Source organism: Polaribacter pacificus (genome assembly GCF_038024035.1).
Classification (GTDB): domain Bacteria; phylum Bacteroidota; class Bacteroidia; order Flavobacteriales; family Flavobacteriaceae; genus Polaribacter; species Polaribacter pacificus.
Genome location: NZ_CP150664.1, coordinates 1382906 through 1440576, shown reverse-complemented (window position 1 = coordinate 1440576; position 57671 = coordinate 1382906). Strand labels below are relative to the sequence as shown.

The following is a 57671-nucleotide window of genomic DNA, read 5'->3' as shown; positions in this document are numbered from 1 at the left end:
TGATGGTGAGGCTTCTTATGATTATTCAGGGGCATCAGTTAGTTTTAGTGCCGATGGTAAAACCGTTGCCATTGGTGCTTATTATAACGACGGAAATGGGGCTGAATCAGGTCATGTACGCATTTATAATTACAATGGCAGTGCCTGGACCCAGTTAGGAACTGATATTGATGGAGAGGCTGCTGGTGATTACTCAGGGACTTCAGTGAGTTTGAGTGCCGATGGAAAAACTGTGGCAATTGGAGCTACTAATAATGATGGAAATGGACCTGATTCAGGTCAGGTTCGTGTTTATACTTACAATGGCAGTGCCTGGATACAGTTAGGAAGCGATATTGATGGAGAAGCTGCAGGTGATCGATCAGGTAGGTCAGTGAGTTTGAGTTCAGATGGAAAAACGGTTGCCATTGGAGCTAATGGAAACGGCGGAAATGGATCATATTCGGGTCATGTACGTATTTATGCTTATAATGGGAGTGCCTGGGCCCAGTTAGGAACTGATATTGATGGAGAGGCTTCGTATGATAACTTAGGGCGTTCAGTGAGTTTGAGCTCAGATGGGAAAACCGTTGCCATTGGTGCTTATTATAACGACGGAAATGGATCTGATTCAGGTCAGGTACGCATTTATACTTACAATGGCAGTGCATGGGTACAAGTAGGAAGCGATATTGATGGGGAGGCTGCAGGTGATTACTCAGGTATTTCAGTGAGTTTGAGTTCAAATGGGAAAACCGTTGCCATTGGAGCAAGTCAAAACGGCGGAAATGGATCATATTCGGGTCAGGTGCGCGTTTATACCTATGCTAACAGTGTATGGACGCAAGTAGGAACTGATATCGATGGAGAGGCTGCAGGTGATCTATCAGGATATTCAGTGAGTTTAAGTGCTGATGGCAAAACGGTTGCCATTGGTGCTTCTGTAAATGATGGAAATGGAACTGATTCAGGTCATGTACGCATTTATAGGTTTACAAGTAGTACATGGGTACAAGTAGGAGCAGATATTGATGGAGAGGCTGCAGGTGATCGAACAGGCAATTCCGTGAGTTTGAGTGCCGATGGAAAAACGGTTGCCATTAGTGCTTATTTAAATGGTGGAAATGGAACTAATTCAGGTCATGTACGCATTTATAAATTAATTGTACCATCTCCAGTTTTTGAATCATCAAATTCAGTAACACAAGAAGAAGGTATTGCTACCACAAGCACCATTTTAGATGTCAATGCAACAGATGGTAAAGGCGGAAGCGCTGATACCAATGTAACCTATGCGTTAAGTGGTACAGATGCATCTGATTTTACTATAGATGCAAATTCTGGTGCAATTGCTTTTGCAGCAATTCCAGATTGGAGCAATCCTGCAGATGCAGATACAAACAATATATATAGTTTTAAAGTTACAGCAACTAATCATTTAAGCAAGACAAAAGATCAAGATATTACAGTTTATGTGTTTCCAAAAAATGGACTCACAGGAACAGAAATTGTCCAACAAGTAGGCGGTGATATTGATGGAGAGGCATTAGGCGACAACTCTGGGTATTCAGTGAGTTTTAGTGCCGATGGCAAAACCGTTGCTATAGGTGCTTATTATAACAACGGAAATGGCTCTAGAGCTGGACACGTTCGTATCTATAGTTACAAGAATAGCAGTTGGACTCAGTTAGGTGGCGATATTGATGGAGAGGCTTCTGAAGATAACTCAGGGACTTCAGTGAGTTTGAGTTCAGATGGAAAAACCGTGGCCATTGGCGCTCGTTATAATGATGCAAATGGGTCTAAATCAGGTCAGGTGCGTGTTTATACCTACAATGGCAGTGCCTGGACTCAGTTAGGAAGCGATATTGATGGAGAGGCTGCAAATGATCTTTCAGGTTGGTCCGTTAGTTTGAGTTCAGATGGAAAAACGGTTGCCATTGGAGCTATTGGAAATGGCGGAAATGGATCATATTCGGGTCATGTACGTATTTATGCTTATAACGGGAGTGCCTGGACCCAGTTAGGAACTGATATTGATGGAGAGGCTTCATATGATAACTTAGGGCGTTCAGTGAGTTTGAGTTCAGATGGGAAAACCATTGCCATTGGAGCAAATCAAAATGGCGGAAATGGATCATATTCGGGTCATGTACGTATTTATACTTACAATGGCAGTGCATGGGTACAAGTAGGAAGCGATATTGATGGAGAGGCTGCAAGTGATTACTCAGGTGTTTCAGTGAGTTTGAGTTCAGATGGAAAAACGGTTGCCATTGGAGCTAATGGAAATGACGGAAATGGATCTGATTCAGGTCAGGTTCGCGTTTATACCTATGCTAACAGTGTATGGACGCAAGTAGGAACTGATATCGATGGAGAGGCTGCAGGTGATCACTCAGGATATTCAGTGAGTTTGAGTGCTGATGGCAAAACTGTTGCCATTGGAGCATATCAAAACGATGAAAATGGAACTGATTCAGGTCATGTACGCATTTATAGGTTTACTAATAATACATGGAAACAAGTAGGAGCAGATATTGATGGGGAGACTGAGTATGATAAATCAGGCTATTCCGTTAGTTTGAGTGCAGATGGAACTACGGTTGCCATTGGAGCTCCTTATAACGCAGGAGTGAATGGAAATAATTCAGGTCAGGTACGTGTTTATAAACTTATTTTAGATACAACTGTACCAACGCTTGTTAGTACAAGCCCATCAGATGATGCTACGGGAGTTGCTGTAGGTAGTAATTTAACACTTACCTTTAGTGAGAACATGGCAAAAGGCACAGGAAACATTGTAATTTATGATGCTTTAGATGATGCTTTAGATGATGCTTTAGATGATGCTGTTGTAGCAACCATTGCAGTTACAAGTGATCAAGTTAGCATTACAGACAAGGTGGTTACAATTAATCCAACAGCAGATTTATTAAAAAGCAAGAATTACTATGTTCAAGTTGCAAATACTGCATTGAAGGATGCATCAGGCAATGCGTTTGCAGGTATTTTAGACAAGACAAGTTTTAATTTTGCTACTGAGCTAAAAGCAACACCAACCATTACGTTTTCAAATTTATCAAAAACTTACGGTGATGCAGCCTTTGATTTAACGGCAACCACAAGTTCATCAGCAAGCATTAGCTATAGTGTTGTTGCAGGAGGTACAGGAGCAGTTACTTTATCAGGGAAAAATGTGACCATCACAAAAGCAGGTACTGTAAAAATCAAAGCAAGTGTTGCAGCAAATGCCAATTATGAAGCTGCAGCAAAAGAGATTACACTTACAATAAACAAAGGATCTTTAACGGTAACAGCAAATGCACAGAGCAAAGTGTATGGAACAACAGAGCCTACTTTAACCTATACCATTACTGGATTTGTTAATGAAGATTCCGAAGCCAGTTTAGATACAGGAGTGAGTATCTCTAGAGCAGCAGGAGAGAATGCAGGTACCTATGTCATTACACCATCTGGAGCATTAGATTCTAATTACAGCATTGCCTTTGTTTCTAAAGATTTCACCATCACCAAAGCCACGCAAACAATTAGCTTTGGAGCGTTGAGCCATACACAAGATATTTTTGATTTAACAGCGACCAGTTCATCAGGATTGGCCGTAGATTATAGCAGTTCAAACACAGCTGTTGCAACTATTTCTGGTAAAACAGTAACAGTGCTTTCAGGAGGTGTGACCAACATTACAGCTACGCAAGTTGGAGATGCAAATTACCATCCAGCCACAGCAGTTGTTCAGGTGTTAACGGTTATTCGATTAGGCGTAGATGAAGACGTCTTATTGTCTAAGACAGTTCAGGTATATCCAAACCCGGCAACTAATTTTATACATGTAGATTTAGGGAATATAAACAAAGCCCATATCAAGATCTATAGCATCACCGGAAAACAGCTTCTAGAGGTACAAGACTATACTTCAAAAGGGGTTTTAAACATCAGTAGTTTAAAACCAGGGATGTATTTATTAAAAATAGAAAGTGATACTACTAGTACGATGAAGAAGTTTATAAAGAGATAGCTTATTAGAAACGTATAACCAATTGATAAATAGTGATTAAAAAGCCTACGCAGTACTGCGTAGGCTTTTTTTATGAAGTATAAATTGTAACGCTTTTGTAACGCTTTTCTTATCAATTCTTTTCAATTTTTCACCAATATTAGCCTTAATCCCCCTGAGAAATAAGAGACATAAAAGTTTTGTGATTTTACTCCTAGGGTTTTATTGATTTGATCTTATCTAGAAAGTCAATTATTAGAAATGGATAATAACTTCAAGGAATTAATTAAATAATAACAAATAAAATTACAGATTTATTAAACAGTCATCTTATGAAAAAACACTACTTATTTTTCTTATTAATGTTTAGCAGTTTATTTGCAACGTTACAAGGACAAACCAATAACTCTCCAACATTTACCTCTACAGCGATCACTACGGTAGATGAAAACACAGCATATTCGTATATCATAACTAGCACAGATGCAGATGGTGATAACCAAACAATTTCTGCAACTACGCTACCTAGCTGGTTAACACTAACAAATACAGTAACAGTAAGTACTTTTGCTGGAGGTTCATGGGGGAATACAGACGGGACAGGAACCGCAGCTAAATTTAAGTATCCTTCTGGAGTAGCTGTAGATGACTCAGGAAATGTGTATGTAGCAGATTATAATAATAATCTTATTCGAAAGATAAGCCCAGAAGGCGTAGTAAGTACTTTAGCAGGAAATGGATATGGTTTTGCAAACGGCACAGGAACCGCAGCTAAATTTATGCATCCTTATGGATTGGCTGTAGATGGCTCAGGTACTGTGTATGTGGCAGAATATAGTGGAAATCGTATTCGAAAGATCAGCCCAGAAGGCGTGGTAAGTACTTTTGCAGGAAGTACATCTGGTTATGCAGATGGCACAGGAACCGCAGCTCAGTTTTCTGGTCCTAAAGACTTAGCCGTAGATGGGTCAGGCACTGTGTATGTGGCAGATTCTAATAATAATCTTATTCGAAAAATAAGCCCACAAGGAGTAGTAAGTACTTTTGCAGGTTCATTAACTTCAGGTAGTTCAGACGGTACAGGAACAGCAGCTCAATTTAGTAAACCTTATGGAGTTGCTGTAGATGGCTCAGGAACTTTGTATGTAGCTGATACTAATAACAATCTTATTCGAAAGATAAGCCCAGCAGGTGTAGTTAGTACTTTGGCATCTCAATTAAATACTCCTTATGGAGTAGCTGTAGATGACTCAGGGACCGTGTATGTGACAGATTATAATAAACATCGCATCCGAAAGATAAGTCCAGACGGCGTAGTAAGTACTTTGGCAGGAAATGAAAATGGAGTTTCAGGAAGTACATCTGGTGAAGGAACAGTAGCTAGATTTAAGTATCCTTATGGACTAGCAGCAGATAGCTCAGGGACTGTGTATGTGGCAGATTCTTATAATTCTAGTATCAGAAAGGTAATACAAAAAACCGTACTTACAGGAACACCAACTTCGGCAAATGTAGGGCCGCACAGTGTAGTTTTAGAGGTTTCTGATGGCAATGGAGGTACCATGCAACAATCTTTTTCCATAACTGTTGTAGATACAACTCCACCTGTATTTGAGAACAGTACCCCTAACGCATCTTCGGTAGCGCAAACAAGTTTTACTTTAAACACAGATATAGACGGAGCAGGAACCATTTATTACGTAGTCGTTTCAGATGGAGCAACAGCACCAACAGCTGCAGAAGTAAAAGCAGGCACAGCCTCAGGAGGAGGATCAGCTATAACCCATGGTAACGCAGCGGTAAGCGCAGGTGGTTTTACCAATGATTTTAGTGTTGCAGGTTTAACAGCAAATACGGCTTATGATGTGTATGTGGTTGCTCAAGATGATGTAAGCACTCCAAATCTTCAGGCTGCGGTTACTAAAATTGATGTGACGACTACCGCACAGATAGTGATTACAGAAATCATGTATAATTCACCTGAATCTGGGGTAGATACAGCTGAATTTATTGAGTTTTATAATGCAGGATCTACTCCCGTTAATATGGTTGGGTATTCTATCCAAGATGCAGTTGTGTATACTTTTGGAAATGTGACTATTAATGCAGGAGATTATTATGTATTAACAACAAACTTGGTGAGTTTCGCGGCTACATATGGTTCAAGTGCAGATGCTCAATGGACATCAGGAGATTTGTCTAATGGAGGAGAAGTTATTGAGCTTAAAAATTCTCTTGGAAATCAGGTAGATTATGTAAATTATGATGATAGTACTCCTTGGCCCACTGGTAGTACTTCAGGAAAGCCAGACGGTGGAGGGGCTTCAATCGTTTTGTACGACATTAGTTCAGACAATAATGACGGAACTAATTGGCGGGCATCAATAAATAATCTAGGAATAACTGTTAATGGAGTACCTATTACGGCAAGTCCTGGCGTTAAAAATGTTATTAGACCAGAGGTTACTAGTGTTACTGTGCCAACAGCTACCACTTATGTTACTGGTCAGGATTTAGTTTTTACAGTTAATTTTAATAAAAATATTACTGTTAATACAACAGGAGGTATACCACAACTAGCTATTACAATTGGAGCTACAGTTCGTCAAGCTGTATACCAAAGTGGTAGTGGATCTGGCGCAATAGTATTTAGATATGCCATTCTAGCGGGTGATTTAGATACTGATGGAATAACAGTGGGGACTTTAGCTGCTAATGGAGGAACTTTTCAGGATAGTGTTTCTAATGACGCAAACTTAACCTTAAATAGTGTTGGAGCAACAAATGGTGTTTTGGTAGATGCATTGGCACCTGTTTTAAACTCATCTGTACCAACAGACAATGCTATTGGTGTTCTTCTAAGTCAAAACATAAAATTAACTTTTTCAGAGAATATTAATAAAGGGACAGGAAATATAGTAATTTATGATGCTTCTAATGATACCGCTGTAGAAACGATTGCAGTAACGAGTAGTCATGTTTCTATTAGTAATCATATAGTAACGATAAATCCAACAGCAGACCTATTAAAAAGTAAAAATTATTATATACAAATTGCCAATACAGCATTTAAAGATGCATCCAGTAATTATTTTGCCGGAATCTTAGACAAAACAACCTTTAGTTTTGCAACAGAGTTAAAAACAACACCAACAATTACTTTTGAAGATTTTACAAAAACTTATGGAGATACAGCTGTTACATTAGCTGCAACATCAAATTCAACAGGATCCATTAGTTACAATATTGTTACAGGTGGTTCAGGTACAGCTACTTTATCTGGCACCAACAATGCAACACTTATCCCTGGTAATGTTGGTACTGTAAAAATTAAAGCAACACAGGTTACAGATGCCAACTATTTACAAACAGAAAAAGAGATTACCCTTACCATCACTAAAAAAGCCATCACTATTACAGCCGATGCTAAGAGCAAGGTGTATGGCGCTACAGACCCAAGTTTAACCTATCAGATTACAACAGGTAGTTTAGAAACAGGTGATGTGTTGACAGGAAGTTTAACAAGAATAGCAGGAGAAGATTTTGGAACCTATGCGATTGGTTCAACCTTAGCCAATGCGAATTACGACATTACGTTTGTATCAAAAGATTTGACCATTGCTAAAAAAGCCATCACTATTACAGCCGATGCAAAGAGCAAGGTGTACGGGGCTACAGATCCAAGTTTAACCTATCAAATTACAACGGGTAGTTTAGAAACAGGCGATGTGTTGACAGGAAGTTTAACAAGAATAGCAGGAGAGGATGTTGGAGCCTACACGATCGGTTCAACCTTAGCCAATACAAATTACAGCATCACCTTTGTATCAAAAGAATTGACCATTGCTAAAAAAGCCATCACTATTACAGCCGATGCAAAGAGCAAGGTGTATGGTGCTATAGATCCAAGTTTAACCTATCAAATTACAGCAGGTAGTTTAGAAACAGTTGATGTGTTAACGGGAAGTTTAACAAGAATAGCAGGAGAGGATGTTGGAGCCTACACGATCGGTTCAACCTTAGCCAATACAAATTACAGCATCACCTTTGTATCAAAAGAATTGACCATTGTTAAAAAACCCATCACCATTACTGCTGATGCAAAGAGCAAGGTGTATGGTGCTACAGACCCAAGTCTAACCTATCAGATTACAACAGGTAGTTTAGAAACAGGTGATGTGTTAACAGGAGGTTTAACAAGAGTAGCAGGAGAGGATGTTGGAGCCTATGCGATCAGTTCAACCTTAGCCAATACAAATTATGACATTACGTTTGTGTCAAAAAAATTGACCATTGCTAAAAAAGCCATCACCATTACAGCCGATGCAAAGAGCAAGGTGTATGGCGATTCAGATCCAAGTTTAACCTATCAGATTACAACAGGTAGTTTAGAAACAGGTGATGTGTTAACAGGAGGTTTAACAAGAATAGCAGGAGAGGATGTTGGAGTCTATGCACTCGGTTCAACCTTAGCCAATACAAATTACGACATTACGTTTGTGTCAAAAGATTTGACCATTGTTAAAAAAGGCATCACCATTACAGCCGATGCTAAGAGCAAGGTGTATGGGGCTACAGATCCAAGTTTAACCTATCAGATTACAACGGGTGTTTTAGAAACAGGTGATGTGTTGACAGGCAGTTTAAAAAGAGTAGCAGGAGAGGATGTTGGAGCCTATGCGATCAGTTCAACCTTAGCCAATACAAATTACGGCATCACGTTTGTGTCAAAAGATTTGACCATTGTTAAAAAAGGCATCACCATTACAGCCGATGCTAAGAGCAAGGTGTATGGGGCTACAGATCCAAGTTTAACTTATCAGATTACAACAGGTAGTTTAGAAACAGGTGATGTGTTAACAGGAGGTTTAACAAGAATAGCAGGAGAGGATGTTGGAGTCTATGCACTCGGTTCAACCTTAGCCAATACAAATTACGACATTACGTTTGTGTCAAAAGATTTGACCATTGTTAAAAAAGGCATCACCATTACAGCCGATGCTAAGAGCAAGGTGTATGGGGCTACAGATCCAAGTTTAACCTATCAGATTACAACGGGTGTTTTAGAAACAGGTGATGTGTTGACAGGCAGTTTAAAAAGAGTAGCAGGAGAGGATGTTGGAGCCTATGCGATCAGTTCAACCTTAGCCAATACAAATTACGGCATCACGTTTGTGTCAAAAGATTTGACCATTGTTAAAAAAGGCATCACCATTACAGCCGATGCTAAGAGCAAGGTGTATGGGGCTACAGATCCAAGTTTAACCTATCAGATTACAACGGGTGTTTTAGAAACAGGTGATGTGTTGACAGGCAGTTTAAAAAGAGTAGCAGGAGAGGATGTTGGAGCCTATGCGATCAGTTCAACCTTAGCCAATACAAATTACGGCATCACGTTTGTATCAAAAGAATTGACCATTGTTAAAAAACCCATCACTATTACAGCCGATGCTAAGAACAAGGTGTATGGGGCTACAGATCCAAGTTTAACCTATCAGATTACAACGGGTGGTTTAGAAAAAGGCGATGTGTTGACAGGCAGTTTAACAAGAATAGCAGGAGAGAATGTTGGAACTTATGAGATTGGTTCAACCCTAGCGAATGTAAACTACAGTATCACTTTTGTCTCTAATAACTTAACCATTGCAAAAGCTACCCAAACCATTACATTTGAAACATTAACACACGTTCAAGATGTTTTTGATTTTACAGCTACCAGTTCATCAGGATTGGCAATTACGTACACAAGTTCTAATACGAATGTAGCAACAATTTTGGGGAATACGGTAACAGTTTTATCAGTAGGCACAACTAATATTACAGCCCAACAAGCAGGAGATGCAAATTACGAAGCTGCCCCTGATGTTGTTCAAGTTCTAACCATTATTCAATTTGGAGAAGACCAAGATATTTTGTTATCAGAAGCTGTTCAAGTATATCCAAATCCAGCAACTAATTTTATACGTGTAGATTTAGATACTTTAGACAAAGCTCGCATCAAGATATATAGCATCACCGGAAAACAACTTCTAGAGGTACAAGACTATACTTCAAAAGAAATCTTAAATATCAGTAGTTTAAAATCAGGGATGTATTTGTTAAAAATAGAAAGTGATACTACTAGTACGATGAAGAAGTTTATAAAGAGATAGTAAAATAGGACTAATAAAAAAAGTATTTATTAAAAAAGCATCCGAAGAAATTTGGGTGCTTTTTTGTGTGTATTCAATTTGGTCTATAGAAATGTGTATTAGTTTTTAAGACAGGTCTTTTACTAAAAAGTGCGGTATATAAAATGTATCTTTGCAGCATAATATATTTGTAATGCAAACTACTTTTCACGATTTAAATTTATCTACGCAGCTTTTAAATGCCATAGAAGATTTAGGATTTACACATCCAACTCCTATTCAAGAGCAGGCTTTTTCTGTGGTAAGATCAGGTAAAGACATTGTTGGGATCGCACAAACAGGTACGGGTAAAACCTTTGCCTATATGATGCCTATTCTTAGAGATTTAAAATTTACAGAACAAAAACACCCAAGAATTTTAGTTTTGGTTCCTACCAGAGAACTTGTTACACAAGTAGTTGAAGAGATAGAAAAGTTAGCCAACTATATTACTTTGCGTGTATTAGGTGTCTATGGTGGAGCAAACATCAACGTGCAAAAAAGAGCAATTTTACAAGGTCAAGATATTATTGTAGCCACTCCCGGAAGACTGTATGATTTAGCCTTAAGCAAGGCGCTAAACATGAAATCTATTCAGAAATTAGTTATTGATGAGGTTGATGTAATGTTAGATTTAGGCTTTCGTTTTCAGCTCTTAAATATTTTTGACATACTCCCAGAACGCAGACAAAATATTATGTTTTCTGCAACCATGACTCAAGATGTAGATGCCTTAATCACCGATTTTTTTAAAGCACCAGAAAAAGTGTCTATTGCGGTGAGTGGAACTCCCCTAGACAATATCGCACAATGTTATTATAATGTGCCTAATTTTTACACAAAAGTAAACCTGCTAAATTTCTTGCTAAAAGACAAAGAAACGTTTACCAAAGTATTGGTGTTTGTCGGAAACAAAAGAAGTGCAGATAGATTGTTTGCTGCTCTAGATGAATCGTATGCTGATGAAATATGTGTAATCCATTCAAATAAGACTCAAAACTATAGAGAGCGCTCAATTCGTCAGTTTGATGATGGAATGAATCGCATTTTAGTTGCCACTGATGTGATGGCTCGTGGATTGGATTTGGATGAAATTAGCCACGTAATTAATTTTGATACTCCTAGTTTTCCTGAAAACTACATGCATAGAATTGGAAGAACAGGAAGGGCTGCTCATGAAGGTCAAAGTATGTTGTTTGTAACCCCAGCAGAGGAAGAAAATAAGGCTGATATTGAAACATTGATGAACTACGAAATTCCAGAAATTGAATTTCCGTCAGAAGTTGAAATTTCGGATCAATTAACACCAGAAGAGAGACCCGAAGAGCTAGAAATTTACAATCCTCTTAAAACCCAAAAGGATGAGTTTGCTCCTGGACCTGCTTTTCATGAAAAAAGTGAAAAAAACAGCAAAACTAACCAAGGAGGAAGTTACCGAAGAGAAATTGCTAAGAAATATAAAAAGCCAAAAACAAGAGGGGATAAAAACTACAATAAGAGAAATAAAAGATAGAAACAGCAACCAATGAGTCTAGTTTTTGCTAATTGTTTTTTAATTTTGTATTTTTAAGGACATTTTATACGATAAACTAAATGTCCAATAATGACCCCTACTTATTGGGTTTTCTCGTAAGTGTTTTTAGCTTACTGCTTTTGTTTTTAAATGCAGTATTGTTTTTAACCAAGGTAAAAACCTTTAAAAACAAAATCTATACAATTGTTGCCTGTTATTTAACAGGCTTGTTTGTCGTAGAATTTTTTTGCAACCTAATAGGTTATGCCAACCCTGGTAATAATTTATTTCTTTCCCATTTTTATTTCAACGCCCAGTTTTTGCTATTAAGTTTGGTTTTTTATCGACTTTTTAAAGATAAGAAGGCTAAAAATATAGTACTGATAAGTTCATCTTTAGTTTTTGTACTGATCATTTTTTCATATATAAAAAAACCTGAGTTATTTTGGGAGTTTAACTTGTTTGAAATTGTATCAACCTCTTTGTTGTTAGTTATATACGCATTGAGACACCTTTACAAAACCTTAGGTGAAGAAAAACAATATATGTATTTAATGACAGGCTTAATCATGTATTTGATTTGTAGCTGTCTGATATTTTTGTCTGGAAATTATGAATTGGTCTTTATTGAAGATCCCTATATAGATATTTGGATTTTTAACTCTATTTTTTATATTGTTTATCAGGCCTTAATTTTTACCGAGTGGAACTATATTCGTAAAAAATACAAAGCAGGTGTTTAAAAACGACCAATTACTACTCCTTATAAGTTATGGTATCATATTTTTTGCCATAGTTACCATTGCAATTATAATTTTTGTTTGGAAATCTAGAAAAAAAATCCTTCAAAAAGAAGTAGAGAAGAAAGAGTTAGAAATACAATTTCAAAAGAAAATATTACAAGCGTCTATCATTGCACAAGAAAAGGAACGTTCAAGGATTGCCCAAGAACTACATGATGATATTAGTGCTAAATTAAATGTGGTTTCACTGCAAGCCTACGCTTTGATTTCAGAAAAATTAACAATAGAAGAAACCAAAGAAATGGTAGACACATTACTTGTCACCATTAAAAAAACAGCAGAAAGCTCAAGAAATTTAGCTCATAACCTATTGCCACCAATACTGTCTGAATTTGGCCTGCATGAAGCGATTAAAGAATTGGTTTTAGATGTTAATAATACCAAAGCAGTCGCTATTCATTATACAAATTCATTGGATTTCACCTCGTTAAACGACAACAGTCAGTTGCATGTATTTAGAATTCTACAGGAATTGATAAACAATTCAATCAAACACGGTAAATCAACAAAAATTCAAATTGATTTTAAAACCCTAACGGGAAAAAGAACTTGTTATTATAGTGATAACGGAGTTGGTTTTAATGTAGAAAAAATACAATATAAGGGCTTAGGAATGATTAGTTTAGAGAATAGAATTCTCTTTTTAAATGGAAGCTATTATTTTTCTTCTCAGGTTGGTAAGGGATTTCAATACACTTTTAATTTTTAAATATGACCCTAAAAAAAATACATATTGCACTAGCAGATGACGAAGTCTTGTTTAGAAAAGGCATGGCTTTTTTATTGGAAAAACAAACTGATATTTCTGTTGTTTTTGAAGCAAATAATGGACGTGAATTACTAGATTATCTAGAGAGCACTAGCAAATATCCAGATATTATTTTAATGGATTTAAAAATGCCTTTGTTAAACGGTATAGAGGCCACAAAACAAATTTCACATCGATATCCAGAGATTAAAATTGTGGCATTGACTAGTTATAATTCACCTTCTTTTATCGCCAATGTCATTGATGTAGGAGCAGCTTCTTATTTGGTAAAGACATCAAACCCAAAAGATGTTTTACTGGTGATTCATGAAATTATGGACAAGGGATTTTATTATGATGCTGAGATATTAAAGTGTCTTAAAGAAAAGCCACCTACGGCTATAAAGACCGTTTTAGATGCTGATTTTTTAACAGAAAGAGAACTTGAAATATTAAGCTTAATTTGCCAGCAACACAGTACTAAAGAAATTGCAGAACAGCTATTTTTAAGCAAACGAACCGTAGAGTGGCACCGTAATAATTTACTTATTAAAACGCAGTCGAAAAATTTTGCAGGACTGGTTGTATTTGCATTTAAAAACCAGTTAGTTGGTATAAATGAAGGAGACTTATAACTCTCATTATATGAAAACCAGTATTTATACTGGTTTTTTTTTGCTTAGTTACCTGTACATTTGAACAAGCTATGTATACCCCCATATTACAGATAGCTGGGTACACTATGGTGAGAAGCCTAATTTTGCTTCGCATAATTTATACTAGATATAAACAAAAACTATGTGCTGCCCAAAATGTCAATCAAAAGCTAAGAATAGGATTAGAAGAACCTTCTTTGAAAGGTACTTTTTAAAAGGTACCAGATACCAATGTGTAGACTGCAAATGCAAATATTTTAGTACTCGCCATAGGATTTCTAAATGGGAAATACTCTTGAGTACCATGGTTGCACTTCTGGCATGGACTCTTATTTTTATATTGTTGTAGACAATCAAAATTTTTGACAGTTCACTTTACTTAACAAGTTCTTTTTTTTATTCAAAAACAGTACTTTTGTAGTTAAATATAAGAATAACTATGGAAGCTTTAAACGATCAAGAGATTCATAATTTAGGAATGAATTTTATCGGAAAAAAACTACAAGAAATGGGCTATGAATTTGTAGCCATCAACAGTCAATTAAAAAAGCATCCACAGTTTGTATTGTTTAAAAAAGGTGAGCCAACTATTTTTGTTTTGGTGAAGACCTCTAACAATATTCAAAACCCAGAAAGCTATGATGTACTTTGGATGGAAACCTTTAAAGAGCATGCAAAAAAGCAGAATGCTCAAGTTTGGTATGCTGGGATTGGAATCGCTAATGCACACAGTGTAGAGGCACCAGTGTTTAAAAACCAGCCTTATTATTTTGCATTTGAAGATTTTATAAAAATTTTAGATTAAACACAAAAAAAAGCCTGACTAAAGAGTCAGGCTTTTTTTATGCATACACAATGCTTATTCATTGTCTTCTTCTAATAACTCAAAGAATTGATCCAATCTTGGCATGATGATAATTTTTGTTCTTCTGTTTTTTGCTCTGTTAGCTTCTGTATCATTCGGAGCTAATGGAACATAACTACTTCTACCAGCAGCGATCAAACGACCTGGATTCACTTGGAATTTGCTTTGTAAAAGTCTCACAATAGAAGTTGCTCTTTTTGCTGATAAATCCCAGTTGTCTTCTAAGAATTCAGTTTTAATTGATTTAGAATCTGTATGCCCTTCAATCATCACGTCCATTTCTGGCTGTCCGTTGATTACTGTGGCAACTTTTTCTAATACTTTATAAGCACTACTGTTTACGTCGTAACTTCCGCTTTTAAATAATAACTTATCCGAAATAGAGATAAATACAACTGTTTTTTCTACGTCAATTATAATGTCTTTGTCGTTTAGACCATCTTTTAACTCTTTTGTCAAGTGATAAGAAATTGCCAAATTCAATGAATCCTTTTTGGTCATGGCTTTTCTGATATACTTAATGTACTGGTCTTTTTTGCTTAACTGAATTAAAGTCTCTTTAATATTGTCATTAGCACCTTGGGTAAGTACAGTTAAATTATCAACAAATTCTAAAGTTTTTTGCTTGTCTTTTTTCAATTCTAAAATGGTTGCTTCTAAATCAGAGATTTTATCTTTGTTTCCATCCAATAGCGATTGATTTTTTTCTTTGTCAATTAAGCAATCAGTTAAAGTTGCTTTTGCAACTTTTAAATCATTTTGGGTTTGTAAGTGAGAAGCCTCTAAACTAAGGTAGTCTTTCTTAGAAACACAAGAAGAAATCAGGGTTGCTACCAATACTAGTAAAAATATTTTTTTCATTTTAGAATAGTGATTTTAATTTCTACAAAAGTATGAAATTTGCTTGCAAAAAAGAGCATAAATAATGGTTTTGTGATGATTTTATGAATTTTTTATATTTTATCTTTGTCTTTCTTAATAAATAAACAATGAAACGTTTTTATACTATAGCCCTGTCTCTACTTTTTATTACTTGTACAATTCAAGAAGAGCACAAACTGGTTAAGTTAGAGGGACTAGTTTTTGGAACTACCTACCATATTAGCTATCTCGCAAGCACAAAAAGTAGTTTTCAATCAGAGATTGATAGTTTGTTTGCTTTGGTAAATAAATCACTTTCAACCTATATACCTACCTCTGATATTTCTAAAATTAACAAAGGTGACTCTACTGTTGTTGTTGATCCTTTTTTTACTGAAGTTTTTCAGAAATCAAAAGAAATTTACAAGGACACAGATGGGTATTTTGACCCAACCATAGGGATGTTAGTAAACGCCTGGGGATTTGGGCCAGAAAAGCAAAACAACCCCTTAGATAGCTCTAAAGTAGAAGAGATGATGGCTTTTGTGGGCTTGGATAAGATTCAATTAATTGACAATCGAATCAAAAAGAAAGATCCAAGAATTTATCTTGATTTTAATTCTATCGCCAAAGGCTATGGAGTTGATGTCATTGCTCGTTTTTTAGAAGGCAAACAGATTTCAAATTATTTGGTAGAGATAGGAGGAGAAATCAGAGCTAGAGGAACCAATGCTAAAGATCAGTATTGGAAAGTAGCTATCGAAAAACCAAACACAGACGGTTCTCAATCTTTTGAAACAGTAATTAGCCTTAAAAACCAATCCATGGCAACATCGGGTAATTATAGAAAGTTTAGAATTTCAAAAGAGGGTAAAAAGTACGTACATACTGTAAACCCAAAAACAGGATTCGCAAAAGAGAGCAATTTGCTCAGTGCCTCAGTAATTTCCAATTCAGATTGCGCTGATGTAGATGCTTATGCAACTGCTTTTATGGCAATGGGTTTTGAAAAAGCACGTGAATTAGTGGAAAGCCAAACTAAGTTTAAGGTGTTTTTTATGTATTTGGATGTTGATGGGAATATTGCTGAGTATGCTAATTAGCAAGGGAGTAGAAGACTTTGTGTTTTTTAATTATTATTTTTTGGCTATCTTGCGGCCCTAATTACAAAGGGATAATTTAAATATAGAATATGAAAAAGAGCTTGTTGATTATGTGTATGATGTGTTCATTTGTATATGCAAATGCACAAACTAATGAGGAAATAGCAGGAGTTTACATCTCTAAATCTAAAGATAATTTTAACAATTCAAAGATTGTAGAAGCCCAGACTGATTTTAACAAAGCGATGAAGCTTTTAGATACTATAAAAAGTGCTTCTGTCGCAAAATTGGGTACATTAATTGAGTTTGGTCTTAAGAATTACAAAAAGTCTAGAAGTTATGCAAAGCAATACTTTCTTCTCGAAAAGAATAAGAAAACTAGCGAATACCAGCAACTTTTAGAACTATATGTAACTCTTCAGGAGTTTATAGAAAAAGAGGATTTGGCTTTTTTAGAAAAGGAAAAGCTTAGAATTGCTCAAGAGAATGCAAAACAATGGAACGACTCTTTAAAAACTGTTTGGGAAGATCAATCAGCTGATTTTCTATTAGGATACAGTCATATTGCTCCTTTTGATAACAACGGTGTTGCGGTATTTCAACAGGGTGAGTTTTTTGGTTTAATTGATGATAAAGGAACTGTTTTATTAAGTGCTGACGTATACAAAGATGCTAGAGCTTATGAAGGCTATGTACTTTTGATGAATCAAAAAAACAATCCAACCCAATTATACGCCTATAATACAGCGCAAAAAGAAGGTTTACTGCTTCCAGATATTAATGGGTTTAACCCGCTTTCTACTAATTATGGGACAGTGATGTTGCCCAGAGGAAACGGCAAGGTTATAGCCTATCCTAACAATTCTTTAAAGGTGATGGTCTTTAATTTAGCAGAGAATAAGTTAGAGCCATTTACCAATGAAAAAAATATTTTTAAAGAGTTAAAACGCACAGATAAGATAGAAAAATACAATTCTGATGGTCAAGTTAGAATTGGAGGAGAATGGTATCACTTTGGAGGGCATTTAGGTGGAGGAATCTATCCGTTATTTAATGATGATTACAGTATGTTTGGTTATTTGTGTGGAATCGACGGCAAGGTATTGGCTGCAGATCAGTACAATCACATAGGAGCTTTTTACAATGAAAGTGCAGAGGTTACTAATGCAGAAGGTACTAAATGGATCAATCAAAACGGTACAGAAATAGAAGCTAAAATCAATCAAGAATTTACTTATTCGGGTAGTTCAAAGCTAGTTAAATTAGAAAATGGTTATCAAATTCAGACAGAGATTGACGGTAAAAAGTATCTTATTTTAGGAGATAAGAAATTGGTCTTACTAGATGATTTTATCAAAGAAAACCCATATGTTGTAAAGCAAGAGTAATTTTATCCTTTTGAACATACAGGGAGTATTTCTCCTGGAGTTAAACAAAATCGCTTTACCAATTCTGGAGCGATTTTTTTTGTATAATCAAGCTCATTAACAACAAAACCAACTTTGCGTAATTTGTCAAAATAATCACGGCCATACACTCGAACATGATCGTATTGACCAAACAGTTTTGCTCGTTCTTTAGGGTCAGTAATTGAATCGTCTTCAAAAGTAACAGTTCTGCTTAAGTCTTGAGGTATTTGAAAAATACCTAAACCTCCGGGTTTTAAAACTCGATACAATTCTTGCATCGCTTTGGTGTCATCTGAAATATGTTCTAAAACATGATTGCAAAAAACCACATCAAAAGAATTTTCTTCAAAGGGAAGATCACAAATGTCTGCTTTGACATCTGCTATGGGTGAGTATAAATCTGCAGTGGTATAATCAATGTTTTTTTGCTGCTTAAAACGCTTTAAAAAACATTGTTCTGGAGCCATATGCAAAACACGCAATTTTGCCTTGTCAGAAGGCCCCCTTAAATTAAAAGATAGTTCTTGGTTGTTTGCTGGTTTAAAGAAATCAGTATCCTCTTTAAGAAACAACCATAGCAATCGGTGTCTTTCAAGTGAAAGTGTGCTTGGAGATAAAGCATTTTCTCGTTGGTTTCCATATCCGTAAGGCAAAAATTTGCGAAAACTTTTACCATCGATTGGGTCTGTAAAATTTGATCCTTTTAAATAGAATGCAATAAAAGGTTTTACAAAATAACTTGCTTTAATAAGCAAAGGCCTTGGAACGGTATTGAGTATGCTTTTAAAAAGTCCCAAATTACTTGGCTCTAAATTCGTCTTCTTCGTTTGAGCTAATTCCTAAAGCCTCATAGATATATTGAAAGGTAGAGAGTAACTCTGGTTTCCCGTTGACTATGGCTACATCATGCTCAAAATGCGCAGATGGTTTTCCGTCTCTGGTTAAAATTGTCCAGCCATCTTTAAGCTGATTAATTTGATGAGTTCCCATGTTAATCATTGGTTCTATTGCAACCACCATTCCGTTAGCAAATTTCTTTCCTCTCCCGCGTTTGCCATAATTAGGCATTTCTGGGTCTTCGTGCATTTTTCTTCCCAAGCCATGACCTACAAGTTCTCTAACCACACCATAACCATGCTTTTCAGCATATTGTTGGATAGCAAAGCCAACATCACCAACTCGGTTTCCGGCTTTAAATTCTCGAATTCCTTCGTACAAACTTTGTTTGGTAACGTCTAGTAATTTTTTTGTTTCTGGATCTACTTCTCCAACTTCAAAAGTATAGGCATGATCTCCATAAAAACCATTTTTTAAAGCTCCACAGTCAATAGAAATAATATCTCCATCAACCAAAGGCTCATCAGTAGGAAATCCATGTACCACTTGAGCATTTGGGCTCATACACAAAGTGTTTGGAAAGTCGTATAAACCTAAGAAACCAGGTATGGCACCTTCTGATCGAATAAAATCTTCTGCTAATTTATCCAATTGAAGGGTGCTAACTCCAGGCTTTACTTCTTTTGCAAGCATTCCTAAGGTTTTAGAAACAATTAATGCACTTTCTCGCATCAATTCTATTTCTTCGAGTGTCTTTATATGAATCATGTTCAAAAAATTAAAGGGCAAAGATACTTTAAAAAATAAATATGTCCTTAGTACTTTACACAGATACTAGAGACTTCTTTAAAAGTATATTTAAAATGTTTTTTTGTAAAATAAAAAGAAATCTAATTTTACGTTACATCAGTCTTGAGAAAAAGCCTTTTTTCTTTTTAGGAATATCTGGTGTGTAGTTAAAAATTTGTTGATAGACGTCAGGCCAGCCTTTAAAACCACCTACATTTCGATCGTCAATAAACAAATCTGCATGTATTTTTCTGCTGATAGTATCATCGATTTCTTCTGCGGGATAACTTTTGTTGATTGCGTAAAAATCAATGCCTTTTTCTTTACAAAAAATCACAGCTTCCTCTAATGCTTTTCCAGATCGGTAGGTCCATAAGATTAAACGATGACCTTCTTCTTGAAGTTTTTTTAATGTTTCAAATGCAAAAAGCATTGGCTTTCCAATTTTTGGGTACGCATCTTCTACAATGGTTCCGTCAAAGTCAACGGCTATTATTAAACAATCTTTAGGGATCATAGTAATTAATTTTGATAAGAGTGTTTATAGGCTTTTCCGCTAAGGATTTTTAAAATGTCTTTTTCTAAAGACTCTCTAGCGTATTCTACATACCTTCCTATTTCTTTTTTCTCGTTTGTTTTTGGATCTTTTTTGTAAAAAATAAAAGTTGGAACCCTAATAATATTTAGGTTTTTTTCTAAGTTTTTAGGTGTTTTTTTACTTCGGTTAACGGTGATCATTTCTAGATTCTTTTCATCAAAATTGATAGCGTCTAGCAATTTATAAAAACGAGGAGTTTCTCTTCTGCTGTCTCCGCACCAAGTACCCATAAAAACTTTCACTTGAACATCTTTAAAAGCATCTTTTAAAACCGAAATAGATTTTTGATCGACTGTGTAAGCTATGTAATTAGCATCAAACCAGCTGTTGTACGGCGCTTGCTTGAAATCAGATCTGTGCGTAATTCCAACCAAATCTCCAACTGAATTTTTTACAGCCTTTTTTTGTGCCTGCGTATTGCAGCCCATAAGTAGTATTATGCAAAATAAATAAATGTTTCTCATAGGGGTATTATGCTTTTAAACAAGCGAATTTTGTGTCATTTCTTTGGGCTTTTTAAGACCCATTAAGTTTAAAATGGTAGGGGAAATATCGCCCAAGATACCATTTTTTATTGATTTTAGTTGGTTGTCTATTAAAATGATGGGCACAGGATTTGTTGTGTGCGATGTATTTGGACTACCATCTGGATTCATCATTGTTTCGCAATTTCCGTGGTCTGCAATTAAAAGTGTAGTATATCCATGATCCAATGCTGTTGTCACTACTTTTTTAGTGCAAATATCTACAGCTTCACATGCTTTTACCGCTGCGTCAAAATTACCCGTATGACCAACCATGTCGCCATTCGCAAAGTTTAAACAGATAAAATCTACCTCTTCTTTTTCTAACTCAGGGATGATAGCGTCTGTAATTTCATAGGCGCTCATTTCTGGTTTCAAATCATAAGTAGCTACCTTAGGAGAAGGGCACAATAAGCGTTTTTCTCCAATAAATTCTTTTTCTCTACCTCCAGAAAAGAAAAAAGTAACGTGTGGGTATTTTTCTGTTTCTGCAATCCTAATTTGTTTTTTTCCTGCTTTTTCTAATACTTCTCCTAAAGTGTTGTCTAAATTATCACTGTTGTAAATAACTTTGATATCCTTAAATCGATCATCGTAATTTGTTAGTGTAACAAAGTACAATGGCAATTTTTTCATTTGATAATCTGGATAATCTTCTTGAGTTAAAGCACTTGTTAGTTGTCTTCCTCTATCCGTTCTGAAATTAAAAAAAATGACCACATCATCTTTCTCAATTTTCGCTTTGGGAGCTCCCGTTTCGTCTGTTAATACAAGGGGTTTGATAAACTCATCTGTAATATCGTTGTTATAGGATTCTTGGATGCTGTCTAAGGCGTTGTTTGACATTTCACCACGACCATTTACAAGAGCATCATACGTAAGTTTTATGCGTTCCCAGCGATGATCTCTGTCCATAGCATAGTATCTCCCAGAGACAGTAGCTAGGCTTCCTGTGGTCTGCTGCATATGCTCTTCTATATTCTTAATAAACTGCTTCCCTGATTTAGGGTCACAATCTCTACCATCTGTAAAAGCGTGTAAAAATACATTTTGTACTTGGTTTTGATGAGCAGCAGTTAATAAGCCTTTGAGATGTTCAATATGAGAGTGAATTCCACCGTCAGAAACAAGGCCTACAAAGTGTAATTTTTTATTGTGCTTTTTAGCATGATCAAACGCAGCTATCAGGGTTTCTTCTTTTGCTAAAGTACCTTCATCGATGGCTTTGTTAATACGCGCTAAGTTTTGGTAAACAATTCTACCAGCTCCTAAGTTCATATGACCAACTTCAGAATTACCCATTTGTCCTTTTGGCAAGCCAACATGCTCACCATCTGTTCTTAAAGAAGCAGTAGGAAAGTTTTCTGACAAAGAGTTGATAAAAGGTGTTTTGGCATTAAAAATTGCCGATACTTTTGGGTTTTGAGTAATCCCCCAGCCATCTAATATGAGTAAAAGTACTTTTTTGTTCATCCTAAAAAATAAAGTGTAAAAATACAAAAGTTTTTTAGGAGTAGGCTTTTTTTAGTAGGTCAAATTGATCATTTGATGCCCCATTCTTTTTTTAATTTTACAAAAACAGCCTTTTGTTCTTTTGAAAGACCATCCGCTGTAAATATAGAAATACCAGAGGCACCATTTTTTTTAGCAATTCTAATTGCTTTTTCTAAATCAGCTGGGTCTTTTAACCCAGGAGCATATAGCCCAGAAATCACAGGAAAACTGACGTCAGAGACACCTTGTTTGGTAGCAAAACCAATCCAGTTGATGTTTTCTCTGTAGAAGTTTTGATATAGCATTGGGTAAGCGGTGTCTAGATTCCAATCATTCCATGCTTGACGAACCATTTGGCGAGACATTTCTGGAAAAGGGAATACAGCAGCCGTTACTTTTAATTTTTTTGCATGTGCTAGGTCACTAATTTCATTCACTAAACTCGTGATTGCATTTAGTCGAAATTGACGCCACTCTGTAGATAGTTCAGGGTGTTTAAAATTTAGTGGGTCTTTGTCAAAGATTTTTTTGAATTCCGCTCTTGCTATTGGATGGTAATCGTAATCGTATTCTGGCATTTCTGTCTCTTGGACTAAATTGTATTTGGGTTGTAAGTCGGCTCCCAAAATAACGTCAGGGTATCTAACATAATCCAAATGAACAGAAGCCAATCCCTTTACTTCCATTAGCTTTTTGGCATTGTTAATAATGTGATTTCTAGCACCTGGATGAAAAGGGCTAAGCCATTGATAATAATCTACATACGCTCTGTAGTCTAATGAGTTTTGACCCTTTCTGTTTACTGCATACCATTCGGGATGTTTTTTAGCCACAGTGTCACCGGGTCTGTTAAGTGTCCACATCCAGCCGTGAATTTTAATGTTTTTTTTAGCGGCCATCGGAACTAACTTTGCTAAAATCGCAGGAGAAGCTCCTATTAAAAGCTCACTAATCCCCAAAGAATCATAATAGGTTAGTTTCTTTTCCCAGTCTTGTTCTTTAAAATTAGCACCCGCTGAACCCCAGGAGCTAAAAGTAAATGTCTTTTTTTTAGAAGGTTCTTTGGAGGTGTTTGTTTTACAAGAAAACAAAACAGAAAGCAGTATAAAAAGGATGATTTGTTTCATGATACTAAAATGATTAGGATGTTTTTCTTAAGAGAGCTCCGTCTTCTTTAATGATGTAAGAAGTCCCTGTTTTTGTGTTTGTCGTTTTGATTGTAAAACCGGCATAGGTTTTTAAGAAACTTGCTTCAAGTTGGCAATCTTTATAAATAATTGTTGCAAAATTAATTGCTGTTCCAGGCTTTACAGTCTTTAAGTTTTGAAGGCTTTTGAAAGCGATTTCACGAAACAAGGCATAGCTCAATTGCTCGGATAGATGATCTGTTTGCTGTTTAAATTTAATTTTTTTTGAAGCCGTTTGATCCGAAAATTGAAGATAGCCCCAGTTCTCTGGTAAATGCATGTTAATAGCTCCCTGATTTGACCAAACCCAGTTGTATTCTGGTAAAAATTTACCAGCTTCCTTTTTTCTAGAATAGCGTTTGTTTTTTAGATCATAGTCCCATTGAACTCTTGAGAAATTTATGCGCCACTGTTCTTCGTTTTTTGGAACTCCTTTTCTTCCAGCTTTCAACTCATAAATATTAGCTAAAGGAATGGCAATTTCTACAGACCAAAAATTGTCTAAATCATCAGGGTTGTTTATGGTTCCATCAATATAAATTGCAGATTTAAGATTTTCTAAATGCCAGCTGTTTTTTGCTTTACCTCCTAAGTAATAGGGCTTATTTAAGTTTAAATCCCAAACAGTGCCCAATGCATTAATCTCTATTTCTCCATAATTATGAGTTGTGTTAGAGGGGTCTATAAAGACTTCAAAATCATTGTTGTAGTAGATTACGGCATCTCGCTTGGTAATATCACCCCAAATATGTGCTTCATAAAGTTTGGCATAGACATATAAATAATCCTCATCCCAAAGCATTTTAACTTGTGTCTTCTGACTGGGTGTTTTAATACCTTCAATGTCTATAAATTCATCTGTAAATAAAGCGGTTTTCCAACTCTCTTCCTCTGCTTTTCCATCAATAATCATGTTAGACGATGTCTTGTGAACAACATAGGTTTTGGGAGTTACAATTTTATTTGAAAGGTCTATAGAGATGGTGCTTTTTTGTTGGCAATTCCAGCAAAAAAAAATCAAAAAAATTAGAGTGTACCGGTAAAGAGAAGTAGTTTTCAATTAAATTTTTTAATTAGGTTTTGCTAAGATACTAAAATAGCGCTTTTTATAAAGAAAACTTGAAAACCAAACCAAAATGATTAACTTTACGGAGTAGAAATCAAGTAAATTAAGTGTTCACTTTTATGACAAAAGACAGTCCTATTATTTGGAATGAGATTACAAGGAAACTCCCTAAACACTTGCATAAATTCATTGTTAAGCAACCTTATGATGAATATACAGCACAGAATCAGGCAGTTTGGCGTTATGTAATGCGTATGAATATTGATTTTCTTAGCAAAGTAGCACATGAGTCTTATATAGAAGGTTTACAAAAAACAGGTATTTCTGTTTCATCGATTCCGCAAATGGAAGGAATGAATCGAATTTTAAAGGACATAGGATGGGCAGCTGTCTCTGTTGATGGCTTTATTCCGCCTAATGCATTTATGGAGTTTCAAGCTTATAATGTCTTGGTCATCGCATCTGATATGCGAACGATCAATCATATAGAATATACACCAGCTCCTGACATTATTCACGAGGCTGCAGGTCATGCACCCATTATTGCAAATCCTGAGTACGCAGAATATTTAAGACGGTTTGGAGAAATTGGAAGCAAAGCCATTTCTTCTGCTAAGGATCATGAAATTTACGAAGCAATTAGACTGTTGTCTATTTTAAAAGAGGATCCAAATTCTACAGAAGATGAAATTAAAAAAGCACAAGATGCAGTAGAGCTTGCACAAAATACGATGGGCGAATTATCAGAAATGGCTCAGATAAGGAACTTGCATTGGTGGACTGTAGAATATGGTTTGATTGGTAGTCTTGAGCAACCAAAGATTTATGGAGCAGGGCTATTATCTTCTATTGGAGAAAGCGCTTGGTGTCTTACTGATCAGGTAGAAAAAAGAGCTTATTCTATAGAAGCCGCAAAAGTTAGTTTTGATATTACCAAACCACAACCCCAGCTTTTTGTTACCCCAGATTTTGCAAAATTAAGTTTGGTTCTTGAACAGTTTGCAAGTACCATGGGATTAAGAACTGGAGGTTTGTCTGGTGTGCAAAAACTCATTGATTCTGAAAACTTAGGTACCATTGAATTGAGTACCGGAATTCAGGTGTCTGGTCATTTTATCAGGGTAATTGCAAATGATAAAAGCGTTGTGTACGTTCAAACTACTGGGCCTACTGCCTTGTCTTGTAAAGATAAAGAGTTAATAGGACATGGCGTTTCATACCATGCAGAAGGTTTTGGAAGTCCCGTAGGTAAATTAAAAGGTATCAATATTCCAATAGAGGATATGAGTCCAAGAGATTTAGAGGTCTATGGAATCTATGAAGGCAAGCAAACTGTTTTAGAGTTTGAAGGAGGTGTCAAAGTAGTGGGTGAAGTAATTACAGGAACCCGTAACCTTAAAGGAGAGATTTTATTAATTTCTTTTAAAAACTGTACGGTTAGTTTTCAGGATGAAATTTTATTTGATCCTGCGTGGGGTATATATGATATGGCAGTCGGCAAAAAAGTTGTTTCGGCCTATGCAGGTCCGGCAGACCCTAATTCATTTGAAAACACCAGTAAGTTGTCAGAAACTAAAACGCATAAATTAAGCTATACAGATCAAGAAAAGGCACTATATAAATTGTACGGTCAAGTACGAGATTATAGAACTCATGATTTAGGTGATGAGCAGCAACTAGCTTCTGTTTTTGACACTCTTAAACAAGTGTATCCAAAAGATTGGCTATTGCCATTAGAGCTTTATGAGCTATCAAAACAGCGAGGCTATGCCATAGAAAATCAATTAAAAGACTATTTAGAGAAATTAGCACAAGAAGAAGAGTACAAGACTCTTGTTGTTAACGGATTAAACTTGTGTAAAAGTTAAAAAATAAATTAAATGGGAATATTAGATATATTTAAAAGAAAAGATATGAGTTCAGAAATTAAAAATTATTTAGAAAGAGGAGCAGTCGTTCTAGACGTAAGAACAAAAATGGAATGGGATGAAGGGCACAGCGATGGAGCAATGCATATCGTATTAAATTTAATTCCCTTAAAAATAGATGAGCTTAAAGCCTTAAAAAAACCTGTAATCGCTGTTTGTAAAAGTGGAGGGAGAAGCGCCCAAGCAACTCAGTTTTTAACCAAAGAAGGTTTGGATGTTATTAATGGAGGACCTTGGCAAAATGTAGACCAATATCTTTAATAGCCATATTTGTTAAAGCCAGCTTCTCGATGTCTTCGTAATCGACGCATCACTGTAAGCGATACTTCAATTTTTCTAATAGTAGCAAAAATACCACCCAATAAGGCGCCGGTAAAAGCCCCCATAGTTAGCGGGTCAAAATTATGCCCTGTAATCAGGTATTTTGTGTAGAAGACAAGCATTCCAATTAAAATGGAAATCAAAAATATTTGCAATTTCGATTTTGATAGGTGAGCATAGATTCCGCTAAATAACCCTGTAATTATTGATGTGGCAGTAATTTTTGTAAGGAATAATTCATTTATCGCGGTACCAGTAGGTAAGAAGAAAGAAGTCGTAAAGACTCCAATCAAGCTTCCAATAAATATTCCTAAAAGTGCTTTTTTAAACATTTGTATTGAGGGGAATTATGATTACTGGGATAAATTTAATAAAAAAAAACGAATTAATTTAAATTAATTTGTGTTGTTGTGCTTTTAACAGTGCTTCAATTTTATTATGTACTTGTAGTTTTTTGTAAATATTTTCGATGTGTTTTCTTACAGTCGCAGGTGAAATGATTAAATTATCAGCTATATCGTTGTATTTTAAACCTTTACTTAAGTGCTCTAAAATTTCAATTTCGCGATTGCTTAAACTAATATTTTCAGTTGTTGTTTTTTTAGCTTGATCAGAAATAGGGTTTCTTAATAAATTTAAAGTTTTTAAGGCAATACTTGGAGTCATAGGTGCGCCCCCTTGCATGACTTCTAAAATACATTGGTGTAATTTTTCTGGATTTATCTCTTTTAGCAGGTATCCATTTGCTCCAGCCTTGATGGCATTAAACACATAATCGTCATCATCAACTACGGTAAGCATGATAACCTTTATATGTGGGTACTTTGATTTTACTATCTCTGTGGCTTTAATGCCATCCATTTCTGGCATCTGAATATCCATCAGAATAACATCAATATTGTGGTTTTCTTCAAGTTTTCCGATTAACTCTGCTCCGTTTACGGCAGTAAATTTAAATGAGATATCATCAAAAAATAAAATTTTTTCACGAATGGCTTTTGCTAAAAAATAGTTGTCTTCTGCTATACAAATCTTAATACTCATAGAAACTTACTTTGTTGATTCATTCAAATGTACTCTTTTTGTTTTCGCAACTCAATAAGCTGTTTTACTTATTTAATAACAGCTCAATGCAAGTGCCTTTGTTTTCTGTAGCGTCTATTTGTATAGTGCCATCAATCTCTTGCATTCTTTTTTCCATATTACTCAGTCCATTGCCTAAAGTGACCGTTTTGATGTCAAAGCCCTTACCATTGTCACAAATCTCAATACAGAAGTGATCATTCTTTGTTGTTAATAGTATGTTTATTTCAGTTGCCTCTGCGTACTTAATGGCATTGTTGATGGCTTCTTGCAGCACTCTAAATACGTTGATCCCAGCTATAGAAGTAAATGAGAATTCACGATCAACTTTATTGTCGACATTAAAACTTGTATTCGGTGCGGCAGTTTTTGCTTTCTCGACAAAAGATAATACACGAGTATGAATGTCATCAAAAGTGATTTCATTTTTGTTCATTGCCCAAATGGTATCCCGCAATTGGAATATAGTATCAGAAGTAAAGAGGCTAATCTCAGAAAGCTTCGTGCTAAGTTTTTCGCCAATGTCTTTTGAAACATATTTTAAATTGTCAATAGAAGATATAATAAAAGTAAGCTGTGACCCAATATTGTCATGTAAATCTCTAGAAATTCGCAAGCGTTGTTCTTGCAGTCTGTTTTGAGTTTTAATGGCTGAAAGCGCATCTTTAAGGTCAATCTCTTTTTGTAATTGTTTCTTCTTAAATTGATTCCTTTTGTAATAACCAAAAGAAATAATGCCTAGAATTAATAAAGCTGAGGTAATTAAAATTGCGTATAAATTTTTGTTTTTAATGAGCAGTTCATTTTTTAACAATTGTTCCTTTTGAACAGCAATCTCTTTTTCTTTCTTTTCAGTTTCATACTTGGTTTCAATTTCGGCTATCTGTTTGATTACTTTTTCACTGTTTAGTTCTGTTTCTAGCTCATTAAATTTTGTTTGATACCAAAAAGCACTATCCAATTCTTTTTGATAGCTTTTTAAAATGGCTAAACTTTTATAGGCATTTGATTCAATTTTTTTAGCTTTTACCTTCTTTGCTTTTGCAATTGAAGTATAAAAATAAAAACTAGCAAGATTAATTTTTCCTTCTTCTAAATATAAAACAGCTAGGTTTCCGGTAACACTTGCAATTCCATGTTCGTCATCTAATGTTTTTCGAATCGCATAGGCTTTCTCGTAGTATTTAAGGGCTTCTTTTATGTTGCCTTCACTTCTATAAATATTTCCATAATTGTTATATAAAGGCGATAAAAGGCGAATTAAATTATTTTCTTCTCCAAGTTTTTCTGCGATATCATAATATTTTTTACAATTTTCAAAGTCTAGTAGCTTTTGATAAATGTTTCCAATATTCACATGAGATTCAGCCAATTCTAATACATTGTTTCTCTTCTTTCTTTTTTCTAAAACTTCTAATTGGATTTCTAGGGCCTTCGGATAATGCTGTAAATTTAGATAGATGTTTGCAGCGTTACTTAAGTTAGTGTCTACAAATCGATCCATTTTTAAGGCCTCATATATTGTTGTTGCTTTCTTGTTGTAAAACAAAGCTGAATCCAATACATCCATTTGTTGAAAGGTTATGGCGATTTTAGAGTACAAGCCAGCAACCCCTACAGAATCATTGAGTTTTTTTCTGAAGTTTAAAGATTTTTTGTAATTTATAATGGCATCATCGTATTGAGATGTTCTGTAAAAAATGATGCCCAAATCATTGTAGGATTGCCCTAAACCTTGCTGATTTTTTGTTTCTATTGATAGCTCCAATCCTTTTTTTGTAAAGAAAAAGGAAGAATCGATATTGATGTTTCCATAATACCAACCCAAATCACCAAAGACCTTTATTTTTGCAGAATCTGTTAAGTTGTTTTTTAATAAGTCCTTTTTTAACTGGTCTATTTTTTCTTGTTGCCCATATACAGACAGTCCTCCAACTAGAAAAAGAAATAATAGTGCTAAATAAGTTGTTGGTTTTTTTACGAATGAATGATTCATATTTAAGATAAATTTTTAAAAAGCTCACTCAAAGTAAAATCCATATTCATGATTTTCAGTCGTATATTTTGAAATTTAATTTGGGTTGATTCTTCCAAATTTTCTAGCTCTTTAGTATACTTTTGATAATGATAGCGAACAATTTTTTCTTTTAATAGCTCATTTTTTAGTTCACTGATAGATTGACTAGCAGTTACTTTAAACTGATTAAAAGTAATGAAAAGATATGTAACTAACATAAAAATAATTGTTCCAATACTATATAAGAGTAAACTATGGTCTAAGAGTTGTGCCATCATTATTCTAAATAAAAAGAAGTTTTTTTATTGTTAAAACTAAACATAACCACACCCGCTAAGTACAAATCTCTAGTTTCAACATATTGTTTTTGCTTGTATAGGGTAATACTTAATGTGGTTTCTTTAACTAAAGATTTTAAGGTCCAAAAAGAATATTCACTGGTGTCATCAAACGAGGTGACATTATACCTGTCCATATAATCTTTTCCACCAAAAGAGTAAGTGATTTTTACAGTGGTGCCAATGGCCATTTTTGAGTTGTCAAGCACCTGTAATTTAACATCTCCCTTTAAGGCAGAAACTGTATTGTCTAAATTTACATAGTTAAACGCCCAGTTCTTTGATGTAAATACAGGCATTACATCTGCTGTCGTGTTTGTTACTTTTGTTGGTGTCAACGGAACAACAGCACTATTGTTAATACCTTGATGTTGATTCACAAAATTTGCATCGAAATTTGAACTACCGCTTTTATCTCCATTTTTAAATTGTACTTCTCTAAAGTAGAAATAGTGATTGTTTCCTGATTTATAATGCTTTTTGGTCCAATTTCCTTTAGAATCATAAGCATAGTTATAGCTGGTGCCAGAATTAGGATCTTCTTCGTATGTAGTGGCAATGATATTGTCATTTTTGTCATATTTATAAGTAAAGCCACTTTTTCCGTAAGTCGTATCTGATTTGTATGAAATTCTTAAATCATCCTTATAAACTGTCGTGTATGTACCTGAGATGCTTCCGTCTTTTATGTTAAAGCTTTGTCTTATTTCTGTTTTTTTGTCTCCATTGTACTCATATCTTGTACGGCTGGTCATTACTCCGCTTGAAGAGTTGTTTTCCATAGATATTCTTCTGTTTTTAGAGTCATACGTATAAACAACAGTTGCAATGGAACCATCCGTATAATGTACTTCCTTTTTTGTTGGATTTCCATTGCCGTCATAAAAAAAACGGTAGTAGCTAGAGTATTTGCTCTTTTTTGCGCTAACATCTTGTGTGCTTATTAACTGCCCCTTTGAATTGTAATTGTAAAGGGTTGAACTCGTAGATTTTGTTCCGTCATAAGAACTAGTGTAGTCATAAAACCTTTCGATTAAATTACCGTCATCGTTGTAGGTGTTTTCTGTAACTGAGAGTTTAACAAAGCCTTTGCTCTTTCCATGGTACATATAATAATGAGTACGTGTTTTCTTTACTTTTTTGTGAAGATTTTCAGTTTTTAAATTATATTCATCAGCTTGTGAGAATCCAGTAAAAGAGAATAGAAGAAGCGCTGTAAGGTGTAAGATTATTTTTTTCATATTGTTATTTTATTAGTATTAGAGACATGATGGCTGGGGGGAGCAACCATCAATCACCCTAAAAACAAACTATTTAGTATTAAACAGGTCAAAAGTCTTGTTTTTTAAGCTCTGGTGAAATACGGCAAATGCCTTATTTTTAATGAAAAGGCAAGTTAAAACTGGTGCTTTTTAACAAAGTTTTGAGCTTCTTCCATTTTGTCTATGGGGATGGGAATCCTAAATTCATCATTGGTAGGACCATTTCTAGTAGACCATTCAACATCAAATTCTAAGAGTTGTAGATTGTCTTCTGTATCAACAATGCTAAGCTGCCTTACATGCCTTTTATCTGCAAAGAGGACAATTTTATGGTTGTTTATTAATAATGAGTTTGTAAAGACTTTTATTTCAGGATTCTTAACTCCTTTTTTTAGATGTCTGTAACTTAATTTTATCCTTAAAAAAGGAATCAATATTGCAAATGGTATTGAAAAAAACAAGCCTGTTAGCAGTGAGGTGTCTCTGGAGAGCATTAAAACAATGGTTCCAAAAACAAAGATGGCTATGCCCATATAAATATTGTCTTCTACTTTATTTGATTTTTCTTTTTCTACATAATTTTCCCACTCTTTGTCAGTGTATTTCCAATGGATTAATAGCTTTTCTTCCATCACATGGTTTTTTTATCGTTTAATAATTTTTAAACTATAATAGATTTCAAAAATCTAAAAACCTGAAAATTAATGCAATAGGGAGTTTTTCGTATTTTTGTTTTTACTCGGTAAAATTGAGGAGTTGTTTTTTTATTTCTTCTTTGCTAGCCTTCTGGTTGGCTAGTTTGCTAGATAAATAGTCCAAGATTTCAGAATCTTCTTTAATGGCGTTTAAGCCTAAATCTATACAAAGACGAAGAGCTATAAGGATTAGCGCTGCAATCAGGCCAGCATTTCCGAAAGCAATAAAAAAGAAGGAAAGTATCACCACAAACTGTTGAATAATTATTCGAACATAAGGTTTGAACATGATTTCATGAGCTTCAAATTTTGTGTACTTTTTGTTTTTTATAAAGTCAAAGAAAAAATTCCCTAAGTGATTAAAGACAATTGCAGGAAGTGCGTATTGGATGCCTTCTAATTGGAAAATAAGTCCATAGTTTTCAATAATATGAAAAGGTTCTTTAATAAAATTTGTAGCCTCCATGCCAAACAAAGCGAATCCAAAAATAGATTGTATCGCGACAAAAAAACCATAGTGAAATATAAAAAATGGAATCAACACAAAGCTAATTTTTCCATCCTCCTTTTTTCTAAATGCAATGGTCTTGTACATTTTTAGGGCATTAAAAACTCCAATAATTAGCGTTTCTACAAAATACACAAAAAGGATGGTCATGGCATCTGCCTTTCCTATAATCAATAAGAAAATAAGATACAGAGCGCTGATCCAAACAAAAGCAGTCTGGGTTGTTGGGTAAAAAATTGATTTTAACATCTTTACAAAATTTGTTCGGTAAAAATCTTAAAATTCTTTAAAAAATGCAATACGGCATTTGTCGTACTTAGAATTGAATATTTGGGAACTCTTTTAGGATGCGTTCTTTCTTTGCAGCCAATTTTTTTAAAAACTGTTGATGCTGTTCTGATTGTTCGTAGAAAGGTCTGTGAGCAAGATCCCGTTGGATTCCATCGATTATTTTCATGGTGTTTTCAGTATCAGAAGCCATCCAAGTTGTACAAAACTTTTCCCAAATATAGTCAATAGCCGTTTTGTTTGGGTGTACGAGGTCTTCGGAGTAAAAACGATAATCCCTTAACTCATCCATCATGAGTTCATAGCTTGGGAAATAATAGACCTTGTTATTAGGGGCAGTCACATTGTGAACTGCAGCAATTAAGTGTGATTTGCTTTGGGTGTTCTCAATAAACCCATCCTTTAGATGTCGAACAGGTGAGATGGTTAAAAGTATGGTAATTGTCGGATTGATACTTTTTATAAGAGCTATAATAGCCTCTAGGCTTTGCTCAATCTCAATAGGGCTTAAGAGCTCTTTTAAGAATTTTTTCTGTTCAACTTTATGACAGTTCGCAACAATTTGATCATCGGCTACATGTCTATATACCCAGGCAGTTCCTAGTGTTAATACTAAATGACTTGCCTCACGTAGATCTTTATGAGTGTTTTGAATGGCAGTGTTTAAGTTTTCTAATAAGGCAGATTTGTCGGGATTGCTAAAACTAGAGTGGGCATCAAAACTATGCCATCGCTCTTGGTAGAAAAATAGATCTTCTTCTGTGTACTTTTTGTTGTTAATGCTATGGGTGATAAACGTTTCTATTGCTTGCGGGTGAAACAGAATTCCAAAGGGGTTTACCTTTGTTTGAAACTTAAAATAAGTTAATTTTTTACCGATGTTTTCTGAAAAACAAGAACCTAACATTAAAATAGTAGCGCTATAGTCTATGGTGTTTAAAGGCTCCTTCTTTAATCTTAAAGTTGTTTGAAGTTTCATAGTTGTTCAATTTCGAAGGTTCAATATATAAAAAATAAAAGGTCCAATAGTATTAAAAATATTGAACCTTTTAGCTGTATATAAATGCTTTAATTATTAAAGCAGGTAATCTTTCGCTTTGTTAAGAGCGTCTTTTAACCCACCAGGATTTTTACCACCTGCAGTGGCATAAAATTTTTGACCTCCACCGCCACCATTAATAAAGGTACCGAGTTCTCTGACAACTTTGCCTGCATCTAAGTTTTTCTCATCTACCAATTCTTTAGAAATATAACAGGTTAGTAAGGCCTTGTTATTTGCTGAGCTACCAAAAACAAGGAATAAATTTTTGTGCTTGTTCCCCAATTCAAAAGAAACATTTTTAATCCCGTTTGCATCAAGATCTGTAGTGCTTGCTAAAAAGAGGACTCCGTTTATTTCTTTTAATTGTTGATTGTACTCTCCAAGTAAATTTTGTGCTTTTTCTTTTAATAAAAGTTCCACTTCTTTTTTTAATGCAGCATTTTCATCTTGTAAGCTACTAATTGCTTTTACGGGTTGTGCAGGGTTCTTTAAAAGGGCTTTAATATCATTAAAGTTTTTGTCAAGCTCTTCAAAATAGCTCCCCACTGCACGGTTTGTGATGGCTTCAATTCTTCGGATTCCAGAAGCTACAGCTCCTTCAGATTTAATTTTAAAATGCCAAATGTCGCTTGTATTGGTTACGTGAATTCCTCCACATAGTTCTATGGATTTTCCAAAACGGATTGCTCTAACCGTATCTCCATATTTTTCTCCAAACAAAGCCATAGCACCTTCGTCAATTGCTTTTTGCATAGGAATATTACGTTGCTCCTGTAATGGAATATTTTCTCTAATTCTAGCGTTGACAAAATCTTCAATTTCTTGAATTTGATCTGCATTTACCTTAGAAAAATGTGAGAAATCAAAGCGTAAATAATCCGGACTTACCAAAGATCCTTTTTGCTCTACGTGCGTCCCTAGGATGGTTCGCAATGCTTGATGCAAAAGGTGGGTGGCAGAATGATTGCTTGCAGATAAGGATCTACTTTCTTTGTTTACAATTGCCTTAAGGGTTTCTGATGGGTGTTTTGGTAAATTTTTTGCAAAATGGATAATCAGGTTGTTTTCTTTTTTAGTGTCTGTAATATAAATCACATCACCATTTGCTGATTCTAAATAGCCTTTATCACCTACTTGACCTCCACCTTCTGGATAAAAAGGAGTTAGGTTAAAAACCAACTGATATTGTTCTCCATCTTTTTTAGAGATTACTTTTCTGTATCGTGTTATTTTTACTTGTGTTTCTAGTGTATCATAGCCTACAAATTCTTCTACTTCATCTTCTACAAGGGTAGTCCAATCACTTGTTTCAGAGGCTGATGCAGAACGTGAACGCAGTTTTTGTTTCTCCATTTCTTTAGCAAAAGCAACGCTGTCTACTTGCATTCCTTTTTCTCGGGCTATCAATTGAGTTAAATCTAGAGGGAAGCCATAAGTGTCGTACAATTCAAAGGCCTTTGATCCTGAAATTGTTTTGTCTTTAGTGGTTTCGATCACACGTTCTAATAAGATTAAACCCTGATCTAATGTTCTTAAAAACGATTGTTCTTCTTCTTTTATAACATTGTGAACTAGGCTAGCCTGTTTTCTAATCTCAGGAAAAGCATCTCCCATTTGATCGCTTAAAGCATCAGCCAATTTAAAAATAAATGGCTCCTTTTGATCTAAGAAAGTAAATCCATAACGAATTGCTCTTCGTAGAATTCGTCTAATTACATATCCAGCTCCAGTATTGCTAGGTAGTTGTCCATCAGCAATAGAAAAAGCAACAGCACGAACGTGATCTACAATAACTCGGATTGCGATGTCTGTTTTTTGATCTTTGCCATAACGTGCACTTGTAATGGTTTCTACTTCTCTAATTAATGGAGTAAATACATCTGTATCATAATTAGAACTAACCGATTGCAATACCATACACAAGCGTTCAAACCCCATTCCTGTATCAATATGCTTTGCAGGGAGGTCTTCTAAGGTGCCATTCGCTTTTCTGTTGTACTGCATAAAAACCAAGTTCCATATCTCAACAACTTGTGGATGATCTTGGTTGACTAATGTTTTTCCATCAACCGCTTTTTTCTCTTCAGGAGTTCTTATGTCAACATGAATTTCTGAACAGGGTCCACAAGGTCCTTGCTCTCCCATTTCCCAAAAATTATCCTTTTTATTCCCCATCAATATTCGATCCTCAGGAATAATTTGCTTCCAATAATCGTAAGCTTCTTGGTCTAAAGAAAGTTGATCTTTATCATCACTACCTTCAAATACGGTAACATATAAAATGCTTTTGTCAATTTTATATACCTCAGTTAAAAGTTCCCATGCCCAAGCAATAGCTTCTTTTTTAAAGTAATCTCCAAAGCTCCAGTTGCCAAGCATTTCAAACATGGTATGGTGGTAAGTGTCATAACCTACTTCTTCTAAATCATTGTGTTTTCCAGAAACACGTAAGCATTTTTGAGAATCAGAAATTCTACTGCTCTTAGGTATGGCATTTCCTAAAAAATATTCCTTAAATGGTGCCATCCCAGAATTGGTAAACATTAGGGTGGGGTCATTTTTTAATACCATCGGTGATGAAGGTACAATCTGGTGTTGTTTCTTTGAAAAGAAATCTAAAAAAGTAGTTCGTATGTCTTGTGACTTCATAAGAATCAAATTCTATAATAATGTTTGTAACAATTATGTGGAATCAACTACTTATAGTAGTGATAACAGTTTAATTACACATCAATCGTGTTAAATTTTGTTTAAAAATCAAGCAGAAAAAGCGAGTTAAAAAACATTTCGTAAATTTGTCTGTTTTTAAGGAGGTTTTTAAAAAATCAGCCTGCTTAAAGAATACAAAAATAGCATATTTCAACTTATGGCAAAGGTAAAATATTATTACGACGCTGACACCCTCTCTTACAGAAAGATTGAGCGTAAAAAAACGGAAGTTTACCGAAAAGGGATTCTTCTCTTTTTGGCGATGGGATTAATTGCTTTTTTTGGATTTATTGTCTTTAGTCAGTTTTTGATGTCGCCCAATGAACGCGCTCAAAAGAGGGAGTTAGATAATTTAAAATTGCACTATGACTTGTTGAGCAAACGAATAGAAGAAACATCAAACATTCTTACAGAGATTCAGCAAAGAGATAATAATATTTACAGAGTTTTTTTTGAGGCCAATCCAATTCCAGAAGAACAGCGTACTGCTGGTTTTGGAGGAGTTAATCGATACAAATCTTTAGAAGGTTTTGACAATTCTGCTATGATTCAAAAAGCAACTAAAGATATTGATGTATTGTCCAAGCAGTTGGTTGTGCAATCCAAATCATTAGATGAAATTGTCTCTTTAGCAAAAGAAAAAGAAAAAATGCTAGCTTCTTTGCCGGCGATTCAGCCAGTAAGTAATGAGTATCTTACTAGAATGGCATCGGGTTATGGGTGGAGAAATGACCCATTTACAAAAGCTAGAAAGTTTCATAAAGGAATGGATTTTACGGCTCCACAAGGTACCCCAGTTTACGCTACGGGTGATGGAGTTGTATTAAGAGCAGATGCAAATGCAACAGGCTATGGAAAACACGTTCGTATAGATCACGGTTTTGGTTATATTACCTTGTATGGGCATATGACAAAATATGTGGTCAAAAGAAGACAAAAAATAAAAAGAGGTGATTTAATTGGATACGTAGGTAGTACAGGAAGATCAAAAGCACCACATTTGCACTATGAAGTTCGAAAAAATGGACAAGCTATTAATCCAATTAATTTTTACTACGGTAGTTTAACCCCTGAAGAGTTTAATGCGATGTTGAAAATTGCAGAACTAGAAGGACAGTCTTATGATTAATACAACAGGCACTCATGCATGTAGATCTACCAGAAAAAAGGTATTATAAAATAGGTGAAGTAGCCAAGGCTTTTGACGTAAACACTTCATTAATCCGATTTTGGGAGTCAGAGTTTGACGTAATCAAACCCAAAAAAAATGCCAAAGGAAATAGACTGTTTACTCCGCAAGATATTGCCAATTTTAAACTGATATACAATTTAGTTAAAGAGCGAGGATTTACCTTAGAAGGGGCAAAAAATCAGCTAAAGCAACACCCAGAAAAAACGATTAAGAATCACGAAATAATTAGTAGATTAGAAGGCGTAAAAGCGGCCTTATTAAAAATTAAAAATCAATTAGAATAAACAATAAAAAAATAGAAATTATGAAAAAATGGTTGCCGTTAATAGTGATAGTTGTCCTTGTGTTTATAGGATATAGAATGGTTGTAGGGTTTAATAATACAGCAGTTAAGTTACAAGAAAACGTAGAAGAAGCTTGGGGTAACGTAGAGACTTCTTACCAACGTAGAAATGACCTGATTGGTAATTTAGTGAATACAGTAAAAGGTGCTGCAGATTTTGAAAAAAGCACATTAACAGCAGTTGTTGAAGCTCGTGCAAAAGCAACTTCTATGAATATAGATCCTTCTAAAATTACACCAGCTCAATTAGCAGAGTTTAACAAGGTGCAAGGAGGTTTAAGTGGAGCCTTAAAAAGTTTACTGGTTACCGTAGAGCGTTATCCTGATTTAAAAGCAAATCAAAGTTTTTTAAAATTACAAGATGAGTTGGCAAGTACAGAAAACCAAATCTTAACAGCGAGAACTCGTTTTAATGAAGGGGCTAAAGTATATAATACTCATATTAAAACCTTTCCAAATACGATTTTTGCAGGATGGTTCGGTTTTGAAGACAAACCTTATTTCTCTGCTGTTGAAGGAGCTGATAAACCTGTAGAAGTAAAGTTTTAATAAGGTCTCAATGAGCAATTCAATATCAATACTTTCTAAAGAGGAAGAGTTAGAAGTTGTCGCTGCAATTAAAACTGCCGAAGCAAATACTTCTGGTGAGATTCGTGTACATATAGAAAAATCGACTACATTAAAACATTATGATAGAGCGCTGGAACTTTTTGAACAATTAGAAATGTTTAAAACAGAACAGCGCAATGGGGTTTTAATCTATGTGGCAACAGAAGATCGTCAATTTGTTATTTGTGGAGACCAGGGGATTGATGCAGTGGTTTCTGATGATTTTTGGGATACTACCCGTGATGAAATTGCTACCCATTTTAAACAAGGGCATTTTAAAGAAGGTCTTGTTGCAGGAATTTTACATGCCGGCCACCAGTTAAAGCAATTTTTTCCTTGGCAAAAAGACGATACAAATGAACTTTCAAATGAACTCTCTAAAGGATGATTTTTAGTAAAAAAGCACAATTTTTAAGCCATAGCAGGTATTTATTATTTTTTGTGAGCATGTTTTTTGTTCAGGCTGCGTTTGGGCAATTTAGCATCCCAGCAAAACCCAAGGTTCAAACAAGTGTTTATGACTATACAAAAATCTTGAGTGCAAGTCAGAAACAAGCCTTAGAAACGAAGTTAGTTCAATATTCTGATACAACCTCTACGCAAATTGTGGTGGCTATTATTGATAGCACCAATGGTGAGAGTATAGGTATTTTAGCTCCTAAATGGGGTCAAGAATGGGGTGTCGGTCAAGCCAAAGAAGATAATGGAGTCTTTATTTTGTTGGCCTTAAAGGATCGCGAAATTTGGATAGCACCTGGGTATGGAGTAGAGCATCTCCTTACGGCCGGAATTACTGGAGAGCTAACTAGAAACGTCATTATTCCAGAGTTTAAAAATGGCGATTATTACAGTGGATTAGACAAAGGAGCTGATGCCATCTTTAGTGTGTTAAAAGGGACGTATAAAGGAAGCAGAAAAGGTTCCAATAACAGTGATACTCCTACTTTTTTTAAATTGATTCCAATTATATTTTTTATCATCCTCTTTATTATTTTATCAAATAAGAATAACCGAGGCGGTAGAGGTGGAACAAAACGAAACATCGCAGGTACTTTGTTAGATGTGCTTATTTTAAGTAGTGCAGGACGCGGTTTTGGTGGCGGAAGTAGTGGTGGTTTTGGCGGTGGATCTTCAGGTGGATTCGGTGGCGGCTTTGGCGGCGGTGGATTTAGTGGAGGTGGAGCTGGCGGTAGCTGGTAAACTAGGCCTTATTCTTTTTCCGACTGTTAAATTTCCAACGGAAACTCAGTGTAATATTTTGAGTATTTGTAGGACTTTGAGAATACTGTATATAATTATCTGTAGCTGTTCTGTTGATGTTGTTATTCTGATTTAATAAATCTCTAGCGGTTAAAGAAATCAAGCCCTGGTCTTTTAAAATGCTATATGAAATTGTGGTATCCCAGGTCCAAGTTGCTTTTGGTAGATCACCAGTAATAGCAGAGTTATAGAGGTAACTAATGTTATTAGACCATTCTAATTTTTCTGGATACTTAACTCGGGTACGCAAGCTTGCAGAATGATTTACAAAGTCTTTGTCGGTAAAACTAGCAAGGTCAAAGGTTGTTGTGTTCATAGAAACGCGATACCTTGGGCTTATGTCTATCACATCTTTCCATGTAAAGGTTATTCCAAAATTGGGAGAAAGCGATGTGTTTTTAGAATTGTATAAATTCCCATTGCTATAGTTAATCGATTTGTTATAATTGGTAGATAGGTTAATATTGTACCTAAGTGTGGTATTGGTATTAAATTTATAGGTTTTGTTAAAGCCTGTATATGCACTTACTTGAAAATTTCCATTCACATTTGTATAAGAGGTGTAGCGAACAAAATCATCCAAAATACTGGTTTTAGAGACCACTCTGTTTTCTTGAAAATTAAAACTCGCATTGCTGTAAAAACTAGTCTTCTTCTGAGTGTTATAGCTGTTAAAATTTAAGCGGAATGAATGGTTTTTGGCTGTCGCTAAATCAGGGTTTCCAGAAACGATATTTAACGGGTTAGAGATGTCTTGAAATGGATTTAACTGACTTAATGACGGATTGCTGTTTCTTAAATTATAGGACAAAGAAATATTCGATTTTTTACTTGGATTATAACGAATATTGGCATTGTAATCAAGCGCATTAAAATTGTCTTTAAGGTTGTATTGAGGTCTTAAAAAATCATTGTTTTCTCTTGAGGTCATTCTGTAAGTCGCGGCAATTTTGGTATACCATTTATTTAATCGATAGGTAATTTGCACATTAGACCAATTGCTTTTGTTGTAGGTGTCTGCCTGGGTACTTAAATCTGTGTTAAACTGATTAAACTCATCAGTGATTGCATCAAAATCATAGGTGTTCCTCTCGTTTTTGTTTTTACTTTGAGAGTAGCCGTAGCCCAGGTTTAGAAACAGTTTTTTTGATAAAAGAGGCAGTCTGTAACTAATATTTGTATTGATAGAATTTGATTCGGTCTTGTTTTTAGACAATTGATTTCTATCAATATTGGATGGGTTGTTCCCAAAAATTCTTGTTTCAGAATTGGTAAAGTTGTCCCCATCAGATTGGTTGATGGTATTTGTAAATCGAATTCTTAAATAACCGCCATCCGTACCGATTTTCTTTGTCATGGTGATGCGCGTATTTACATTTTTTGATTCAGAATTTGATCGATTTGAAGCATTTGATGAGTTGATTAAAGCTCCATTCTCATCTGTAGAGATTTCTTCCCTTGTTGAGTGATTGGTTGAATTGTTAAAATTAAAAGTAGGGTTAAAGGTTAGCAAGATGTTTTTTCCAAAATGAAAATCAGTATCTATACCCATTCGATGTCGCTTGCTCTCATTACCAGAATTGCTCTGTATTTTTGAGAAATAATGAAAGTCAGGTAAAATATTTTCTCTATCGATAATAGAGCCTCTTTCAGAATCAGATGTGTTTAAAGAATAACTCCCTTGAAAATCAACAAGTTTTTTATACTTGGTAGAAAAATTTGCGCCTACACGGTTATTGCTACTGTTGTTTTTTAAACCATTGCTCAGTTCTTTTTGATTTCTATTGTTTCCGCTTGCAATAAAACTCAAGTTGCTAATATTGTCAAAAAGGTTGACATTGGTATTATAGTTTTGCCTATTCTGAGTTCCTTTTCCTGCGGATACTCGTCCAAACAATCCACGATTGTGCTCCTTTTTAATAGTAATATTAATGGTCTTATTGGTTTTCTCTCCTGCTTCTCCTGTAAAAGCTTCAGATTTTGTTTTGGTATCTGTTACTTGGATCTTATTAATCATGTCTTTGGTGAGATTCTCTAAAGCAATTTTAGGATCATCACCAAAAAAGGGTTTTCCATTAACCAAAATTTTATCCACACTAACGCCATTGATGGTAATTGCGCCCTCTGTACTAACTTCTACTCCGGGTAATTTTTTTAAAAAATCTTCGACAGTTGCGTCTTTTTTTGTCTGAAAAGAGTTGGGATTAAACTCAATAGTGTCTTTTTTAACGAGAATTGGAGCATTCGATTTGATGACCACCTCATTAAGAAGGTTATCAGCTGATTCTAAAAAGAGGGTGTCCAATTGAATGAGTTTGTCTGTATGACTTATTTTTTTTGAATAATTTTTATAGCCAATAAATGAAACATAGAGGAAGATCTCTTCTTCCTTAGTTTTACCAGTTAAAGAAAAATCACCCTTTGCATTGGCAGTTGTATAAGAAATAACAGTTGAGTCTTTAATGCCTTGTAGATAAACGGTAGCGGATTCAAGAGGTGTTTTATCTGTTTTGTCAACAATGATTCCTTCGATTCGATAACTTTTGTTTTGAGCAATAAGAATCGATGATGAGATTAGGAATAGAAATAAAATAAAGTGTTTGATAGCGCTCAAATTTTTTTAACGAAAAAACGAAAACATCTTCTAAATTTTATTAAATCTATGTTAAAAATATTTTTTTAACAATCTTCATTCATCAGTTTTTATCCTTTAAAAACGAAAGCCCATTGAAAATAATACCCTTGCGGATTCTGTACCTTTAAAAACTCCAATATTTGCCGAAATCATTTGGGCTCCATTTACAAAAATACCTCCTCCAAAAGAAGATCTCCATGCAGAAGAGTTCTCTGTGTCTAACCAAACTTTCCCATAATCGATACCAGTAAACAAGCCTAAATGAAGTGGGATCAAACTAGTTTTAACTTGATACATGCTTAATCGGATATCCGTGTTTTGGATCCAAGAGTTTTTCCCTGTAAAACGTTGGTTTCTATATCCTCTAACTCCGTCTTCTCCTCCTATAGTAGCTGCTTGATAAAATTCATAGCCATTGCTAAAATTTAAATGCGCTTTCATTTTTGTAGCCAAGACCAAAAGGCCGCTTGCATTTAATTTATAATCAAAGCTTAACGCTGGAATTAAATAGGCAAACTGATTAGAATTATTAATATTTGAGGTAAAGCCAGCAGTAAGATCAATCTCCATTCCTAAGGTTGGGAATGCATTGTTGTCTTGATTTTTATAGTGATAATTGGCTTTAAGCCCTACAAAACTTTGCCTGTAATCTCTTTGGTTATTGTTATAAAAATCTTCTATTGCTCTGTTAGGTGTTTTTTCTACTTGGTAATTTTCAAACGAAAGGCCAAGTTTAAAGTTAGCGCCAAGAGCACCTCTCCAATTAAAGTAAGGTTGTAGTTTTAGCATTCGAATCCGAACCCTGTTAAAATCTTCTTCAAATTGATCTTCATCTATAAAATTAGGGTTGGTTGTTTCATTTCCGTAACCAAAGAAATTAACGCTGTAGTTTGGACTGGTAATAACACCTTCTACTCCAATATTCCATGAACTCACATGGTTTGCAAATTCCATTGCAAAACCTAGCTCATACCCTCCGGTTAGTAAATAACTAGCTGCAGAAACTTCATAATAAGAAGAAAAAGGATTCCGTTTAAAACCGTTTTGTGTAAAAGAATAAAGTAATCCTAGGCTAATACCGTCATCTGGGTTGAAACTTGCATTTGGGTATACTTCGTTTTGAGTGCTTTTTATTTTGTTGTAATTGTAAACATTGGTTTCATAAGTATCACTTAAATGTACAGGAAGATTTTTGCCTACAAAGGTGTTTTTTTTGCTCTTATAATCATAAATATCTAGCTTTTTTTTGTTCTCAACGTGGTACTGATCATTGTTTTGACCTCCGATTATTATAAGTTCTATGGCTTGGGTTCCTTTGCCAAATACACGGAAAACATCTTCATCATCTAAACCGTACACCCAAATTTCTTTTGTATCATTTTTAGCGTATTGTTTGCTGTGAATTAAGGTTCCTTTTTTGCCTTTTTCGATTCTGTAAATAGCAATTTTTGTATCTCCATTGGTCAATCGTTCAATTTCAAAAAGATCGTCCTTATCTGTGCCCGTTACAATTGCATATGCAGACAAATATTCTGCATAACTAGTGGCGATTTTCTGTAAATTTTGCAAACGTATTTTAAGCTGTTTCTTAAGTAGTTCAAGGTCTTGACCTTGTACTTCTGCTGGAAGCTTGCTAAAGGCCTTTTCTATCCGGTTCTCAGTGATATTTTCTTGAATAAAACGAGCTTCTTCTATCCAATCTGTATTTGTCGCCTGATTAATGAGGGCCTTATCTAAAGGATAGGCTTCTAAATTAAACCACTTGACGTTTTTTATATCTGTATCAAATGATTGCATCAACCTTAATGCAGGAACAGATTTGGTAAGATAATTAAGCAAGGCGCCATCGGCCATTTTAGAAAAGGCTTGATCTCGATCTCTTGGGAAAGCTTTGTAAACTGTTTTGTTATTTTTTTCAAAAGCTGCCCAGCGCCATTGATCTTCATGACGATCCCAATCTCCGATTAACATGTCAAACAAACGAGCTCTAATATAAGCGCGTTCATCAATGGTGGATTTTTCGTTTTTACGAAGTTCCTTTAGTAAATCAAGGGTACTTATCACTGTGTTTGAATGATCAAAATTAGCTTTCTCTCCATGACCAGAGCTAACTCTTTCTTCAATCATGTATAAGGCATCACCAAATTCTAGATTAAACTCTTTTAAAGCAGTCTGTTTAGGGACATAGACTAAAAGAGGCTTTGTATGCAGAACATTAATAGCCTCTGCCAATTCTGCAATGGCAAAAGGAGCATATGGATGCGAGCCGGTAAAGATGTCTAAAAGTAAAGCTTCTGGGTAAGTTGCGTCAAACTGACCAGCGATAAATTGATCTTTAAAGGCCACTGCTTGTAAATACTGTACCGCATTTTTTTTAAGAGCTCTCATTACGTACTCTCTTCCTTGAGCATCTTCTAATCTTAAAGATTTAGATTGATGTCCTCCTCCTTTACGAATGGGGGTCAGCCCGCCAAATAGCGTATCTAACTTAACATTATTTACTGTAATTTTTGTACCGTAATATTTTCGAAATCGCTCTCCCCATAAAAATTTATAAAAACCGCCCTTTGTTACTTCTTCTTTAGAATATACAGAAGCAGTGGTCATGGGGTCAGTGTTTTTTGGATATGTTGAAATTGGCTTTATAAGAGGTTCAAGAACCTTGGTTTGATATACGATTTGGTCTTTTTTACTTGCAACAAAAGTTACATTTGCGCTACCATCAACAAGTATGTCTAAACGAGCATAGCCCTCTTCTCCATAAGAGAAAAGCCCAGCTCCAGTATTTCTAGTAGCAGAAGTTTTAGAGCCAGAGCCACTAATTATTTGTGGTAGGTTGTCCTGTTTTAAGTATTGCAAACTATGTTCATGACCAGACACAAAAATAACCTGTTCGTTTTCTTGTGATAAGGTTACCATTCTCTTTTTTAATGCCGTATATCGCTTGTGTTGCAAATCGGTATTACTCACTCCACTTGTCTTTCTAATCAGATTGAGAAAAGTTCCAATAACAGGCAAAGGAATGCTTCCTCCAATCGGATAGAGCTGCTGTTTTAAAGAAAACTGACCACCATGTGGTCCATTGGTAAACATAGGGTGATGCATGGCTACAATAACTGTCTTTCCACGAGCTTTTTTAATCATTCCTTCATAGGCTTCAAAAAAGGCTTCTCTGGTTTTAATGTCACAATCATCATTAAGCGTTGGATGCTTGTCCCAATCAGTTAAAAACCATTCTGTATCAATCAGGATTAGGACGATATTTTCACTTATTTTTTCTTTTTCTATCGGACAGCCATTTTTGGGTAAAAAACTGTTTTTCCCTAAAATATTTTTGATATAATCTTCTTGTCTTTTTAATCCTTTTAAGCCATTTGAGTACCAATCGTGATTTCCTGGGATAAAAATAGTATTGCCCTTAAAATCCTTTGCAACAGCTGTTTGGATGTTTAGCTGATGTTCTGCAAATGCTCTGCTTTTTTTTTCCTCTTTAGGCATGCCAGCAGGGTAAATATTATCCCCAAGAAATAAAAGAGTACTGTTCTTAGAAGCCTTGGCTAGTTTTGTCTTTAGAAGCTTTAAGGTTGCTGTTTCAGAGCCAATAGGTGAGTTGCCGCCATCCCCAACTAAATAGAAAGAATGTTCAATGTCACTCTTATTTGTAGTTTCTTTAAAAGTCAGTTCTTTTTCTTTGTATTGAGCTTTATAACTTGCGCAGTTACTCACTAATAAGAACAGTAGAATAATAAAGCAATACTTTAGAGTGTTCATTGATTTTTTTTTACTTTAGTAAAAATAATTCTTTTATGGAAACTTTACTGCTCAATGCCGAGAAATATGTTTTTGGCCTCTTAACAAAAGATATGGCTGATGGATATTTATATCATTCTATAAGTCATACTCAAAGAGTAGTTCAGGCAGCAAAAGAGTTAATTGTTGGTGAGCAGGTTTCAGAGGTAGATGCAAATATTTTACTCTTAGCTGCTTGGTTTCACGATGTTGGCTATTTAAATGGAGCCGATAATCACGAAAAGGAAAGTGTAAAAATTGCAAGAAATTTCTTAGCAGAGTACAATATCGATGAGTCTATTATCGATCAAGTTAGTCAATTAATTTTGGCGACAAAAAAAGGGTATCAACCTCAAAAGACGCTCGAAAAAATAATGATAGATGCAGATTGTTATCACGTCTGTCTTAAAAATTATTTTGATGTAAGCGATTTGTTGCGTGAAGAGTTAAAAACAACCCTTGATATAACTTTTTCTGATGAAGAATGGGTACGAGAAAACATTCAATTTTTAACTAAAAAGCACCATTTTTATAGCAGCTATGCGCAATTAAATTGGCAGCTAGGAAAAGATAGTAATATTGCTTTACTGTTTAAGAAATTAAAAAAATTACAGCAAGAGACACAAAAAGAGCTCGCTAAAAAAGAAGAATTAGATCTTAAAAAATTAAAGGCAAATAGTCCAGAACGGGGTATTGAAACGATGTTCCGGGTAACACTGAGAAATCATATTACTTTGAGTGATATTGCAGATACAAAAGCAAATATTTTATTATCTGTTAATGCCATAATTGTTTCGCTTGCACTTTCTAATCTCTTACCGAAATTAGACAAAGCTTCAAACTATTATTTAATTATTCCGACGATCATTTTTGTTGTTTTTACCATCATCACCATAATTTTATCTGTACTTGCAACAAGACCAAATATTACCAGTGGTAAGTTTACCAAGATGGATGTTAAAAATAAAAAGGTTAATCTGTTGTTTTTTGGTAATTTTCACAAAATGAGTTTGGAAGATTTTGAATGGGCGATTGGAGAAGTAATGAAAGACAAGGATTATCTCTACAGCTCGTTAACCAAAGATTTGTATTTTTTAGGAAAAGTGTTGGATCGGAAATATAAAATCCTTCGAGTTACCTATTTGATTTTTATTATCGGTTTGGTGATCTCTGTACTTGCATTTGGTTTTGCACTCCAATGGCAAACACATCTTGTTGCTTAAGAAGAAATTTCTTTGACAAGATCTTCAAATGAAATTCGCTCATCTTGATGGTAGTTTTTGTTGTACACCAAATCTACACGGATCGCCTTTAAACCAGAAACCCCTTGTAAGTCTTCTATCTCTACTAATTCATAAGATCCTAACATCTTTTTTGATTGCAAGAAAGTAATGTACTTTAGGTATTCTCTAGCGTCTTTGTCTTGAGAGTACACGATGGCAATTTTCCCAGGACTAGTTAGGCGTTTTTTAGTCCCTTTAAGATGGGCTTTGTCAATGCGTTTTTTGATAATTTCATAACGAATATTATAGGCACCATCAACATCAAATTGTTTCTCATCCATCCTAAATTGAATGGACAATGGGGTGCTGTGCACTAAAATTAATGAGGCAACTCTTAGGTCATGTCTCATCTCAGTTCGAGCCTGATGTGCTAAATTCTCTAACTCATACATTACTTGTAATTGCCAAAGTCTTAGGTTGTATAAGTACAGTTCATCAAAGCGCTTGTTTTGAACCAAGGCTTGACCAATATACATGTTAAACTCTATTCCGTCTGTCTTGTAACGTTCAAAATAGTGAGGAAACATCTCTTGTGCCTCTTCTTGTTTTTGATCTAATAAGGCAGATAGCGAATCGTTAAGTAGGGTTACACTGTTCTCATAATCCTTTCTCTTTTCATAAATTACTTGGAGTTTAGGGTCAAGTCGATCAATATATGCAGTAATCTGTTTATTTGCTACGGATTCACCTTCCTTTAAGTGGTTAAACACTGGATAGATGTCTCGTTTTAAAAAGTCAATCATACCAATTTCATCCCCGGCTTTAAGTCCTTTTGTTAAATTGGATAAATACGATGTGACTCTAAAAATTAATTCTTCATAAATAGGCAATTTATGCTGTGAAAATGCCTGATTTAATATGTCAATAGCCAAATTTAACTGGGTAGTTAAATCTTGTTGGATAGCGGTATTTCTAGCGATAGAGGAGCCTTTAATATCTGTTTGCCCAAAAAGAGGGTATACATCTTGGAAGACGATAGCATCCAAACTAGGATTCTCTACATTTTGAAGCAGCTGGTTTTGATAGTTATTTGCAGCCGTGTTAAATCGCCATTTAACAGCCGGATGTATAGATGTATAATGCTCTTGGATGGTTGCTTCTAATACATTCTGATACTCTTCTGAAGCTCTTTTTACAGCGACTTCAAATACAGGAATAATGTCTTTTAGTTTGTTTAAATTAACAGAATTCAATTCATAAGGTCTTGGAGAAGCAATCTCAAGCAAGGCTAGATCATTGTTCCCTGTTGCTTTGATAGGTATTAAAGCAATGCTTTGTATGCCTTGGCTCGACAAGTTTTTAAAAAATGAATTTTCATTGGTGTTGATACCATAGTTTTTTACATCAGAAATAGCAATAGCCTCTTTTTTCTGAAAAACTGTTTTCATGATTGATTCACAAAAATAATTGTTACATGCTATTTCACTTTGCTTATGTAAAACAATACTGTTTGATTTGTTGGTAGCCGTCTCACAAATCTTGGTATTAAAATTGTCAAAAATAGAATAGCCTAATTTTAGATCTGGGATGTTGTAGAATTTTCTGATATTATCCTGTAAGTCTAAAATTAAATTCTCATCACTACGCAATAAATTGGTTCTGATATCAGAAATAATTTCATCGGTAGTCACATCAAATAAGTTTATGATTCCAAAGCCTTTAAAAACATAGCTATTAGGTGGGAATTTTTCTTTCCAGATGGCTACATTATCAAAATTATTTAGCAATAAATGATAATCTTCTAAGCTTATTTTTGGAGCATCTTTGGTTGGTTCAATCTTTCCGAAATCACCATTAAACGCAGCTCTATAATGTTTTAGTGTACCAGTTTTCTCATTTGGAATATCAAAAAAGAAAGGCCTTTTAAGATCAACTTCATAGCCATACATCTGATGCAAGATCATTGTACAGGCGTGAATATAAAAAAGATTGTCTTCAAAATTACGGACACTTAACTCATAAGAGTCCCCTGCATTGTCAATAATATTTCTAAAACGCTCAGAAAATTTGAATGATGTAAAAGAAAAAGGGATGCTAGCAGCTTTAATTTCGTTTAACTGCAAAGCTTCCGGAAACAAAGGGTCTAATATCTTTTCAATTTGTTCACTATAGGTGTCTAGCAAGCTAGTATCTGTAAATCCTTCTCTAAGGATTGGGTGTTTTTTAAATTCGGCGATGATGTTTTTTGCAGCACCGTGATAGGGGTGCTTTTCTTGAGCCGTTGATGCATATTTTTTATACATCATGTATACATTCTCAAAACTAATTTTGAGTTGCATAGGTAATTCAAGTTCCTCTATTTTACTAGTGTGTAGTATTTTCATGAGATATCATCAAGCCTTGTAAAGATACGAATTCTTAAAGATAGTCGTTCTTTTACAGTTAGCCTAACAGTTTAAAAAACAACTTTTTTTATTTTTGACGGAAATAAATAATAATTGGCACTCCATTAAAATCAAAAATGTCTCGTAATTTATTCTCTAAAAAACGTTTGTAAGGGTCTTTTACATACTGAGGTAAATTGGCAAAAAACGCAAACTGAGGTGTAGGGGTTGGCAATTGCATACAGTATTTAATCTTTACGTATTTCCCTTTAATTGCAGGTGGTGGGTTCTGTTGAATAATCTCCAACATGGTATCATTTAACTTGCTAGTAGGAATTCTTTTCTTTCTACTCTCAAAGACCGCTACTGCAGTTTCGATCGCTTTAAAGATTCGTTGCTTTGTAAGCACAGAAGTAAAAATAATAGGCACATCAGTAAAAGGTGCAATTTCTTTTCTAACTGCAGCTTCATAATCTCTCATGGTATTGGTTTCTTTTTCTACCAAGTCCCATTTGTTAATTAGTATTACAACTCCTTTTTTATTTTTTTCTGCCAGCCAAAAAATGTTTTGATCCTGACTCTCAAAACCTCTAGAAGCATCAACCATTAAAACTATGACATCAGAATATTCAATAGTTCTTACAGCTCTCATTACAGAATAAAACTCTAAGTCTTCTTTTACTTTTGATTTTTTACGGATACCTGCTGTATCTACCAAGTTAAAATCAAAACCAAATCGATTGTATTTGGTGTCGATAGAATCTCTGGTGGTCCCAGCGATATCTGTCACTATATTTCTGTCTTTGCCTATCAGAGCATTGATAAAAGATGATTTTCCTGCGTTAGGTCTTCCAACGATAGCAAATCTTGGTAATTCTTCACTTTCTAAATCTGTTTCTTCTGGTTCTGGCATTTTTATAGCCATGGCATCTAGTAACTCTCCAGTTCCACTACCATTGATAGAAGAAATGGTGTAATACTCACCAAGTCCTAAGTTAAAAAATTCTAATGCATCATTTTCACGCATGGCATTATCAACTTTATTTACAACTAAGAAAATAGGTTTTTTAACTTTACGCAACAATTTAGCAACCTCTGTGTCCATCGGAGTAATTCCTTGTTCCACATCAACAACAAAGACTATTAAATCAGCTTCTTCAAGAGCTAGCTCAACTTGCTTTCTAATTTCTTCTTCAAAAATATCATCAGAGCCAATGGCATAACCACCGGTATCAATTACAGAAAATTCTTTACCGTTCCAGTCTGATTTTCCGTAATGTCTGTCACGAGTGACTCCACTTACAGAGTCTACAATGGCATCTCTGCGTTGAACCAACCTATTAAATAAGGTGGATTTTCCTACATTTGGCCTTCCTACTATGGCTACTATACTCGTATTCATCTCTTATGAAATTTTTTGCAAAGATAGTCATTAGGTAATGAATTTTGTTTAATTTTAATGAGATTAAAAATTTTCAATATGAAAAAGAATTTCAACTCAATTATTTTCTCAATTGCCATTGTTTTGGCGGCCTATGTCTTTGCTAATGCAATCGTTAACAGGAACAACCTAGAGAGCACTATTTCTGTAACAGGTTCTGGAGTAGCAAACTTCACGTCAGATTTGATTGTTTGGGAGGGTAATTTTTCTAAAGAAAGCGCAAGTCTTAAAAATGCGTATTCAGAATTAGAAAAAGACAAGAAAATTATTAATGATTATTTGCTTTCTAAAGGAATAAAAGCGGATGAATTTGTTTTTAATGCAGTTCAGAGTAGAACTAAAAATAAAGCTTTGTACAGCAATGAAGGGAAATATATGGGAGATAAATTTTTGGGATATGTACTCACTCAGTCCATGCAGATTGATTCTAAAAATGTAGAAAGAGTAGAAAAGGTTTCAAGAGAAATTACTGAACTTCTTAACAAAGGGATTCAGTTTTATTCTCAACCACCACGATATTATTACACCAAATTAGCTGATTTAAAAATTGAAATGATTTCTAAAGCCACTGCCGATGCCAAGTTGCGTGCAGAAAATATCGCTAGCAACTCTGGAGGAGGTTTGGGGAAATTAATTTCTGCTCAAATGGGTGTTTTTCAGATAACTGGGTTAAACTCTAGAGAAGATTATTCTTGGGGAGGTACTTTTAACACATCATCCAAAGAAAAAACGGCCTCTATAACGATGAAGTTAACCTATAAAGTAGATTAGTTCTTGTGGAAGAGGTACAAAATTCAGCAATTTTTTTAAGACCGAGGTTTCAGCTAGAGATTGCACAGTCTTCTACAGTTGTTTTAGAAGAGTTTAGCAAGGTTTTAAAGGAAAAGTCATGTGAGTATCCAAGCAAGTTTTCTGATGGACACGTGGCTATTGATGTCCCTGTTAAACAAGCTCATTTTTGGTCTCCACAGCTTAATGTAGAGGTCATTTCTGTTACAGATTCAAGCTGCCTTATCAAAGGGTTATTTGGTCCCAAACCCCAAGTGTGGACTTTGTTTATGTTTGTGCATTTTGTGCTCGGATTCCTCTTTTTGTGTTTTGCAGTAGTTTTATATGTTCGTGTTCGATTGGGTGAGGCTTATATAATGCCTCTAATGCTACTTATCTTTATTCCATTGCTTTGGATTTTGCTGTACTTTTTAGGAAGGATAGGAAAGGGCACAGGGCAACCACAAATGGAAGATCTACATCAATTATTGATTAAAATTATAGAAAAGGCTTAATCCTTATAACCAAAACGCTTAAGCTGGTTGCTGTCGCTACGCCAGTTTTTATTGACCTTTACAAAGAGTTCCATAAATACTTTCTTGTCAAAAAACAGTTCAAGATCTTTTCTTGCTTCTGAGCCAACCCTTTTGATTGCAGATCCTTTATGACCAATAATGATTCCTTTTTGCGTATCTCTTTCGACCATAATGATCGATCGAATTTTTATAATATCTTCTTCTTCTATAAAGCTCTCAGTTTCTACTTCTACAGAATACGGAATCTCTTTTTTGTAATGCATTAAAATCTTTTCACGGATTTTTTCGTTTACAAAAAAGCGCTCTGGTTTATCCGTTAGTTGATCCTTAGGGTAAAAAGGAGGGCTTTCTGGTAAAAGTTCAATAATGCGTTGTAAGACATTGTCTACATTAAATTTTTCTAAGGCAGAAATAATAAAAATAGAAGCATTTGGAACTTTTTCTTTCCAATATTTTAGTTTCTCTTCTACCACCTCTTGTGATGAGGTATCTATTTTATTAAGTAGTAAAATAACAGGGATTTCGCTGTGTATTATTTTGTTAAAGAAGGCTTCGTTTTTCAATTCTTTTTCACCCACTTCAACCATAAAGACTAGGACATCTGCATCGTCAAATGCCGATTTTACAAAATCCATCATAGATTCTTGTAAACCATAAGCGGGCTGAATGATCCCAGGTGTGTCAGAAAAGACAATTTGATAGTCTTCATCATTAACGATTCCTAAAATTCGATGTCTAGTTGTTTGTGCTTTTGGGGTGATAATGGATAGCTTTTCACCAACAAATGCATTCATTAGGGTCGATTTCCCAACGTTGGGATTTCCGATTATATTAACAAAACCTGCTTTATGTGTCATCTTGCAAAGATAGTTTGTTTTTTTGTTTTAGGTATTTATTAGGTATGATATTGTCTTGCTGAAGGTTAATAAAAACTTTAAAAAATAAAATAATAAAAAAAGTATTTCTTTTGGAAAGAAGAATAAAATATTCGTATCTTTGCAGTCCAAATCGCGGGATAGAGCAGTAGGTAGCTCGTCGGGCTCATAACCCGAAGGTCACTGGTTCGAGTCCAGTTCCCGCTACAACAAACCAGATACGAAAGTATCTGGTTTTTTTGTTTCAAAAATTTGGGAGCTCGCTTCAAAAAATTTTTGGAACAAAAAAAATAAAGATTTGTGAAGCAAATCTGGTTTGTTGTAAAGCTACCTCCGTTCTGGCCCATTTTGCTACGGAGTAGCAAAATGAATCCAGGTTGGTTAAATGATTGTGATAATTTTTTTTAGTTTGTCGTTCTGATTCATTTTTTTGGTACAAAAAAATGAATCCAGCAATGTGTAATCTTTGATTTTTAATATTAGCGTATAATAATAGTTGTGGCTAATTCTTCATTCAGCGGGTAATCTGATTTTGCCATTTTTTTGGCACAAAAAAATGAATCCAGAGTATAAATAAATTACGGTTTGTTACTTAAAAGTCAATTTCTGGCCAATTTTGCTACGGAGTAGCAAAATGAATCCAGGTTGGTTAAATGATTGTGATAGATTTTTTTAGTTTGTCGTTCTGATTCATTTTTTTGGAACAAAAAATGAATCCAGAATCCAAACAGTTTAACTCTAGTTGGTTTATTAAAGCCATTAAACAGAAGTGATTCAAAAAAAAGTTACTGAGGAGGTTAGTAAGCTTAATGTAAGTTAAAAAATTGATTAGGATTGTTAATGTTCATCTTGTCCATTTATATTAATTTAGTTTCATTTTGAAGTTTTATAATAACTTATGATTTTTTCAATTAATTAGATTATAGTTAAGTTTTTTTCATGTTTAATCACCCATTTGTCATTCTCTTTTTTCATGAAAAAAAGTGATGAGAAACCATTTAATTTACTAAAGCTAACACTCATTTTGACGATTGCCTTATTTAGCTCTTCATTGTATGCAATTTTAGAAAATCTAAGAAAAAAAGTTTTTTTTTTTGTTTCTTTATTTCGAAGTTGTCTAGAATCTCCTGTAAATGGTATAATTAAAGAGTACTTGCTGGCCTTGATTTTTAAGGGGTCAATATTTTCAATATTATCAGTTGATATGAGTTTTTTTAATATATCTGCATATTCAATATCTTTAATGTCTAAGGTATTGTCAAGTTGAGCTCCTTTTAAAACAGTGTCAATAGCCACGATAGATTTTCCTCTTTTCCTTAGCAGAGCATTTAAAATTTTATTAGTATCTATTTTTATGTCAAAATCTAATTTTTTTTTAATAGGAAAAACTGGGGGTTCTGGAGGAAAAGCAGAGAATTTAGCCTCTTGCTCACTAATTTTATTGTAAAGCAGAGAGATTATTTCTGTAGTGTCTAAGAATGAATCATTTTTCGGCATTTTACTACACGAAATGAGGGTAAAAAACAATAATAAGAAAGCTAAATACTTTATTTCGATTAGTTGCATAGATTTTTTAAATTTGAGTTATCAAGTACAGTATTCATTTTATTTATGAAATTTCAAAAACTTTTTCACACTTTATTGCCCAATGGTAATTTTCTTTTTCTAAATAAATAAGTGCAGTAAAGCCATTTAACTTATCCCTTGTTGCTGCGACTGTTATGATGGCTTTATTGTATTTTTTATTAAATTTAATTTTAGAAAAATTTAGAATTAAATCAATCTCTTCAAATTTATTTTTGAAAATGTTCTTAGGCATATCATCGTATGGTAAAACATTGTTGTTTTTGCTTAAACTCAGTTTGTTTACATTAATTTTAGTTTCAACATCCATAGAAAAGTAATCATCCAGTAATTTATTATCTATTGAGCAACCGTTATTAAATTGTTTTCTTTTTTTATTTAAAAATAGTATGGAATTTATAGCTACTGTTTTTTTCTTGCGAAAATCCATGTAAAATTTTTTATAAACACGTAAACTATCTTCTATTGTAAATGTATAAGTTTTTCCGTTCGGAGGTGGTGGGAATGTTGGTGCATTAATAGTGTTTTCTATTAATGATTGTGATAAGAAGTTGATGACTTGATACGTATTTTCTTTAGTTAATTCATCATCATTGTTATCCTTACATGAAAACAACAAAAATATCATAAGTATATATAATATAGACTTATATTTAAAATTGTTAATTACTATCATCGTTTTTAAATTTTGTGTTATCATTAACTAATTTTTGTTTTATATAATAGTCTGATGAGGTGCTTTTCTTTCTTTTTGAATAAGAGTAAAATTAAAATGACTTAAAATCTTACAATATAAAAACTATTCAATTACTTCACCATGATACATTACATTTCGTAATACAATACTATCTTTTGTAAATTCATCTTTATCAATAATAAAAAGGATTGGTTTATTCTTTTGTTGAAAATTAAATATATCCCATACTTTTGGAGGGGTTTGTTTTTTTAACCAATTGTAATCAATAATTTTATTTTTATGTGTTTTTAAAAATGATTTGTGCTTTTTTATTATTGTAGAGTTTCCAAAGATTAAAGAATCATCAAACTCTGAATATTCTTCTAAAGTTAGATAAGTTCCAAACCAAAAGCGATAGGTATAATAATCGTCAAATAAGAAAAAATCTTTTTCTAAAACTCCGTTTTTAGAAATATATTCTTTTCCATATACATCAATAGCTTGCTCTTTGCTGATTTCCTGTTTCCAATAAATTGGAATATCATATGTTATTCTATAATACTTGGGGTTTTGGTCTTTATATTGAAAACTCCTTTGTTTTTTCATTTTATTTAAACTCTCGTCAAATAGAATAAAAATGGTGTCTTTTTTGGTCAAAGAATTGTTTATCAATTTCTTGTTTTGAATATTGCAACTTGTGAAAACTACAAGTAAGATATAATACAGAGCTATGCTTTTCTTCATAATTACTTTTTAAATATCAAAATTTATCTATGCTAGCTATTTAAGAATGACAATAAATATGCCAATACGAAAAAGAAAACCACTCTCTAATTAATTTATTTTTAAAGAAGTGATCATTTAATGTGTCTAGAAAGAGCAGCAATCAAGATTCTCTTTTGCTAATTTTGTTCCCAATAAAAAACTCCACCTCTTATAGAGATGGAGTTTCTTTGCTTTAACAAGCAATGATTTTATGTGTAAACTAGTTTACTTTAAGTCTGTATCAAAATTTTGTATAGCCTTGGTAATCAACTTTACTGCATTTACATAAAATTCTTGATTGATGTTTTCAAAAGTATCAGTGTCTTTGTGATAGTCTTTATGATCTTCTACGCCAAAATACACAAATGGTATTTTTTGATTGTGAAAAATCCTGTGATCAGAAGAATTGGTCCAGTCGTCTAACTCTTTGTTCTTTGGCTCATCGTGCCCAAAAAGTAATGTTAGTGGAGTTTCAATACCTTCTAAAGATTTTTTTAACTGTGGGTAATGGTACAAACCAGACGCATACAACTCAGATTCACTATGAGCGATCATGTCCATATTTATATTTAAAACAACCTTGCTCAGGTCTGTAGGGAAGTTTTTAACCAAATAATCAGCTCCTAATGAACCTATTTCTTCTGCATCTACTGCAGCAAAAACTAAAGTGTGATTGGGTTGATTCTTTTTAAAATAGGCAGCCATACTAATAAGAGCAGCTGTTCCTGATGCGTCATCATCTGCTCCGTTGTAGATCTTTCCGTTTCTAATACCTAGATG

Annotated in this window: 45 protein-coding genes and 1 tRNA gene (2 of these 46 running past the window's edge); 20 read left to right on the top strand and 26 right to left on the bottom strand. The window is 34.5% G+C overall.

Annotated features, from left to right (window positions below):
- The 7 genes from WHC90_RS06530 to WHC90_RS06500 all read left to right on the top strand — a co-directional run.
- Positions 1-4018, top strand: partial view of an MBG domain-containing protein gene (locus tag WHC90_RS06530; RefSeq protein ID WP_188597676.1) — the 3' portion only. It extends 2090 nt beyond the left edge of the window; the window shows 4018 of its 6108 coding nt (coding positions 2091-6108); its start codon lies off the left edge, out of view; the stop codon is at positions 4016-4018.
- A gap of 311 nt (positions 4019-4329) precedes the next feature.
- Positions 4330-10149 (top strand): MBG domain-containing protein, encoded by a 5820-nt coding sequence (locus WHC90_RS06525; RefSeq protein WP_340818754.1) that lies wholly within the window; start codon positions 4330-4332, stop codon positions 10147-10149.
- A gap of 172 nt (positions 10150-10321) precedes the next feature.
- Positions 10322-11680 carry a DEAD/DEAH box helicase gene (locus tag WHC90_RS06520; RefSeq protein ID WP_188597673.1) on the top strand — a complete coding sequence of 453 codons (1359 nt, stop codon included), beginning with the start codon at positions 10322-10324 and terminating at the stop codon, positions 11678-11680.
- Between the two features lie 80 nt (positions 11681-11760).
- Complete coding sequence (locus WHC90_RS06515) at positions 11761-12423, top strand: hypothetical protein (protein ID WP_188597672.1); 663 nt, start codon at positions 11761-11763, stop codon at positions 12421-12423.
- The gene (locus tag WHC90_RS06510; protein ID WP_188597671.1) at positions 12416-13192 is read left to right on the top strand and encodes a sensor histidine kinase; all 777 of its coding nucleotides are present in this window, start codon (positions 12416-12418) and stop codon (positions 13190-13192) included. The genes WHC90_RS06515 and WHC90_RS06510 overlap by 8 nt, the downstream gene beginning before the upstream one ends.
- A 2-nt stretch (positions 13193-13194) precedes the next feature.
- The gene (locus WHC90_RS06505; protein WP_188597670.1) at positions 13195-13866 is read left to right on the top strand and encodes a response regulator transcription factor; all 672 of its coding nucleotides are present in this window, start codon (positions 13195-13197) and stop codon (positions 13864-13866) included.
- Between the two features lie 460 nt (positions 13867-14326).
- Positions 14327-14692: a Na(+)-translocating NADH-quinone reductase subunit F gene (locus WHC90_RS06500; protein ID WP_188597669.1), complete on the top strand. Its 366-nt coding sequence runs from the start codon at positions 14327-14329 to the stop codon at positions 14690-14692.
- 54 nt (positions 14693-14746) lie between these two features.
- Here WHC90_RS06500 and WHC90_RS06495 read toward each other — a convergent pair whose 3' ends face one another.
- Positions 14747-15613: an OmpA/MotB family protein gene (locus tag WHC90_RS06495; RefSeq protein WP_188597668.1), complete on the bottom strand. Its 867-nt coding sequence runs from the start codon at positions 15611-15613 to the stop codon at positions 14747-14749.
- Between the two features lie 128 nt (positions 15614-15741).
- Here WHC90_RS06495 and WHC90_RS06490 point away from each other — a divergent pair, with 128 nt between their 5' ends.
- Both WHC90_RS06490 and WHC90_RS06485 read left to right on the top strand, forming a co-directional pair.
- Complete coding sequence (locus tag WHC90_RS06490) at positions 15742-16716, top strand: FAD:protein FMN transferase (RefSeq protein ID WP_188597667.1); 975 nt, start codon at positions 15742-15744, stop codon at positions 16714-16716.
- Positions 16717-16805: 89 nt separating this feature from the next.
- Positions 16806-18104 carry a hypothetical protein gene (locus WHC90_RS06485; protein ID WP_188597666.1) on the top strand — a complete coding sequence of 433 codons (1299 nt, stop codon included), beginning with the start codon at positions 16806-16808 and terminating at the stop codon, positions 18102-18104.
- A gap of 2 nt (positions 18105-18106) precedes the next feature.
- Here the strand turns inward: WHC90_RS06485 and WHC90_RS06480 are convergent, their stop codons facing one another.
- The 7 genes from WHC90_RS06480 to WHC90_RS06450 form a co-directional block, all read right to left on the bottom strand.
- Positions 18107-18922, bottom strand: a complete 816-nt coding sequence (locus WHC90_RS06480) for a class I SAM-dependent methyltransferase (protein ID WP_188597665.1) — start codon at positions 18920-18922, stop codon at positions 18107-18109.
- A 1-nt stretch (position 18923) separates the two neighbouring features.
- On the bottom strand, positions 18924-19730 hold the full coding sequence (gene map, locus WHC90_RS06475) for a type I methionyl aminopeptidase (protein ID WP_188597664.1): 807 nt from the start codon (positions 19728-19730) through the stop codon (positions 18924-18926).
- A 133-nt stretch (positions 19731-19863) separates the two neighbouring features.
- On the bottom strand, positions 19864-20268 hold the full coding sequence (locus WHC90_RS06470) for a BT0820 family HAD-type phosphatase (protein ID WP_188597663.1): 405 nt from the start codon (positions 20266-20268) through the stop codon (positions 19864-19866).
- A gap of 5 nt (positions 20269-20273) precedes the next feature.
- Positions 20274-20813, bottom strand: coding sequence for a TlpA family protein disulfide reductase (locus WHC90_RS06465; protein ID WP_188597662.1), 540 nt, complete (start codon positions 20811-20813; stop codon positions 20274-20276).
- A gap of 15 nt (positions 20814-20828) precedes the next feature.
- Positions 20829-22346 (bottom strand): 2,3-bisphosphoglycerate-independent phosphoglycerate mutase, encoded by a 1518-nt coding sequence (gene gpmI, locus WHC90_RS06460; protein WP_188597661.1) that lies wholly within the window; start codon positions 22344-22346, stop codon positions 20829-20831.
- A gap of 68 nt (positions 22347-22414) precedes the next feature.
- Complete coding sequence (locus WHC90_RS06455) at positions 22415-23494, bottom strand: family 10 glycosylhydrolase (RefSeq protein WP_188597660.1); 1080 nt, start codon at positions 23492-23494, stop codon at positions 22415-22417.
- Positions 23495-23507: 13 nt separating this feature from the next.
- Positions 23508-24575 carry a carbohydrate-binding family 9-like protein gene (locus WHC90_RS06450; protein ID WP_229664882.1) on the bottom strand — a complete coding sequence of 356 codons (1068 nt, stop codon included), beginning with the start codon at positions 24573-24575 and terminating at the stop codon, positions 23508-23510.
- A gap of 164 nt (positions 24576-24739) precedes the next feature.
- Between WHC90_RS06450 and WHC90_RS06445 the strand changes: the two genes are divergently transcribed.
- Together WHC90_RS06445 and WHC90_RS06440 are read left to right on the top strand one after the other, a co-directional pair.
- Positions 24740-26488: an aromatic amino acid hydroxylase gene (locus WHC90_RS06445; protein WP_188597659.1), complete on the top strand. Its 1749-nt coding sequence runs from the start codon at positions 24740-24742 to the stop codon at positions 26486-26488.
- A 12-nt stretch (positions 26489-26500) separates the two neighbouring features.
- On the top strand, positions 26501-26809 hold the full coding sequence (locus tag WHC90_RS06440; protein WP_229664881.1) for a rhodanese-like domain-containing protein: 309 nt from the start codon (positions 26501-26503) through the stop codon (positions 26807-26809).
- Here the strand turns inward: WHC90_RS06440 and WHC90_RS06435 are convergent.
- From WHC90_RS06435 to alaS, 9 genes are all read right to left on the bottom strand, one after another.
- On the bottom strand, positions 26806-27201 hold the full coding sequence (locus tag WHC90_RS06435; protein ID WP_188597658.1) for a hypothetical protein: 396 nt from the start codon (positions 27199-27201) through the stop codon (positions 26806-26808). The two genes, WHC90_RS06440 and WHC90_RS06435, sit on opposite strands and share 4 nt — an antisense overlap.
- 58 nt (positions 27202-27259) lie before the next feature.
- Positions 27260-27913 (bottom strand): response regulator, encoded by a 654-nt coding sequence (locus WHC90_RS06430; RefSeq protein ID WP_188597657.1) that lies wholly within the window; start codon positions 27911-27913, stop codon positions 27260-27262.
- A gap of 64 nt (positions 27914-27977) precedes the next feature.
- Complete coding sequence (locus WHC90_RS06425; RefSeq protein WP_188597656.1) at positions 27978-29948, bottom strand: tetratricopeptide repeat-containing sensor histidine kinase; 1971 nt, start codon at positions 29946-29948, stop codon at positions 27978-27980.
- A gap of 2 nt (positions 29949-29950) precedes the next feature.
- Complete coding sequence (locus WHC90_RS06420; RefSeq protein WP_188597655.1) at positions 29951-30247, bottom strand: hypothetical protein; 297 nt, start codon at positions 30245-30247, stop codon at positions 29951-29953.
- Complete coding sequence (locus WHC90_RS06415; RefSeq protein WP_188597654.1) at positions 30247-31548, bottom strand: hypothetical protein; 1302 nt, start codon at positions 31546-31548, stop codon at positions 30247-30249. The genes WHC90_RS06420 and WHC90_RS06415 overlap by 1 nt, the downstream gene beginning before the upstream one ends.
- Positions 31549-31703: 155 nt before the next feature.
- Complete coding sequence (locus WHC90_RS06410; RefSeq protein WP_188597653.1) at positions 31704-32201, bottom strand: hypothetical protein; 498 nt, start codon at positions 32199-32201, stop codon at positions 31704-31706.
- A 103-nt stretch (positions 32202-32304) separates the two neighbouring features.
- A complete protein-coding gene (locus WHC90_RS06405) occupies positions 32305-33021 on the bottom strand; it encodes a DUF6498-containing protein (protein ID WP_188597652.1) in 717 nt (238 codons plus the stop codon).
- Between the two features lie 67 nt (positions 33022-33088).
- Positions 33089-34039, bottom strand: a complete 951-nt coding sequence (locus WHC90_RS06400) for a GSCFA domain-containing protein (protein WP_188597651.1) — start codon at positions 34037-34039, stop codon at positions 33089-33091.
- 96 nt (positions 34040-34135) lie between these two features.
- Positions 34136-36751 (bottom strand): alanine--tRNA ligase, encoded by a 2616-nt coding sequence (gene alaS, locus WHC90_RS06395; RefSeq protein WP_188597650.1) that lies wholly within the window; start codon positions 36749-36751, stop codon positions 34136-34138.
- Between the two features lie 217 nt (positions 36752-36968).
- Between alaS and WHC90_RS06390 the strand changes: the two genes are divergently transcribed.
- Genes WHC90_RS06390 through WHC90_RS06370 form a run of 5 tightly spaced genes read left to right on the top strand, consistent with a single transcriptional unit; the run spans position 36969 to position 40155 of the window.
- Entirely contained in the window at positions 36969-37940 is a 972-nt protein-coding gene (locus WHC90_RS06390) for a M23 family metallopeptidase (RefSeq protein WP_188597649.1), read from the top strand.
- Between the two features lie 14 nt (positions 37941-37954).
- Positions 37955-38287 (top strand): MerR family transcriptional regulator, encoded by a 333-nt coding sequence (locus tag WHC90_RS06385; RefSeq protein ID WP_188597648.1) that lies wholly within the window; start codon positions 37955-37957, stop codon positions 38285-38287.
- Positions 38288-38307: 20 nt separating this feature from the next.
- Positions 38308-38895 (top strand): LemA family protein, encoded by a 588-nt coding sequence (locus WHC90_RS06380; protein WP_188597647.1) that lies wholly within the window; start codon positions 38308-38310, stop codon positions 38893-38895.
- A 10-nt stretch (positions 38896-38905) separates the two neighbouring features.
- Positions 38906-39343: a TPM domain-containing protein gene (locus WHC90_RS06375; RefSeq protein WP_188597646.1), complete on the top strand. Its 438-nt coding sequence runs from the start codon at positions 38906-38908 to the stop codon at positions 39341-39343.
- On the top strand, positions 39340-40155 hold the full coding sequence (locus WHC90_RS06370) for a TPM domain-containing protein (protein ID WP_188597645.1): 816 nt from the start codon (positions 39340-39342) through the stop codon (positions 40153-40155). The genes WHC90_RS06375 and WHC90_RS06370 overlap by 4 nt, the downstream gene beginning before the upstream one ends.
- A gap of 1 nt (position 40156) precedes the next feature.
- On the opposite strand, the gene WHC90_RS06365 is transcribed toward WHC90_RS06370, so the two are convergent.
- Both WHC90_RS06365 and WHC90_RS06360 read right to left on the bottom strand, forming a co-directional pair.
- Positions 40157-42829, bottom strand: coding sequence for an outer membrane beta-barrel protein (locus tag WHC90_RS06365; RefSeq protein WP_188597644.1), 2673 nt, complete (start codon positions 42827-42829; stop codon positions 40157-40159).
- Between the two features lie 96 nt (positions 42830-42925).
- Entirely contained in the window at positions 42926-46621 is a 3696-nt protein-coding gene (locus tag WHC90_RS06360) for a metallophosphoesterase (protein WP_188597643.1), read from the bottom strand.
- Between the two features lie 35 nt (positions 46622-46656).
- Between WHC90_RS06360 and WHC90_RS06355 the strand changes: the two genes are divergently transcribed.
- Positions 46657-47862 carry a Pycsar system effector family protein gene (locus WHC90_RS06355; RefSeq protein WP_188597642.1) on the top strand — a complete coding sequence of 402 codons (1206 nt, stop codon included), beginning with the start codon at positions 46657-46659 and terminating at the stop codon, positions 47860-47862.
- Here the strand turns inward: WHC90_RS06355 and WHC90_RS06350 are convergent.
- Positions 47859-50246, bottom strand: coding sequence for a GAF domain-containing protein (locus WHC90_RS06350; RefSeq protein ID WP_188597641.1), 2388 nt, complete (start codon positions 50244-50246; stop codon positions 47859-47861). The two genes, WHC90_RS06355 and WHC90_RS06350, sit on opposite strands and share 4 nt — an antisense overlap.
- 88 nt (positions 50247-50334) lie before the next feature.
- The gene (gene der / locus WHC90_RS06345) at positions 50335-51648 is read right to left on the bottom strand and encodes a ribosome biogenesis GTPase Der (RefSeq protein WP_188597640.1); all 1314 of its coding nucleotides are present in this window, start codon (positions 51646-51648) and stop codon (positions 50335-50337) included.
- A gap of 78 nt (positions 51649-51726) precedes the next feature.
- Here der and WHC90_RS06340 point away from each other — a divergent pair, with 78 nt between their 5' ends.
- Together WHC90_RS06340 and WHC90_RS06335 are read left to right on the top strand one after the other, a co-directional pair.
- A complete protein-coding gene (locus tag WHC90_RS06340; RefSeq protein WP_188597639.1) occupies positions 51727-52458 on the top strand; it encodes an SIMPL domain-containing protein in 732 nt (243 codons plus the stop codon).
- Positions 52459-52463: 5 nt separating this feature from the next.
- Entirely contained in the window at positions 52464-52970 is a 507-nt protein-coding gene (locus WHC90_RS06335) for a GTP-binding protein (protein ID WP_188597638.1), read from the top strand.
- On the opposite strand, the gene era is transcribed toward WHC90_RS06335, so the two are convergent.
- Positions 52967-53848, bottom strand: a complete 882-nt coding sequence (era, locus tag WHC90_RS06330) for a GTPase Era (RefSeq protein WP_188597637.1) — start codon at positions 53846-53848, stop codon at positions 52967-52969. The two genes, WHC90_RS06335 and era, sit on opposite strands and share 4 nt — an antisense overlap.
- 152 nt (positions 53849-54000) lie before the next feature.
- Between era and WHC90_RS06325 the strand changes: the two genes are divergently transcribed.
- Positions 54001-54073 (top strand) — tRNA-Met (locus WHC90_RS06325).
- A gap of 708 nt (positions 54074-54781) precedes the next feature.
- Here the strand turns inward: WHC90_RS06325 and WHC90_RS06320 are convergent.
- The 4 genes from WHC90_RS06320 to WHC90_RS06305 form a co-directional block, all read right to left on the bottom strand.
- Complete coding sequence (locus WHC90_RS06320; RefSeq protein WP_188597636.1) at positions 54782-55432, bottom strand: hypothetical protein; 651 nt, start codon at positions 55430-55432, stop codon at positions 54782-54784.
- 43 nt (positions 55433-55475) lie between these two features.
- The gene (locus WHC90_RS06315; RefSeq protein WP_188597635.1) at positions 55476-56126 is read right to left on the bottom strand and encodes a hypothetical protein; all 651 of its coding nucleotides are present in this window, start codon (positions 56124-56126) and stop codon (positions 55476-55478) included.
- A 123-nt stretch (positions 56127-56249) separates the two neighbouring features.
- Positions 56250-56870 carry a hypothetical protein gene (locus WHC90_RS06310; RefSeq protein ID WP_188597634.1) on the bottom strand — a complete coding sequence of 207 codons (621 nt, stop codon included), beginning with the start codon at positions 56868-56870 and terminating at the stop codon, positions 56250-56252.
- 246 nt (positions 56871-57116) lie between these two features.
- Positions 57117-57671: the 3' portion of a M20/M25/M40 family metallo-hydrolase gene (locus tag WHC90_RS06305; protein WP_188597633.1), read on the bottom strand. It continues 414 nt past the right edge of the window; 555 of the gene's 969 nt are visible here — the last part of the coding sequence; its start codon lies off the right edge, out of view; the stop codon is at positions 57117-57119.

What these genes read in the sequence shown, in the direction of transcription:
- WHC90_RS06525 (WP_340818754.1), top strand. Translation starts at nt 4,330, where the DNA reads ATGAAAAAACACTACTTATTTTTCTTATTAATGTTTAGCAGTTTATTT.
- WHC90_RS06520 (WP_188597673.1), top strand. Translation starts at nt 10,322, where the DNA reads ATGCAAACTACTTTTCACGATTTAAATTTATCTACGCAGCTTTTAAAT.
- WHC90_RS06515 (WP_188597672.1), top strand. Translation starts at nt 11,761, where the DNA reads ATGTCCAATAATGACCCCTACTTATTGGGTTTTCTCGTAAGTGTTTTT.
- WHC90_RS06505 (WP_188597670.1), top strand. Translation starts at nt 13,195, where the DNA reads ATGACCCTAAAAAAAATACATATTGCACTAGCAGATGACGAAGTCTTG.
- WHC90_RS06500 (WP_188597669.1), top strand. Translation starts at nt 14,327, where the DNA reads ATGGAAGCTTTAAACGATCAAGAGATTCATAATTTAGGAATGAATTTT.
- WHC90_RS06495 (WP_188597668.1), bottom strand. Translation starts at nt 15,613, where the DNA reads ATGAAAAAAATATTTTTACTAGTATTGGTAGCAACCCTGATTTCTTCT.
- WHC90_RS06490 (WP_188597667.1), top strand. Translation starts at nt 15,742, where the DNA reads ATGAAACGTTTTTATACTATAGCCCTGTCTCTACTTTTTATTACTTGT.
- WHC90_RS06485 (WP_188597666.1), top strand. Translation starts at nt 16,806, where the DNA reads ATGAAAAAGAGCTTGTTGATTATGTGTATGATGTGTTCATTTGTATAT.
- map (WP_188597664.1), bottom strand. Translation starts at nt 19,730, where the DNA reads ATGATTCATATAAAGACACTCGAAGAAATAGAATTGATGCGAGAAAGT.
- WHC90_RS06470 (WP_188597663.1), bottom strand. Translation starts at nt 20,268, where the DNA reads ATGATCCCTAAAGATTGTTTAATAATAGCCGTTGACTTTGACGGAACC.
- WHC90_RS06465 (WP_188597662.1), bottom strand. Translation starts at nt 20,813, where the DNA reads ATGAGAAACATTTATTTATTTTGCATAATACTACTTATGGGCTGCAAT.
- gpmI (WP_188597661.1), bottom strand. Translation starts at nt 22,346, where the DNA reads ATGAACAAAAAAGTACTTTTACTCATATTAGATGGCTGGGGGATTACT.
- WHC90_RS06455 (WP_188597660.1), bottom strand. Translation starts at nt 23,494, where the DNA reads ATGAAACAAATCATCCTTTTTATACTGCTTTCTGTTTTGTTTTCTTGT.
- WHC90_RS06445 (WP_188597659.1), top strand. Translation starts at nt 24,740, where the DNA reads ATGACAAAAGACAGTCCTATTATTTGGAATGAGATTACAAGGAAACTC.
- WHC90_RS06440 (WP_229664881.1), top strand. Translation starts at nt 26,501, where the DNA reads ATGGGAATATTAGATATATTTAAAAGAAAAGATATGAGTTCAGAAATT.
- WHC90_RS06435 (WP_188597658.1), bottom strand. Translation starts at nt 27,201, where the DNA reads ATGTTTAAAAAAGCACTTTTAGGAATATTTATTGGAAGCTTGATTGGA.
- WHC90_RS06430 (WP_188597657.1), bottom strand. Translation starts at nt 27,913, where the DNA reads ATGAGTATTAAGATTTGTATAGCAGAAGACAACTATTTTTTAGCAAAA.
- WHC90_RS06425 (WP_188597656.1), bottom strand. Translation starts at nt 29,948, where the DNA reads ATGAATCATTCATTCGTAAAAAAACCAACAACTTATTTAGCACTATTA.
- WHC90_RS06420 (WP_188597655.1), bottom strand. Translation starts at nt 30,247, where the DNA reads ATGATGGCACAACTCTTAGACCATAGTTTACTCTTATATAGTATTGGA.
- WHC90_RS06415 (WP_188597654.1), bottom strand. Translation starts at nt 31,548, where the DNA reads ATGAAAAAAATAATCTTACACCTTACAGCGCTTCTTCTATTCTCTTTT.
- WHC90_RS06410 (WP_188597653.1), bottom strand. Translation starts at nt 32,201, where the DNA reads ATGGAAGAAAAGCTATTAATCCATTGGAAATACACTGACAAAGAGTGG.
- WHC90_RS06405 (WP_188597652.1), bottom strand. Translation starts at nt 33,021, where the DNA reads ATGTTAAAATCAATTTTTTACCCAACAACCCAGACTGCTTTTGTTTGG.
- WHC90_RS06400 (WP_188597651.1), bottom strand. Translation starts at nt 34,039, where the DNA reads ATGAAACTTCAAACAACTTTAAGATTAAAGAAGGAGCCTTTAAACACC.
- alaS (WP_188597650.1), bottom strand. Translation starts at nt 36,751, where the DNA reads ATGAAGTCACAAGACATACGAACTACTTTTTTAGATTTCTTTTCAAAG.
- WHC90_RS06390 (WP_188597649.1), top strand. Translation starts at nt 36,969, where the DNA reads ATGGCAAAGGTAAAATATTATTACGACGCTGACACCCTCTCTTACAGA.
- WHC90_RS06385 (WP_188597648.1), top strand. Translation starts at nt 37,955, where the DNA reads ATGCATGTAGATCTACCAGAAAAAAGGTATTATAAAATAGGTGAAGTA.
- WHC90_RS06380 (WP_188597647.1), top strand. Translation starts at nt 38,308, where the DNA reads ATGAAAAAATGGTTGCCGTTAATAGTGATAGTTGTCCTTGTGTTTATA.
- WHC90_RS06375 (WP_188597646.1), top strand. Translation starts at nt 38,906, where the DNA reads ATGAGCAATTCAATATCAATACTTTCTAAAGAGGAAGAGTTAGAAGTT.
- WHC90_RS06370 (WP_188597645.1), top strand. Translation starts at nt 39,340, where the DNA reads ATGATTTTTAGTAAAAAAGCACAATTTTTAAGCCATAGCAGGTATTTA.
- WHC90_RS06360 (WP_188597643.1), bottom strand. Translation starts at nt 46,621, where the DNA reads ATGAACACTCTAAAGTATTGCTTTATTATTCTACTGTTCTTATTAGTG.
- WHC90_RS06355 (WP_188597642.1), top strand. Translation starts at nt 46,657, where the DNA reads ATGGAAACTTTACTGCTCAATGCCGAGAAATATGTTTTTGGCCTCTTA.
- WHC90_RS06350 (WP_188597641.1), bottom strand. Translation starts at nt 50,246, where the DNA reads ATGAAAATACTACACACTAGTAAAATAGAGGAACTTGAATTACCTATG.
- der (WP_188597640.1), bottom strand. Translation starts at nt 51,648, where the DNA reads ATGAATACGAGTATAGTAGCCATAGTAGGAAGGCCAAATGTAGGAAAA.
- WHC90_RS06340 (WP_188597639.1), top strand. Translation starts at nt 51,727, where the DNA reads ATGAAAAAGAATTTCAACTCAATTATTTTCTCAATTGCCATTGTTTTG.
- era (WP_188597637.1), bottom strand. Translation starts at nt 53,848, where the DNA reads ATGACACATAAAGCAGGTTTTGTTAATATAATCGGAAATCCCAACGTT.
- WHC90_RS06320 (WP_188597636.1), bottom strand. Translation starts at nt 55,432, where the DNA reads ATGCAACTAATCGAAATAAAGTATTTAGCTTTCTTATTATTGTTTTTT.
- WHC90_RS06315 (WP_188597635.1), bottom strand. Translation starts at nt 56,126, where the DNA reads ATGATAGTAATTAACAATTTTAAATATAAGTCTATATTATATATACTT.
- WHC90_RS06310 (WP_188597634.1), bottom strand. Translation starts at nt 56,870, where the DNA reads ATGAAGAAAAGCATAGCTCTGTATTATATCTTACTTGTAGTTTTCACA.